We start from the raw sequence: 56,230 nt of genomic DNA, 5'->3' as shown, positions 1-56,230 counted from the left end.
CAGCGGCAAGGCGGCGGATGGGCAGCATGGCAGCGCCTCAGAGCGGGATGTTGTCGTGCTTCTTCCAGGGATTGGCCAGCTTCTTGCCCCGCAGCGAGGCGAAAGCGCGGGCCACCCGGCGGCGCGTCGAACGCGGCAGGATCACCTCGTCGATGAACCCCTTCTCGGCGGCGACGAACGGGTTGGCGAAACGGCCCTCGTAATCCTTGGTCCGCTCGGCGATCTTGTCCTTGTCGGCCAATTCGCTGCGGTACAGAATTTCGACCGCGCCCTTCGCCCCCATCACCGCAATCTCGGCCGTCGGCCAGGCATAGTTGAAATCGCCGCGCAGATGCTTGGACGCCATCACGTCATAGGCGCCGCCATAGGCCTTGCGGGTGATCACCGTGACCTTGGGCACCGTGGCCTCGCCATAGGCGAAGAGAAGCTTGGCGCCATGCTTGATGACCCCGCCATATTCCTGCCCCGTGCCGGGCAGGAAGCCCGGAACGTCGACGAAAGTCAGGATCGGGATTTCGAACGCGTCGCAGAAGCGCACGAAGCGCGCGGCCTTGCGGCTGGAATCGATGTCCAGGCAGCCGGCCAGCACCATCGGCTGATTGGCGACCACGCCGGTGGTCTGGCCTTCGATGCGGATGAAGCCGGTGATGATATTGCCGGCGTAATCCTTCTGGATCTCGTAGAAATCGCCCTCGTCGGCGACCTTCACGATCAGTTCCTTCATGTCATAGGGCTGGTTCGGATTGTCCGGGATCAGCGTGTCGAGGCTGGTCTCCACCCGCTGCGGATCGTCGAAGAAGGGCCGCACCGGCGCCTTTTCGCGATTGTTCAGCGGCAGGAAGTCGAACAGCCGGCGAATCTCGACCAAGGCTTCCACGTCATTTTCAAAGGCGCCATCGGCGACCGAGGATTTCCTGGTATGGGTCGAGGCCCCGCCCAGCTCTTCGGCCGTCACCACCTCATTCGTCACCGTCTTCACCACATCGGGGCCGGTCACGAACATGTAGGAGCTGTCCTTCACCATGAAGATGAAGTCGGTCATCGCCGGCGAATAGACCGCGCCGCCCGCGCAGGGGCCCATGATGACGGAAATCTGTGGCACCACGCCCGAGGCCATGATGTTGCGCTGGAACACTTCGGCATAGCCGGCCAGCGAGGCCACACCCTCCTGGATCCGCGCGCCGCCGGAATCATTCAGCCCGATCACCGGCGCGCCGTTCTGCATCGCCATGTCCATGATCTTGCAGATCTTCTGAGCATGGGTTTCCGACAGCGACCCACCGAAGACGGTAAAATCCTGCGAAAAGACATAGACCATGCGGCCGTTGATCGTGCCCCAGCCCGTCACCACGCCATCGCCCGCGGGCCGGTCGGCCTCCATGCCGAAATCGGTGCAGCGATGGGCGACGAACATGTCGAATTCTTCGAAGGACCCCTCGTCCAGCAACAGCTCGATCCGCTCGCGCGCGGTCAGCTTGCCCTTGGCATGCTGCGCCTCGACACGCCGCGCCCCGCCGCCCGCCCGCGCCACATCGCGCCGCGCCTCAAGCTCTGCCAGAATGTCCTTCATCACGCCTCCCCCGGAATGCTGCGCAGGGCCGGCCGACCCTGAATTGCGCGCGACCATAGCGGCCCATGCTGCGCACGCAAAGCGGTGTTTGGAAAATTTGCAAATATTTCCCAAGACCTCGGTCGCGAATTGCATAATCGCGAAGACTGGCAGGCCGCACCTATCCGCTCTAATCCGTGCGGCAATGCCCTGCCCAACCCGCGTCCTCCTCTTCATCTTGGCAGAAATACCCCGCCCGGAAGGGTGCCCCCTTCCGGCCTCGCGGAAACAAGCCAAGTCCGTCGTCAAAGACCCAGTCCAACCCGAGGCCCCCGATGCCCGCGATCCCTGCCCCGCTTCTGACCATCCTTCTGCTGATCGGCTCGAATGTCTTCATGACCTTCGCCTGGTATGGCCATCTCAAGGACCGCTCCGCCCCCTTGATCACCGTGATCTTCATCAGCTGGGGCATCGCCTTCTTCGAATATTGCCTGATGGTTCCCGCGAACCGGGTGGGCTACGGCGTCTATAACGCGGCCCAGCTCAAGACCATTCAGGAAGTCGTCACCCTGACGGTCTTCGCCTTCTTCTCGACCCTTTATCTCAAGGAACCGCTGACCTGGAACCACCTGGTCGGCTTCGCCTTCATCGCGCTCGGCGCCTTCTTCATCTTCCACAAATGGTCCTGACCCGCGCCGCAGCGCGGCGTCTCCGCCCCATGGACAACAGTCGCCCAAGCCGATAGCGCGGGGGGATGGCCGCTCGCACCCGTTTTCTCGACCCGACCACCCCGCCCCATCTTGCCACGCTGATCCTGCTTGCGGGTCTCTCGGCGCTGGCGATGAACATCTTCCTGCCCTCGCTGCCCGGCATGGCCGCGTGGTTCGGCGTCAGCTACGGCACGATGCAGCAATCCGTGCCGCTCTATCTCGCGCTCTCCGCCGCCCTTCAGGTCGTGATCGGCCCCTTGGCCGACCGCTACGGACGCCGCCGTGTCCTTCAGGTCGCGCTGACCGTGTTCCTCCTGGCCACGCTCGGCACGCTTCTCGCCCCCAATGCCACGATCTTCCTGATCTGCCGCATGTTGCAGGCCGTGGTCGCGGCGGGCATGGTCCTGTCGCGCGCCATCGTGCGTGACATCACCTCGGATGCCGAGGCCGCCTCGATGATCGGCTATGTCACGATGGGGATGAGCCTGGTGCCGATGATCGGCCCGGTGATCGGCGGCTGGCTTGACCAGGCCTTCGGCTGGCAGGCCAGCTTCGCCACCCTCCTCGTCCTTGGCCTTGCCGTCACCCTGCTGGTCTGGCGCGACCTGGGCGAGACGGCCAGCCTGCGCGATACCTCGATCCTGGCGCAGTTGCGCGAATATCCCCTTCTGCTGACCTCGCAGCGCTTCTGGGGCTATTGCCTGGCCGCCGCCTTCGCCTCGGGCTGCTTCTTCGCCTATCTCGGCGGCGCGCCCTATGTCGGCAATCAGGTCTTCGGGCTGGACAGTTTCCATGTCGGCATGCTCTTCGCGCTGACCGCCGTCGGCTATGCGATGGGCAATTTCATCGCCGGGCGGTTTTCCACCCGCATCGGCATGAACCGAATGATCCTGCTCGGCACCGCCGCCACCACGGCGGGGCTTGGCCTTCTGACCCTCTTCACCCTTCTCGGTCTGTCGCATCCGGTCGTCTTCTTCGGCCTCACCGTGCCCATGGGCCTGGGCAATGGCATGGCGCTGCCGAATGCCAATGCCGGCATCCTTTCGGTCCGTCCGCATCTTGCCGGTTCAGCCTCGGGGCTGGGCGGCGCGATCATGATCGGCGGTGGCGCGGCGCTGGCCTCGCTGGCGGGCGCCCTTCTCACCCCCGGCTCCACCGAACTGCCCCTGATCCTGCTGATGCTCGCCTCTTCGATCGCCTCCATGGCCGCGATCGTCTGGGTCCTGCGCCGCGCCCGCCGCATCGGCCTGCCCGCCTGATTTTCGCCCGGCAGCCCCCGCCTCTTGACGTCCGCTTTGCAAAGTTGTTGATCTCTTTGCAAAGCGGGGGAGCAGCCATGGCCAGCCAGAAACTCTATGCCGGCGTCAAGCTGCGCGAGATCCGTGCCCGGCTGTCGCTGACGCAAAAGGCTTTTGCCGACCGTCTGGGTGTCTCTCTGCCCTATCTGAACCAGATGGAGAACAACCACCGCCCGGTCTCGGCCGCCGTGGTCCTCGCGCTGGCGCAGGAATTCGGCCTTGACGTCACCGAACTGACCGTCGGCGAAAGCGAGCGCCTCGTCTCGGACATGCGCGAGGCGCTGGCCGACCCGGTCTTCACCTCCGGCACCCCGCCCCTGGCCGATCTGCGCCTGGCCGCCTCCAACGCCCCGGCCCTGGCCCGCGCCTTTCTTGACCTGCACCGCGCCTATCGCCAAAGCCATGAACGCCTCGCCTCGCTGGACGAGGCGCTTGGCCGCGAGGATGCCGCCCTCAAACCCAGCCCCTGGGAAGAGGTCCGCGACTTCTTCCATTATTGCGACAACTATCTCGACGCCGTCGACCGCGCCGCCGAACATTTCGCGATGCCCGGCGGCCAGAGGCGCGACGTGGCGCAACTGGCCGAGGAAACCCTGCGGCGCCAGGGCGTCACGCTCGCCTACAAGGATATTCCCGGCATCCGCGCCTATGATCCTGCCGCGAAGAAACTGGAAATCTCGGGCCGCGCCCAATCGCCCACCCGCCGCTTCCAGCTTCTGCACCAGCTTGCCCTGATCACCCAGAACCCGCTTCTGGAAGCGACCCTCGACCTCGCCCGATTTTCCACGCCCGAGGCACGCGGCATCGCCAAGATCGGGCTGGCGAATTACTTCGCCGGGGCCGCCCTTCTGCCCTATCGCGCCTTTCTCGACGCCGCGCGCGAGACGCGCCATGACCTTGAGCGCTTGGCCGACCTCTTCGGTGCCTCGATCGAACAGGTCGCCCACCGCCTGTCCACCCTGCAACGTCCCGGCGCCAAGGGGATTCCCTTCTTCTTCGTCCGCGTCGATCAGGCCGGCACGATCACCAAGCGCCATTCGGCCACCCGCCTGCAATTCGCCCGCTTCGGCGGCGCCTGCCCGCTGTGGAACGTCCACCGCGCCTTTGAAACCCCCGGTCAGTTCCTGCGCCAGCTGGCCGAAACCCCCGATGGCGTGCGCTACCTCTGCCTGTCGCGCGATGTCGCGAAACCCGCAGGCGCCTATCTGGCCCCCGTCCGCCGCTATGCCATCGGCCTTGGCTGCGAGGTCCAGCATGCCGGTGAACTGGTCTATTCCGACGGCCTAGACCTCAAGGGCCGGTTCGAACCCATCGGCATCTCCTGCCGCATCTGCGAACGTCCGAATTGCCACCAACGCTCGGTCCCGCCGCTGGAACGCCGCCTGCAGGTGAACCCCGACCGGCGGGACACCCTGCCTTACGAGATCGCGGATTGAGGTCCAGAAACGCGCCGTCGCGTGTTAGAGAGGCCTGCACTCAGTTCAATCAGCGGCCCAGATCGTCCGAGCGGATCAGTTGGCACCCGCAATTGTCTAGAGGGGCGTCCATCGTCCCGCCCGCGCCATCATCGCCGCCAGGCGGCGACCGAGCCGCGCTCATCTGCCAGAAACGGGACCTCCGCGCGGCTCACTCGGCAACGCAACTTCCCCCTTCTTCTGCTCAAAATATCCCAAGAGCGGTCCGGGGGTGTGAAACCCCCGGGGGTCAGCCGCCGGCGTTACGCCCGCAATGCGGCGGCGATGGCGTCTTTCACCCGCGCCCGCTGCTTGCGCAGGGCCTCTTCATGTTCCTCGGACACAGCATCCACCCGCGTCTCGGCGCGGTGAACCTTGTCATTCACCTCGTCATATTCCTGCAACAGCCGCGCGAAACGGGCGTCGCTGCCCTTGAGCGCGCTGATCTTCGCGGCCTCGCCGGGGAATTCGTCCTGAAGCGTGTGCGGCGTATTGGCCATGGCCTTCTCCTTTGCCTTCGGTTCGAGGCTACCCTCGCCCCTAGGCCTGCCGCAGACCTTGATCCCGGTCAAGTTCGGCGCATTTTGCGGGCAAAAAACGGAAGACGTTGGCAAGACAATCGGAAGACGTTTGCAAGACGCCAGAATCAAACGATCTCAGCGGCTTATACCCTCGCATGCCTCAGCGTTGTGCCACACGCCAATCCGGGTTTATCCAGGGTTCCAGGTTCGACGCAGGCAGTGGGTCGCGGCCAAGGATATGGTCCGCCGCTTTCTCGCCCACCATGATCGACGGCCCGTTCAGATTGCCATTCGTCACCTGCGGAAAGACCGAGCTGTCGGCCAGCCGCAGCCCCTCGACCCCGATGACGCGCGCCTGCGGATCGACCACCGACATCGGGTCGCTGGCCCTGCCCATCCGCGCCGTGCCGCAGGGGTGATAGGCGCTTTCGACATGTTCGCGCAGGAAATCGTCAAGCTGGGCATCCGTCTCAACCCCTTGACCGGGCTGGATTTCCGATTTGACGAAGGGCTTCATCGCGTCCTGGCCGAATATCTCGCGCGTCAGGCGGATGCAGGCGCGGAAGTCTTCCCAGTCGGACGGATCGGACATGTAGTTGAAGCGGATGACCGGCGCATCCTCGGGGCGCGCGGACCGCAGCGTGACCGACCCGCGCGATTTCGACCGCATCGGCCCGACATGGGTCTGAAAGCCATGGCCCTCCGCCGCCGCCTTGCCGTCGTAACGCACGGCGATGGGCAGGAAATGATATTGGATATCGGGATATTCCACCCCGGCCTTGGACCGGATGAAGGCGCAGGCCTCGAACTGGTTCGACGCCCCAAGCCCGCCCCCGGTCAGCAACCACTGCGCGCCGACCCAGGCTTTTCCGAACAAATTCCAGTATTTATACAGGGTCACCGGCTGAAGCGCGGCGAATTGCATGTAGATTTCCAGATGGTCCTGCAGGTTCTGCCCCACGCCCGCGCGGTCGGCCAGCACCTCGATCCCATGTTCGCGCAGATGCGCCGCGGGCCCGATCCCCGACAGCATCAACAGCTTGGGCGAATTCAGCGACGAGGCCGCCAGGATCACCTCCCGCGCCGCCTTGATCACCCGGATCCCGTCCCGCGCCGCGATCTCGACCCCCACCGCGCGGCGGCCCTCGAAGACGACCTTTCGCGCAAGCCCGCGGACAATCTGGACATTTCCGGTCTTCATCGCCGGTTTCAGATAGGCATTGGCCGCCGACCAGCGCCGCCCGCGCCAGATCGTCGCCTCCATCGGGCCAAAGCCCTCCTGTTGCTCGCCATTGTAATCGGCCGTCACCGGATAGCCGGCCTGCCGCCCGCTTTCGATGAACGCGTTGAACAGCGGATTGTGGCGCGGCCCGCGCGTGATGTGCAGCGGGCCGTTCGCGCCGCGCCAGTCCGGCCCCTGCCCGCCATGGCTGTGCTCCATCCGCTTGAAATAGGGCAGCACATCGGCATACGACCAGCCATCCGCCCCCATCTCGGCCCAGGTGTCATAGTCGCGGGCATGCCCGCGCACATAGACCATGCCGTTGATGCTTGAGGAACCGCCGATCACCTTGCCGCGCGGCGTGGCCAGCGTGCGGCCACCCAGATACGGCTCCGGCTCGCTGCGATAGCCCCAGTCGTAGAGGCCCATATTCATCGGATAGGACAGGGCACCGGGCATCTGGATGAACGGCCCCGCATCCGAGCCGCCATGTTCGATCACCATCACCCGCTTGCCCGCCTCGGCCAGCCGATAGGCCATGGCGCAGCCCGCCGAACCCGCGCCGACAATCACATAATCCGCATTCATGCTTGTTCTGCCTGAAGAATTTCCGCGAAACGGTCAAAGGGGATGTTGCCGCCCGTGGCGAAGACCAACACCGTCCTGCCCGTCACCTGCACCTTGCCCGCCAGCACCGCCGCCAGCGCCACCGCGCCCGAAGGCTCAAGCACCAGCTTCAACGTCTCGAAGGCCACGCGCAGCGCCTGCCGTACTTCGGCATCGTTGACCGTCAGCCCCTTCACCCCCGCCGCCTGCGCCGCCGCAAAGGGCGCGGCGCCAGGCATGGTGGCCTGAAGCGCATCGCAAAGCGTGGCGCCGCCATCGACCTTCAGCCGCGCGCCTTCTGCAAGCGACCTGCCCATGCCGTCATAGCCGGCAGGCTCCACCGCCCAAATCTCTGCCGCCGGATTTGCCGCGCGCACCGCCAGCGCCACGCCGCCCATCAGCCCGCCACCGCCCACCGGGCAAAGAACGATATCGGGCGCGCAACCCAGTTGCTCCATCGCCTCCAGCGCCGCCCCGGCCTGCCCGGCCACGATGCGCGGATCATCGAACGGGTGCAGCAGGACAAGCCCCTGATCGGCCGCGATTTTCTGCGCCAGCGCCGAGGCCACCTCTTCGCGCGGGCGCTCGCCATGCTCGGACAGAACCACCCGCGCGCCGAAACCCTCGGTGGCGCGGCGCTTCATCTCGGGGGCGTCCACCGGCATGACGATGGTCACCGGCACCCCCATCTCGCGCCCCGCCGCAGCAAGGCCCTGGGCGAAATTGCCCGAGGAATAGGCCACAACGCCGCGCGCTTTTTCGGCCTCCGACAGACAGGCCAGCCGCCACCACGCGCCACGCAGCTTGAAGCTGCCTGCGCGCTGAAGGTTCTCGGCCTTGACCCACAGCCCGGCGGCGCCGATCTGCGCCGCAAGGCCCGGCGCATCCAGAAGCGGCGTGACCCGTGACGCTTTGCGCGTCTCGGCATAGGCGGCGGCAAGTTCATCCGGGCCAGGAAGATCGCTGCTCATCTCTTTGTCCCCAAAGTGGTCTTAAGATAGGACAGCGCCACGGACACCGCCGCCGCCCCATCCGGGGCGCCGGTTTTCAGCACTTCGCGCAGATACAGCCCGTCGATCAGCGCACCCAGGCCATCGGCCACTTCCCCGGCGCGCTCGCCCGCCATCGGCCGCAAGGCCGACAGAAGGTTCGACCGCAGCCGCCCCTGATAAATCGCCAGAAGCCGCCGCGCCTGCGGTTGCGATTGCGCCAGGACCCAGAAATTCAGCCAGGCCCCCACCGCCTCGCGCCGGAAATTGCCGGGGCTGAAAGACGCCCGCAGAATCGCCCGCAGCCGGCCCTCGGCCCCTTCGGCCACTGCCAGGGCGCCGCGCACCTCGGCCCCATAGAGCGTCAGGATATGGCGCATCGCGGCGAGGAACATCTCTTCCTTCGAACCGAAATAGTGATGCGCCAGCGCCGCCGACATCCCCGCCCGCTTGGCGATCTGGCTGACCGTCACGTCCAGGGACCCTGCCCGCCCGATCTCGACGATCGCGGCTTTGACCAGGGCTTCCTTTCGGATAGGCTCCATTCCAAGCTTCGGCATATCGGACACTCAACAATTTGCTTGCTTTTCCGGTGAAGCACGAAGTTTATTGACTCGTCAATCAACAAAAAATGACAGGGGGATTCCATGTCTGTCCGTTCCGCACTTTTGACCAGCGCCGTAACCTTCGCCCTGGCCGGGTCCGCCTTTGCCGAGGGCTGTGACAAGATCGTCTTCTCCGATGTGGGCTGGACCGACATCACCGCCACCACCGCCGCAACCAGCCTTGTGCTGAACGCGCTTGGCTATGAAACCGAGACGCAGATGCTGGCGGTGCCGGTGACCTATGAGGCGATGGCCTCGGGCGATGTCGACGTCTTCCTGGGCAACTGGATGCCGACGATGGAATCGAACATCGCCCCCTATCTGGAAGCCAAGACCGTCGATTCCGTCCGCGCGAACCTTGAAGGCGCGAAATACACGCTGGCCACCAACGAGGCCGGCGCCGCCGCCGGGATCAAGGATTTTGCCGATATCGCCACCCATGCCGATGCGCTCGAGAAGCAGATCTACGGCATCGAGGCCGGCAATGACGGCAACAAGATGATCCTCGACATGATCGACAAGGATGCCTTCGGGCTCAAGGCCGCCGGGGTGGAACTGGTTGAAAGCTCGGAACAGGGCATGTTGGCCGAAGTTGAAAAGCACGATGGCGCGGGCAAGCCGATCGTCTTCCTGGGCTGGGAACCCCACCCGATGAACGCCAATTTCAAGATGACCTACCTGACCGGAGGCGATGATTTCTTCGGGCCGAATTTCGGTGGCGCCACGGTCTATACCAACACCCGGGGCGGCTATGTCGCGGAATGCCCGAACCAGGGCAAGCTGCTCACGAACCTCGTCTTCTCGCTGGCGATGGAGAACGAGATCATGGGCGCGATCCTGAACGACGCCACCGATCCGTCGGTGGCCGCCAAGACCTGGCTTGCCGCCCATCCCGATGCCTGGAAGCCCTGGCTGGACGGCGTCACCACAAAGGATGGCGGCGATGCCGTGGCCGCGGTGGAAGCCGCGCTGAAGTAAGCCAAATCAAACGGCCCCGGAGCGAGCTTCGGGGCCTTTTTTTTGTGACAGCGGCGGGGCGCGCGCATGGATTTTTTGACGGCCTGGAAGATTCCGGTCGGGGCCTGGGCAAAGGCCGTTTTCGACTGGATGAAGGCCAATCTCACCTTCTTGTTTGACGGGATCTCGGCCACGCTCGAGGCAATGATCGGCGGGATCCTCTGGCTTTTGCAGGCACCGCCGCCGCTTTTGGTGATTGCGGTCTTCGTGGCGCTGACCTGGGTCTTGCAGCGCAGCTGGAAGCTGTGTCTCGGCGTCGCCCTGGGGTTTCTGTTCATCGTCAACCAGGGCTACTGGAAGGAAACCACCGAAAGCCTGACGCTGATCCTGGCGGCCTGCGTGGTCTGCATGGGTCTGGGCGTGCCGATCGGCATCGCCGCAGCGCATCGGCCCCGGCTCTATTCGGCGCTGAGCCCGGTTCTGGACCTGATGCAGACCCTGCCGACCTTCGTCTATCTGATCCCGGCCATCGTCTTCTTCGGCACCGGCCTGGTGCCCGGCCTGATCGCCACGGTGATCTTCGTGCTGCCCGCGCCGATCCGGCTCACGCATCTCGGCATTTCCTCCACCCCCCCTGCGCTGACCGAAGCGGTCACCGCCTTTGGCGCGACGCCCCGGCAGAAGCTGTGGAAGGCCGAACTGCCCTGGGCACTGCCGCAGATCATGGCGGGGCTGAACCAGACCATCATGCTGTCGCTGTCGATGGTGGTGATCTCGTCCATGGTGGGGGCCAAGGGCCTGGGCAACCCGGTGATGCGGGCCCTGGCCAATGTCGATGCCGCCAAGGGCTTTGAATCCGGTTTCGTCATCGTGGTGGTGGCGATCATCCTTGACCGTATGCTGCGGGTGTCGCGGAAATGACCATGATGAGCGATCCTGCCGCCACGCAAGGGCTGGCCGTCCGTTTCGACAATGTCTCGATCGTCTTCGGCGATCAGCCCGAGCGCGCCCTGCCCCTGATGGATCAGGGGCAAAGCCGGGCCGAGGTGCAACAGGCGACCGGGCAGGTCCTGGGCGTGCATGACTGCAATCTCGACGTGGCCGAGGGCGAGATCCTTGTGCTGATGGGCCTGTCCGGCTCAGGTAAATCCACGCTTCTGCGGGCGGTGAACGGGCTGAACCCGGTCTGTCGCGGCGCGGTCCATGTCTGCGACGGCAATGTGCTGGTCGATGCCACCCATGCCGATGCCGCCTCGTTGCGCCGCATCCGCCAGCGCCGCGTCGCCATGGTGTTCCAGCAATTCGGTCTGCTGCCCTGGCGCACCGTGCGCGAGAATGTCGGACTCGGGCTGGAACTGGCCGGCGTGCCGGTCCGCGAACGCGCCACGCGGGTCGATGCGCAGCTTGCGCTGGTGAACCTGACGCAATGGGCAGACCGCAAGGTGGGCGAATTGTCGGGCGGCATGCAGCAGCGCGTCGGCCTTGCCCGCGCCTTCGCCACCGAAGCGCCGATCTTGCTGATGGACGAGCCCTTCTCGGCCCTCGACCCGCTGATCCGCGCCAAGTTGCAAGATGAGCTGCTGGCCCTGCAACGCACGCTGAAACGCACGATCATCTTCGTCAGCCACGATCTGGACGAGGCCTTCAAGATCGGCAACCGCATCGCGTTGATGGAGGGCGGGCGCATCGTGCAATGCGGCACCGCGCGTGAGATCATCGCCAATCCGGTATCGGACTATGTGGCGGATTTCGTGGCTCATATGAACCCGCTGGGCGTGCTGACGGCCCGCGACGTGATGGGGCCGGGCACGGCGCCGGACGCGGCCGGGGTCGAGGCAGAGACCTCGGTCAAGGCGGTGATGGAGCGCTTTCAGGCCGGGGCCGAGGCGCTGCGCGTCACTGAGGATGGGCGTGAAATTGGGGTGATCCGCGCCGCCGATGTGATGGGCAAGCTCTTGAATCCGCGCGGATAGCGCCGACTAGGTCATCGCGTCATGCGCGCGTCGCTTGTTTTCCACGAGAAGTGCAGGAAGTCTTCGACGCGCGCATGCAAAGTCAGGCCTGCGCCGCCTTCTTGGCCACCGGCTTCTTGGCGGCCGCTTTCTTCGCCGGGGCCTTCTTGGCCGTCGGTTTCGCCGCCGCCTTCTTCGCCGGCTTCTTGCCCGACTTGCCGGCTTTCTCGGCGATCAGCGCCAGCGCCTCTTCCAGCGTCACCGCTTCGGGGGCCAGGTCCTTGGGCAGGGTCGCATTGACCTTTTCCCATTTCACATAGGGTCCGTAGCGGCCGGGCATGACCTGCACCGCGCCGCCTTCGGGGTGATCGCCCAGCACCTTCAGCGGCTCGGCCGCAGCCCCCCGCGCGCCCTTGCCGCCGCGCGCGGCCTTTTGCGCCAGAACCTCGACCGCACGGTTCATGCCGATGGTGAAGACCTCTTCGACATCGGGAATATTGGCATAGACCGCGCCATGCTTGACATAGGGGCCGAAGCGCCCGATCCCGGCCTCGACCGGCTGGGCATCCTCGGGGTGGCTGCCGATCAGCCGCGGCAGCGCCAGCAGGTCAAGCGCACGCTCCAGCGTCAGGCTGTCGGCCGACCAGCCCTTGGGCAGGCTGGCGCGGTCGGGCTTGGGCTGGGCCTCGGTGGCTTCGCCACGCTGGATATAGGGGCCAAAGCGCCCGGCGCGCAGCGTGATGTCATTGCCCGCCGCATCCTGGCCGAGAACCCGACCATCGGCGGACCCACCTTCGGCATCGCCGCCAAGGGGCCGGGTGTAGCGGCATTCGGGATAATTGCCGCAGCCGATGAAGGCGCCGCCCGACCGCGCGGTCTTCAGATGCAGGCGACCCGAGCCACAGGTCGGGCAGACGCGCGGATCGCCGCCATCGGCACGCGGTGGATAAAGATGAGGCGCCAGAAAATCGTCGATCTTTTCCAGTACCTCGCCGATGCGCAGATCGGCGGTCTCCGCCACGGCGGCCGAGAAATCGCGCCAAAACCGCGCAAGCACTTCCTTGTAGTTCCGCTCGCCCGCCGAAACGTCATCCAGTTCGGTCTCAAGATCGGCGGTGAAGTCATATTCGACATAGCGGTGGAAGAAATTCGACAGGAAAGCCGTGACCAGCCGCCCCTTGTCTTCCGGGATCAGCCGGTTCTTGTCCTTCCGCACATATTCGCGGTCGACAATCGTGGACAGGACCGAGGCATAGGTCGAAGGCCGGCCGATGCCCAGCTCCTCCATCCGCTTCACCAGCGTGGCTTCGGTATAGCGCGGCGGGGGCTGGGTGAAATGCTGCTCGGGCGCGACAGACCGCTTGTCCACCGCTTCGCCCTGCATGATCTGCGGCAGGCGACCCTCATCCTCGCCATCCTCGTCGCGGCTTTCGTCATAGACCTTGAGGAAGCCGTCGAACAAGACGACCTGGCCATTGGCGCGCAGCACCACCTGGCCATCGGCGCTGGCGACATCCACCGCCGTGCGTTCCATCCGAGCCGCCGCCATCTGGCTGGCCAGGGTGCGCTTCCAGATCAGGTCATAGAGCTTGCGCTGGTCATCCTCGGCCCGGATCTTGTCGGGCGACAGGGCCATATCGGTGGGGCGGATGCATTCATGCGCTTCCTGCGCATTCTTGGCCTTGTTCTTGTACATGCGCGGCGCGTCAGGGACATAGGCCTTGCCGAAGCGGCTTTCGATCTCGGCCCGCGCGGCCATCACGGCTTCGGGCGCCATGTCGATGCCATCGGTCCGCATATAGGTGATGTGCCCGGCTTCATAGAGCCGCTGGGCGGCATTCATGCATTGCTTGGCGCCCATGCCGTATTTGCGGCTGGCTTCCTGCTGCAAGGTCGAGGTCATGAAGGGCGGCCAAGGGTTGCGCGTCGCGGGTTTCGATTCCACGCCAGCAACCGTCAATGTCCGCGAAGTGACAGCCTTGACCGCCAGCTCCGCCGCCTCGGCGGTGGGAATGTCGAATTTCTGCAGTTTCTTGCCGCCAAGGCTGACCAGCCCCGCCTCGAATTCCTGCCCCCTTGGCGTGACCAGCACCGCCTTCACCGTCCAATATTCCTGGGCACGGAAAGCCTCGATCTCCATCTCGCGCTCGACGATCAGGCGCAGGCAGACCGATTGCACGCGACCGGCCGATTTCGCGCCGGGCAGTTTGCGCCAGAGGACGGGCGACAGCGTGAAGCCGACAAGGTAATCCAGCGCACGGCGGGCGAGATAGGCCTCGACCAGCGGCGTGTCGATGTCGCGCGGTTCCTTCATCGCCTTGGTCACCGCATCCTTGGTGATGGCGTTGAAGGTGACGCGGGCAACCGTCTTGCCCTTCTTGAGGCTCGAGGCGAGCGCCTCTTTCAGATGCCAGGAAATCGCCTCGCCCTCGCGATCGGGGTCGGTGGCAAGGATCAGGCTGTCATCGGATTTCAGCGCCTCGGCAATGGCGCGGACATGCTTTTTCGACTCGGCCGCGACCTCCCAGGTCATGCCGAAATCATGCTCGGTATCGACCGAACCATCCTTGGCGGGCAGGTCGCGGACATGACCGTAAGAGGCAAGAACCGTATAGTCGGAACCAAGATATTTGTTGATTGTCTTGGCCTTGGCCGGAGATTCGACAACGACGACTGGCATGAATCCCTGTTCCCGATAAGCCTGACAATGGCGGGGCACCATGTGGGGCAGACCGGCGGAATGTCAACCGCAGGGCGCAGAATGCGGCGTCTGGCCCCGGTCTGGCATCCCCGACCCGGGTGTCTTTACCCGCGGGATAGAAGCCCGCCGGGGGCGCGGCGGATCTGGCCATCAAGTTCCAGAGCCAGGATCTCGGGCGCAAGCTGTGCGCTGGGAAGGGCAAGGTCACGGATCAACTGGTCTTCGGCCAGGGGACTTGGACCCAGCCGATCAAGGATCAACCGGTGCAAAGCGGCACTCTCGGCCAGCGGGCGGTTCTGCGGCGCGGGACCGGGCAAGACGCACTGGCCGGGAAGCGCCGCTTCAGGCAGGACTTCGCCCGTCTCCTCGGCCGCGGCCCCGGCATGGCCCAGCACCTCCAGCACATCGGCCGGGCTGCGCACCAGTGTCGCGCCGTCGCGGATCAGCATGTTGCAACCGGCGGCGCGGGCATCGAAGGGGTGGCCCGGCACGGCCAGAACCTCGCGCCCCTGATCCAGCGCCATGCGGGCGGTGATCAGGCTGCCAGACCGCGCCGCAGCCTCGACCACCACGACCGCATGCGACAGGCCCGCGACGATGCGGTTGCGCTGCGGAAAATGGCGGGTCTGCGGCTGAAGGCCCGGCGGGTGTTCGGAGAGCAGCAGCCCCCGCGCACGGATTTCGCCCGCCAGCGCGCCATTCTCCTCGGGATAGATCACATCGACCCCGCCCGCCTGCACGGCCAGCGTGCCGGTGGCCAATGCCGCCATATGCGCCTCGGAATCCACGCCCCGCGCCAGTCCCGACACCACACCATAGCCCGCCTGCCCCAGCCCCTCGGCCAGACGCCGTGCCATGCGCACGCCCAGCGACGAGGCATTGCGGGCGCCGACGATGGCGACCATCGGGCGCGCCAGCAGGGCGGCATCCCCCAGAAGCCACAGCACGGGTGGCGCATCAGGAAGCGCGGCCAGCAAGGCAGGGTAGGCCGGCTCGCCATGGCAGAGCATCGCAGCCCCCAGTTTGCGCGCGGCCTGAACTTCGGCCAGCGCAACACCAGGCGGGCAGCATTGGTAATCGCTGACGCCCGCCGCCCGTGCCACATCGGGCAAGGCGGCCAGTGCCGCCCGGGCCCCTCCATGTTCGGCCATCAGGCGGTGAAAGGTCACCGCACCGACGCGGCGGGAGCGAACAAGACGAAGCCGATCGAGGCGATCTTCCTCCGTCAAGGGTGCAGTGGGGTGTGTGGGGTCCGAAAGCCGACCATCTGCCATAACCGTCCCCGCCTTGTCCGCGACTCGCAGATTGCGCCGTATCTGGTTAATGCTTGGTAAACCGCGCCGCTTCTGTTCCCTCGCAATGCCCCAAGCCTGAGCACTGGACTTGGCGAAACGCCCGGTCTGGCCTCATGCCGCGATTGAACGCCGTCGCGAAGTTTGATCAAATAGCGCATGACGGAGCATATCGCCCCAGCCCGAGAGGAATCTGCCATGAAGAACGCCGAAGTTGCCAAGCGCCGCGATGACGCGGTCTCGCGCGGGGTGGGCATGACCACCCAGATCTATGCCGACCGGGCGTTGAACTCGGAAATCTGGGATATCGAGGGCAACCGCTATATCGACTTCGCTGCCGGCATCGCCGTGGTGAACACCGGCCATTGCCATCCCAAGGTCATGGCAGCCGTGGCCGAACAGATGGGCCGCTTCACCCATACCTGCCATCAAGTCCTGCCCTATGAGAATTACATCCGCCTCGCCGAGCGCCTGAACGAGAAGGTGCCGGGCAACTGGAAGAAGAAGACGATTTTCGCCACGACCGGCGCGGAAGCGGTGGAAAATGCGGTCAAGATCGCCCGCGTCGCCACCGGACGCAACGCGGTCATCGCCTTTGGCGGCGCCTTCCACGGCCGGACTTTCATGGGCATGACGCTGACCGGCAAGGTCGAACCCTACAAGAAGGGCTTCGGCACGATGATGCCCGATGTCTTCCATGTGCCCTATCCGCAGGAAGTGCACGGCATCTCGACCGCGCAGGCGATGGAAGGCATCACCAAGCTGTTCAAGGCCGATGTCGACCCGGCCCGCGTCGCCGCGATCATCCTTGAGCCGGTACAGGGTGAAGGCGGCTTCTACCCTGCGCCCACCGACCTGATGAAGGCGGTGCGCAAGCTGTGCGACGAGCATGGCATCGTGATGATCGCCGACGAGGTGCAGACCGGATTCGCCCGCACCGGCACGATGTTCGCCATGCAGGCCCATGGCGTCGCCGCCGACATCACCTGCATGGCCAAGGGTCTGGGCGGCGGTCTGCCGATCTCGGCCGTCACCGGCCGCGCCGATCTGATGGATGCCAGCCAGCCGGGCGGGCTTGGCGGCACCTATGCCGGGAACCCGCTGGGCGTTGCGGCGGCCAATGCCGTTCTCGACGTGATCGAGGAAGAAGACCTCTGCGCCCGCGCCAACGAGCTGGGCTCGCGGCTGAAGCAGAAGCTGGAAAGCCTGCGCGCCACCACGCCCGAGATCATGGATATCCGCGGTCCGGGCTTCATGGTCGCGGTGGAATTCGGCAAGCCGGGCAGCAAGGAGCCGGATGCGGGCTTCACCGGCCGGGTGCGCGTCGAAGCGCTGAAGCGCGGGCTGATCCTGCTGACCTGCGGCGTCTATGGCAATGTGATCCGCTTCCTTGCGCCCTTGACCATTCCCGAGGCGCATTTCGCCGAGGCAATGGCCATTCTGGAAGAGGCGGTAGCGGCGGCCCGGGCGGGCTGAGGCCGCTTTGGCGGAACTGCGGCGGATTTCGCGCCCCTCTTGGGCCGGAACCCGCCGCCACAGGAAATCGTGATCACGGGGAACCGCAGCCCGGCTCATACGTTTGCTTCGTGAAACACGGCTTTACGAGGTACGCCATGAAATCCGCTTTTCTTGCCCTTCCCCTGATCGCCGCGATGGGCCTGTCCGCCTGTGTGGCGACCCCCGAGCAGAACACCGCTGTCGGCGCCCTGACCGGCGCTGCGATCGGGACGGCTGTCTCGGGCAAGGGGGACAAGACCCAGGGCGCGCTGACCGGCGCCGCGGTTGGCGCCATCGCCGGCACGATGATCGGCCAGACCAACCAGCCCGGCCAGTGCTACTATCGCGACGCCTACGGCAACCGCTACATCGCGGCCTGCTAAGACAGTGACATCGCGGGGCGGCGCGCAATCGCCGTCCCGCATCTTGCCTGCCCTCCCCTTTTTGTCTCAAGGATCAAGCTGGTCGTCCCGGCTTGGCAGACCTCCCCCGCCCCGTTATGAGGCGGGGGCTTTTCCTTGAGGATATCCCATGATCGCGCCGCCGCCCGCAAGCCAGAGCATCGTCATCGCCTCGGGCGCGGTCATGCTGGCTGGACGGCAGGCGCTGGGGCCGCTCGACCTGCATCTGACGGAACGGCGCATCGCCGTCATCGGCCGCAACGGCTCGGGCAAGACCACGCTTCTGCGGCTCATCGCGGGTCTGGTGGCGCCGGTCTCGGGCCAGGTCATGGTCGAGGGGGCGGACCTGTGGCGCGACCGCAAGGCGGCGCTGCGCCAGATCGGCATCCTGTTCCAGAACCCCGATCACCAGATCCTGTTTCCCACTGTGGATGAGGAACTTGCCTTCGGCCTGCGCCAGCAGGGCCACAGCAAGGCCGATGCTGCCGCTGCGGTGAGCGCGCTTTTGTCCGAAGAGGGCCGCGCGCATTGGGCGGGATTGTCGACCCAGGCGCTGAGCCAGGGCCAGAAACAGCATCTCTGCCTTATGGCTGTCCTGTTGATGCGGCCGGGAACGCTGCTTCTCGACGAACCCTTCGCCGCCCTGGACCTGCCAACGCAGGCGCGGCTGGCGCGGCGGCTCGAGGCCCTGCCCCAACGCCTGATCACCATCAGCCACGATCCGCGCGGCCTTTCGACCTGCGACCGGGTGCTGTGGCTGGAGGGCGGTGCCCTGGTGGGTGACGGGCCGCCCTCCACCCTCCTTCCCGCCTTCGAAGCCGAAATGGCACGGCTGGGCGGTCTGGACGAATGCTAAGCCTGCTCTCTCCTGTCGATACACCCTTTCACCGGCTTGCCGCCGGGTCAAAGCTCTTGGCCCTTTGCCTTTTCACCGCGCTTCTGGTGGCGCTGCGCACGCCTGCCCAGCTGGCGCTGCCTCTGGGTCTTGTCGCCGCGCTGTATCTCTGGGGGGGCGGCTGGCCCTTTGCCCGGCACGGGCTGCGGCTGTTGCGCCCCGTCCTGCCCTTTGTCGTCATGGTTGCGGCCTGGCATCTTTACACCGGCAACCCGCGGCTGGGCGCCGCCATCGCCTTGCGGCTGCTGACGGGTGTGGCGGCAGCAAATCTTTTCACCATGACCACGCGCCTGTCGGATATCATCGCCGTGATCGAGCGCCTTGCCGCGCCGCTGGCCCGGTTCGGCCTGCCGCCACGCGCCTTGGGGCTGGCCGTCGCGCTGGTGATCCGCTTCATTCCGGTGATGGGCGAACGGGTGGCGCGGCTGACCGAGGCCTGGCGGGCGCGCTCGGCCCGGCGGGCGGGCTGGCGGATCGTCCTGCCGGCGACGCTCGGGGCGCTAGACGATGCGGAACAGGTGGCCGAGGCCTTGCGGGCCCGAGGTGACGTAAGGTAATGCTGCATCTGCAGCAAATGTTCTGGCAGGATGGCCAGGCCTGCCGACAGAGGGAGAGAAGGCTGAAATGGAACGTAAACTTGCCTATCTGGCGCTTTTCGCGGCGCTGATCGCGATTCTGACGATCGTGCCGGCGGTGACGCTGCCGATTGGCGTGCCGATCACAGCGCAGTCCCTGGGCATCATGCTTGCGGGTGCGGTGCTGGGCGCGCGCCTGGGCTTTCTGGCCGTCGCCCTCTATGTGGCCCTGGGGCTTCTGGGCCTGCCGATCTTTTCGGGCGGCACCGGCGGTTTCGGCGTTCTGGCCGGTCCGACCGGCGGCTTCATCATCGGCTTCCCCTTCGCGGCTTTCGTGACCGGCCTTGTCGTCGAGAAGATGTCTGCGCCGGTGGGCGTGGCGACCTTTGTCGGCGCGGTTCTGGGGGGGATCGTGGTGCTTTACGCGCTGGGCATCGCTGGCCTGATGGTCAATGCCGGGATGGAGGCCAAGGCCGCGACGGTGGCCATGCTGCCCTTCGTGCCGGGCGATCTGGTCAAGGCGGTGCTGGCGGCATTCCTGGCGCAGGGCCTTGCCAAGGCGCGGCCGCAGGGCCTGCTGTCGCGGGCCTGAGCCTGCAGGGCCCTGGCGGCCCGGCTTGCTTTCCAAGACCCTGACCGGCCCCTATTGGGGCCGGTTTTCGTTTCAGAACTGCGCGCGAAGGGCGCGGACGCCCGCGGCAAGGATCGACATGTCGATGCCGACGGCGGTGAAGCGCGTGCCCCAGCCGATGCACTGGCGCGCAAAAGCCGGATCGCCGGTCAGGATGCCCGCAGGCTTGCCCGCCGCCACGATGGCCTTCACCGCGCGTTCGATCATCGCCACCACTTGCGGATGCCCCGCCTGCCCCGGAAGGCCCATCGAGGCCGCAAGATCCGAGGGGCCGATGAAGATTGCGTCCACCCCATCGATCGCCGCGATTTCCCCAATCCGGCCAACGGCTTCGGCGGTTTCCACCTGCACGATCAGGCACAGTTCCGCCTCGGCCCGCGCGACGTAATCGCCGACCGCGCCAAAGCGGCTGGCCCGCGTCATGCCCGAGACGCCCCGGAAGCCGCGCGGCGCATAGCGCATGGCACCGACGATGGCCCGCGCCTCTTCGGCGCTTTGGACATAGGGCACCATCACCGTCTGCGCGCCCATGTCGAGGACGCGTTTCATCAGCACCGGGTCTTGTCCCGCCACTCGCACCACCGCCGATCCCGGATAGGGGGCGACGGCCTGCAACATGCCCATCAGGTCGGGAATGTCGGTCAGGGAATGTTCGGTATCCAGAAGCACCCAGTCATAGCCCGCCGTTGCCAGCAATTCGGCCACGACCGGGCCGGGAATGGTGTTCCAGATGCCCAGAAGCTGCCGCCCCTCGGCCAGGCCCCGCTTGAAGCCATTCTCGGGAAGCGCGCCGGTCATGCCGCCACCAGCGTCTTCATGCGGCGCAGGGCCAGCAGATAGCCCTCGGTGCCGAAGCCGGCGATCACGCCTTCGGCGCGGGACGAAACGTAGGAATGGTGCCGGAAGGCCTCGCGCTTGTGGATGTTCGAGATATGGACCTCAAGCACCTTGCCGTCGAAAGCGTTCAGCGCGTCCAGGATGGCGACCGATGTGTGGGAATAGGCGCCGGGATTGATGATGATCCCTGCCGAATCCGCCCGCGCCGCCTGGATCCAGTCAACGAGCTGACCTTCATGGTTCGATTGCAAGGCCTTGATCTGCAAGCCAAGCTCGCCCGCCAGTGCCGTGCAGGACGTGACCACATCGGCCAGGGTTTCACGTCCGTAGACCTCGGGCTGGCGCTGGCCGAGAAGGTTAAGGTTGGGTCCGTTCAACAGGGTGATCAGCTTGGGCATCGGGCGCTCCTTTTCCGGGGCGAGATTAGCCGGAACCGCGCCGCCCGCCACAGGTAAAAAAAACGGCCCAGCGTCAGATGACGCCTGGGCCGTCAGGGAGACATCGGACCCCATCCCCTTGGCGGGGATGGGGAATTCGGGTCAGGCCACCTTTTCCAGCACCAAAGCGGGCTGGATGCCCAGGGCGCGCACCACCTCACGCGTCAGATGCGGGCGGTTCAGGGTGTAGAAATGCAGATCCTCGACCCCGCCTTCCAGCAGGCGGTCACAGAGCTGGGTGCAATGGGCGAGTGCATAGAGGTCCTCGCGTCCATCGGCGATGGCGCGGGTGAAGGCGTCGTCCAGCTTTTGCGGCACGGCGGAACCGCAGCGGATGGCGAATTTCCTGGCGCCTTCCCAGGACGTGATCGGCAGGATGCCGGGGATGATCGGCGCGGTGATCCCGGCCTTCACGCACAGGTCGCGGAAGCGGAAGAACGTGTCCGCATCGAAGAAGAACTGGGTGATGGCGCTGCTGGCACCGGCGTCGATCTTGCGCTTGAGGAAGGTCACGTCGGCGGCGGTGTCCGCGCTGTCGGGATGCGCCTCGGGATAGGCGCCGACGCGGATCTTGAACTTGCCGGTCCTGGCCAGCGTCTCGACCAGCTCGACCGAGGACGCGAAGCCATCGGGATGCGGCTCCCATTTCGCCGCGCCCTTCGGCGCATCGCCGCGCAGAGCGACGATTTCCGTCACGCCGGCGGCGGCATATGCATCAGCGATTTCAAGGGTTTCCGCCTTGGTCGCCGAGACGCAGGTCAGATGCGCCGCGACGTTCAGCCCGTAATTGCGATGGATCGTGGCTACGGCATCATGGGTAAGCTTGCGCGTGGTGCCGCCCGCGCCATAGGTGACCGAGACGAATTCGGGCTGCATCGGCGCCAGCGCCTGCACGGTTTCCCACAGCCGGAAGGACGCATCCAGCGTCTGCGGCGGGAAGAACTCGAACGAGATGCGCGGGGTCTTCGACATGATACGGCTCCTTGCTTGGCGCCTCTTGTGGCAGATTTGCGAATGTGAGACCAATTCATAATCCGCAGCATGATTATGAGATCGCCTCATGTACGTCGAAGTGAAGCACCTGCGCACGATCCGCGCGATCCAGCAGGCCGGGGGGCTGGGGCGGGCGGCGGAGATGCTGAACATGACGCAATCGGCGCTGTCGCATCAGGTGGCAGCGCTGGAAGACCAGGCGGGGATGGAACTGTTCGTGCGCCGGTCCAAGCCGATGCGGCTTTCTGCGGCCGGAATCAGGATGTTACGGGCCGCCGAGCGGATATTGCCCGAAATTGACGCGATGGAGGAAGAGTTCCGCGCCCTGCGATCCGGCAAGACCGGGCGGCTGCATATCGCCATCGAATGCCATGCCTGTTTCGACTGGCTTTTCCCGGTCCTGGAACTGTTCCGCCATGCCTGGCCCGAGGTGGATGTGGACATCCGCGCCGGGCTGGCTTTCGAGGCGATGCCGGCGCTGAACCGCGAGGAGGTGGACTTGGTCATCTCTTCGGACCCGGTCGAACTGCCGGGGGTCATCTTCAATCCTCTCTTCGACTACCTGCCCACCTTCGTCGCCCCGGCAGGCCATCCGAATTGCGGAAAACCCTTTGTTTCGGCAGAAGATTTCCGCGACGAGACGCTGATCACCTATCCGGTCGGGCGCGACAAGCTGGATGTCTTCACCGAGCTACTGACCCCGGCGAAGGTGGAGCCCCGGGCCCAGCGGACGGCCGAATTGACGGCGGTGATCCTGATGCTCGTGGGGTCGGGACGCGGGGTGGCGGTGCTGCCCGACTGGGTGCTGCGCGAGGTCAAGGGCAACCGCGATTACGTCACGCTGCCGCTGGGGCCGGGGAATATCTCGAAACGCCTCTACGCGGCGACGCGCGAGGAAGATGTCGCCAAACCCTATATGGCGCATTTCCTGCGGCTGGGGCGCAGCGAGCCGGTGAAGCTGCAGCGGGCGGCGCGGTAGCCTAGCACCCCATGGCATCGGCGCGGGGGCAAGGCGGGCCAAGGGCCCGGGAACGCTGGGTTTACATCCGGCTTTTGGGCGGTTTGCGGGGTCTTCTCACGGTCTTGCCACTGTCTTGCGAAGGTCTTCCGCGCGCGAGAGGTCTGGCGCGTTAACCAAGCACGCGAGACCTAAGACAACCATAAAAGGAACTCCACAAGCGACCCCTTATTTACCCGTTGTCTTCGCTTCCAACTCCCAAATACGTTGAACGACGACTGTTACTGCCATGGGATCGGCAAAGTGGCGCTCACCTCCATGATATCTAAGGGAGTAGTTTCCCAGGCTGGAATGTCCTGCAGCTAGCTGAGAGAAATGAAGTGGCCAGTTGAAACCGGCGTCAACTCCATTCGAGTTGGGAACTTTTTGAACTCATCAACGACAGCCTCGGCCTCTGCAAACAGCGTGGTGTGCACCTTCCACATGGCCATGATGTCATGGCCATAGGGCGAGTTTCTAAGTCTGTCCGGGACAATGCCCATCCGCATTAAACGGCACTTGGCAATTAGCTCGCAAGCAAAGCCCAGGAGCAAGCCCGATGCAGGAAGCCAACCGTCGTTCCCGTGTTTGGCGCTTTCGCACAGAAACGCTGCGCTTTGCAAAAAATCTCTAGCTCGGTTGGAGAAATTCCCCACATCTTCCGACATATTCGCATCCGCAATAATCAAAATCCCCAGCTATATAGCATAGTCGCCAGTGGTTATGGCGAGCACAAACACGATGCGCAACCGAATGTGCCTCAGCCCGAATCGCACTTGACGGGTTCACCCCCGCGTGACGCGAAGCTGGAAGCAGTTGTTGCGGGCCGAGCGGATGTCGACGAAGGCGATTTCGGGACGCGACAGCAGGTCGGCGGCGTAGGAGGCGACCTCGGCCTGCGGGGTAACGCGGCCGGTGCCGTAGCGGATGCGCTGGTCCTTGGTATAGCCCTTGAGCAGGAAATCGGGGCTGCGGGTCAGGATCGGCGGCACTGAGTCGCCCTGCCCTGCGCTGTCCCAAGCGGCGCAGTCGGCGCAAAGGAAGATCGGGCCGGTCTCGGCATAGGGTTGCAGCGCATCGAAGGGGCGATGGGCGAGGATCAGCATTTCGGCCCCCTCGGGCACGAAATCGAGGCAATGGCGGCAGGGGTTGCCCGCGCCCTCGGCCCGCACCCGTTCGGGCGCATTGCCATAGGCGTCGGGGCCACCGGCGCGCAGGGCCTGTACTTCGGCGGTGGGCAGCGGGTGGAAGCGGATCTTCGGCATGGCGGTCTCCTGTCGTCGCTGCCGCCCAGAGACCATGCGGCGGCACCCTGGGGCGATCCGATTCCTGCGCATTGCCGCTGCGGTCTTGACCGCGCCGTCCCCCGGCGGCATCTTGCGGCCATGATCCGGCTTCTCGACATGGAACTTTGCCCCGGCCCTGTTTCCGCCCTGCGTCCCCCGCAGGGCTGACCCGAGACGCATACCCGCTCAGGTCCGCCCGGAACCCCGGCGCTTTCGCGCGCCGCCCCTTTCCGCCAAACCGGACCTGTTGCCATGAGCCTTCTTGCCGTCAAGGATCTGTCGCTGACGCTTGGTCAGCCCCTGTTCACCGATCTTTCCTTTTCCCTAGCCCCGGGCGACCGGCTGGCGCTGATCGCGGCCAATGGCAGCGGCAAGTCGGCGTTGCTGGCCTGTCTGGCGGGCGGGCTTGAACCGACATCGGGCACGATCACCCGGGCGCGCGGGCTGGTTCTGGCGCATGTGCCGCAGGATCTGCCCGAAGCCTTGCTGCCTCTGAGCGTGGCACAGGCAGTGGCGGCGGCTTTGCCGAAGGAGGTGGTCGAGGAAGAAAGTTGGCGCGTCGATATCGCGTTGGACGATCTGGGCGTGCCGCAGGATCTGCGGGCGCGGCCCCTGACCGATCTGTCGGGCGGCTGGCAGCGCATGGTTCTGCTGGCGCGGGCGGCGGTCATGGAGCCGGACCTGTATCTGCTGGACGAGCCGACGAACCATCTGGATCTGGCGCGGATCGCCGGCCTTCAAGCCTGGATGGCCGCCCTGCCGCGCGCGACGGGGGTGATCCTCACCAGCCATGACCGCGCCTTTCTGGACGAGGGGACCACGCGCAGCCTGTTCCTGCGGCCCGAGGCGAGCCGCGTCTTCGCCCTGCCCTATGGCGCGGCGCGGGCGGCGCTGGACGAGGCCGATGCCGCCGATCGCCGCCGCTATGACAATGACCTTGCCCGCGCGGCGCAGTTGCGGCGGCAGGCGGCGAAGCTGAAGAATATCGGGATCAATTCTGGCTCGGATCTTCTGGTGGTGAAGACCAAGCAATTGACCGAACGCGCCGGGCGGATCGAGGCGACGGCGCGGCCCGCGCATCGGGACAGGGGCGCGGGGGCGATCCGGCTGGAAGCCTCCGACACATCGGCGCGGGCGCTGGTGACGCTGGACGAGGCCGAGATCCGCGCGCCGGACGGGCGGGTCCTGTTCCGCAGCGAGCGGCTGTGGATCGCCCCGGGGGACCGGGTGGTGGTGCTGGGGCCGAATGGCAGCGGCAAGACGCAGCTGGTGCGGGCGATCCTGGCGGCGGGGGCGCAGGGGCCGGTGCGGCGGGTGGCGGCTTGCGTGTTGGGCTATTGCGACCAGATGCTGTCGCAGCTTGCGCCGGGCGAGACGCCCTTCGCGCTGGTCTCGCGGCTAACGCAGGCCGATGCCACGGCACGCAGCCTGTTGGCCGGGGCGGGCATCATGCCCGATTGGCAGGGGCGGAAAGTGGCGGTGCTGTCGGGCGGGCAGCGGGCGCGGCTGGCGCTGCTAATCCTGCGGCTGCAACGGCCAAATTTCTTTCTGCTGGACGAGCCGACCAACCATCTGGACATCGAGGGGCAGGAAGCGCTGGAGGGCGAGTTGCTGGCGCAGGAGGCGGCCTGCCTGCTGGTCAGCCATGACCGCGCCTTCCTGCGCGCGGTCGGCAACCGGTTCTGGCAGATCGTGCCGGGCCGGCGCGGGGTCGCGATGTTGGACGAGGTCGACAGTCCCGAACCCTTCCTGCGGGCCGAAGCCGCGCCCTGAGCGAATTTCCCCCCGGACGCGCGCGAAATGCGCTAGGCTGGGCCCGTCGCGATGCGGAGGGACGGATGCGGTTTGCAGCCCTGGTCCTGACGGTCTGCCTGAGCCTGCCCCAAGCGGTGCGGGCCGAATGTCGGCTGGCGCTTGCGCTGGCGATGGATGTCTCGCGCTCGGTCGATGCCAAGGATTTCGCGATCCAGACCCAGGGTCTGGCCGATGCGCTTGAGGCGCCCGAGATCGAGACCGCCCTCTTCGCGCCGGCGGGCGATGTGGCGCTGGCGGTCTATCAATGGAGCGGCGAAGAGTATCAGGAGGTGCTGGTCGGCTGGACGGAAATCCGCGAACCGGCCGATCTGGGGCCGGTGGTGGCGCTGTTGCGCGGGCTGAAGCCGCCGGAGCTGCGCCTGAACACCGCGCTGGGGCGCGGGCTGGAATTTGGCCGCGATCTCTTGGCCAGCGCGCCCGCATGCGAGCGGCGCGTGCTGGATGTGGCGGGGGACGGGCGCAACAATGCCGGGCCCACGCCCGAGCGCATCTATGCCCTGGGCGGCTGGGAGGGGATCACGGTCAACGGTCTGGCCATCGGCAGCCATGAATTGCAACTGCCCGACTATTTCCACGCATCGCTGATCCGCGGCCCCGGCGCCTTTGTCGAACTGGCGCTGCGCCATACCGATTTCCCCCAGGCGATCCGGCGCAAGCTGCAACGGGAGCTGACCGAGGCGGTGGCGGCGCTGGATTGCCCTGAGGCGGCGGGGGGCGCCCCCCGATCCTGCCGGATCTTCCGGTGATCCCGCCCGCGGGGGCGGCGGCCCCCGCCAGCGCCGCGTGCGGCGGGCGCCAAACCCCGCGAAAAGCGGCTTCGGCATGGCCGGGGACGAGAGGCGGGAACATACCCGCCCTGCGATCGTGCAATCGGGATCCGGTGGGCTTTCCTTTCGCGGCTTTTGGCGCTAGGACGCCCGGCTGTAGCCCGAGGAGACGACCCATGCAGGGAAGCGCCAACCTGAACCTGATGATCAAGGCCGCGCGCAAGGCCGCGCGTTCGCTGGTCAAGGACTTCCGCGAGGTCGAGAACCTTCAAGTCTCGGCCAAGGGGCCGGGCGATTTCGTCAGCCGCGCCGACCGCGAGGCGGAGCGCCTGATCAAGGAAGAGCTGATGGGCGCGCGGCCGACCTATGGCTGGCTGGGCGAGGAGACCGGCGAGACGGCCGGGGCCGACCCGACCCGGCGCTGGATCGTCGATCCTCTCGACGGGACCACCAATTTCCTGCACGGCATGCCGCATTGGGGCATCTCGATCGCGCTCGAGCACAAGGGCGAGATCGTTTCGGGCGTGGTCTATGACCCGGCCAAGGATGAGATGTTCTGGGCCGAAAAGGGCGCGGGCGCCTGGCTGAACGACAATCGCCGCCTGCGCGTCTCGGGCCGCCGCCACCTGGCCGAAGCCGTCTTTGCCACGGGCATTCCCTTTGGCGCCAAGAAGACCCTGCCCGCCATGGTGCAGGATCTGGCCCGGCTGATGCCGGAATGTGCGGGCGTGCGGCGCTGGGGCGCGGCGTCCCTGGACCTCGCCTATGTCGCGGCGGGCCGCTACGAGGGTTATTGGGAGCGCGAACTGCAACCCTGGGACATCGCGGCCGGGCTTCTGCTGGTCAAGGAAGCGGGCGGAATGGTCTCGGGCCTGCGCGAGGGCCAAGAGCCCTTGGACGGCGCGCTGATCGCGGGCAACGAGGCGCTGTTCGAACCGTTCCGCAAGGTGATCCGGGGGTAAGGGCCGGTCGGGGGAAGGGCTTTCCCCGACTTCGGTGACCGATCTGCACCGCGACCACCTGGGCTCGGTCCGCGCGATCACCACGCCGGCGGGGTGAAGATCGAAAGCGCGGTCTACAAGCCCTTTGGCGAGCAGTCGGAATGGCTGTCACCCAGCCAGACCGCGCCCGAGACCAAGGGCTGGATCGGCGAGCGCTACGACGCCGATGCCGGGCTGCAATATCTGAACGCCAGGTATTACGACCCGGTGCTGGGCATGTTCATCCAGCCGGATTGGTTTGAAGTGACCATGCCGGGGGACGGGACGAATAGGTATGCGTATTCGTTCAATGATCCGGTGAATGGCCTCGACCCAAATGGAAATGAGATGTACGCTGAAGACGCAAAGGCCCTACCTGAAGACAAGAAAGAAGTAATCGAGAAAGATTTCGACAAGGCGCGGTCAACGCTAAAGGATAGATTGAAGGTTCTGGAAGAGATTCTTGCTGCCGGGGGAAGGGCTAAAACAAAAGCTCAACGCGCGGCTCTAGAAGATGTCGAAAGAGCTCTGGGAAACCCAGTAGGCGGCGTGTCAGGTGCAGATGTGAAGGCCGCCATAAAGGAAATGAAGAAGGCCCTAAAGGGCATAGGGGAGCGCGGATCTGGCGTCCTTGTTGGGTATGGCGGCCCCTCTCCAGAGAAAGGCGTTCTGGCATATGGCAAGCCCGGCGGAAGAGGAAAGATAACGGTGCATGACGACTATTTTTCAAAATAAAGAACGGCCTACGTGTTAGTCCACGAGTTGGGTCACGCCATTCTTGGCTTGACGGATCAGGTATCGGTTGCAATCTTGGCGCCAGATAAGGTAAACGTATTTTACAAATCAGCTTTGATAAGCAATGCCTATCGGTGACCACCCGTAGATGTCATTTCTCGCCTCGGAAACAAAACGAGAATAACAGATTCATTCACCTGCGCGGTAGGTCTATGCTAAAAATCAGTCGAACAGCATTATCCGTTTTGGTCATTTCAGGATGCGTTGAGCCTATCAACGCCAACAAGGACCTGCGACGCGAGGTACCCGCTGTCGGGGCTAACTCCGTCTCGTTTTTGCTTGATGGCGTTGCGATCTCAGATGATGGCACGCTAACGTTCTCGGCGACATTGAAAAACAAATCAGATGCGGATGTGTGCGTCTTGCCCGGGGATCCAATTGCATCTGGCATAGAGGTTTTTCATCGTCGGACCGGCTTTTTTGTTTCCGATCTGGGAGATGGAGACGTTTTTGAAGCCGATGCGTCTAGTACGGCTGGCCATAATTTTGATATATCTCCTGTCAAATTGGCCCCTGGCAAGATTTTGGCTTTTAGTTCTTCGATTAATCATTTCAATGGGAGCGTGTATCGTAACTCAGAGAATACTCTAGAGCCGGGAATCGTCACCGGGAAAAATCTCGATATTCGAGCGATGACTTTTATTTTCGACTGCGATTATAGAACTGCTCGTACGGCCCAGAGTAGTGGCGCATTTGTTGAAATCACTTCAAAATCTCAACCGTTGGGGGTGAATGGCGATAAGTTTGTTGGCGCTGAATTAAATGCTAATAATTGATTAAGGAAGATTCGAATCCGGAGCAGACAGCGTGCTTCGTTCATAGTGGGACGCCCAAGCGTGGCGGCTTCGCCCTCCTCCCCACCCTCGCCCTTCTCCTCCTCCTCGCCGCCATCACCCTCACCCTGCAATCCCGCAGCCAGACCTCCCTGCGCCTCCTCTCCCGCCTCACCACCGATCTTCACGACCGCGCCGCGCAGGATGCGTTGACGGATCGGCTGCGCGGGCTGGTCGGCGATGCGATGGCCAGCCCTCAGCCGCTGCCAGGACGGCCGCGGCTTGACGGGACTCCCCACGCGATGGATTTGGCCGGCCAGAGCTGGCAGGAGCGGGTGCAGGATATCGAGGGGCTGGTCGACCTTTACCTCGCCGCGCCCGTCTGACCGAAGCATTCTGCGCCTATCGCCGTGGCACGCGGGGGATCGAGCTGCGCGACAGCGTATAGTTCGCCTGCGGATGCGGCGGCTGGCCATGGGTTGCCTGCCAATATCCCCCTGCCCCGCGCCGCAGCCAGATGGGCAGGGTCAGCGCCAGTCCGGCGATGAAGCCGCCGATATGGGCGAAATAGGCCACGCCGCCTTCGGCCGTGGGCGTGGCGAGACCCGAGAAGAGCTGGATGCCGAACCAGATGCCCAGGATCAGCCAGGCGGGCAGCGCGAAGATGCGGAAGAAGATCACGATGATGATCAGCACATCGACCTTGGCCTTGGGAAACAGCAGCAGATAGCCGCCCATCACCCCGGCCACCGCCCCCGAAGCCCCGACCATCGGCACCGGCGAGGACGGATCGGGTGCGATCTGCAACCCCGCCGCGGCGAGGCCCGAGACCAGGTAAAAACCGGCAAAACCCAGATGTCCCATCTGGTCTTCGAGATTGTCGCCGAAGATCCAGAGAAACAGCATATTGCCCGCCAGATGCATCCAGCCGCCATGCAGGAACATATGGGTGAGCAGGGTCTCATAGCCCTCGCCCGCCATCAGCCGCGCGGGCACGAGGCCCCAGGTCATGTAGACGCGGGCAAGCGCGTAGTCGGACTGGGCCGCGGGGAAATAGGCCAGAAAGATCAGCACATTCGCCGCGATCAGGGCGAGCGTGACATAGGGCCTGCGCCCGGAGGGATTGTGGTCGCGGATCGGAAACATGGCAGCGAGAGTTTCCGATCGCCGCCCTGCGGTCAAGCCTTGCGGCGAAGGGAGACAGGGTTGCCGTTGCAGGGGGGCCAGCGCAACAGCCTGCGCCCTCCCCCGGACTATATAAGGCCGAGATGAAGAGCCCGGGCGGGCAGGCTTCAACTTGGTCTTAAATACCCCGCCGGGGACCCCGGCCCGACAGGCGCGCGACGGCGGGGCCGTTCAGCCCTGCCCCACTTCGGCCAGGAGCCGCGCATTGCCGCCGGCGGCGGTGGTGTCGATGCAGACATGGCGTTCGAGAAGCGCATGGGCGGCATCGGGCGCACCGCCGATCAGCGGCAGGATCGGGCCGGGGCGGCTGGCCAGCGCCCTGGCATAGGGACGGCCCGCGCTGTCGCCACCCCACCACAGCGCGCCGGAGAAGCCCTGGGCCGTGGCAAGGGTTTCAGGCGGCAGGCCGGGGGCCTCGATCGCCGTGCCGCCCAGGGCGCGGATCGCCTCGGCCTGGGCCAGAGCGGCGGCGGCGCCGGGGCCGAGACAGAGGACGGGCGTCCGGGCGCTGGCATGGAGGCGGTTCGATTCGCCAGTGGGGCCGGGCAGATCGAGCGGTTCGGGGTCCGGCGACGTGGCCGCGGTGGCAAGACGGGCCGTCACCTGCGCCGCGGTCACCGGCTGGCCTTCGGGACCGGCATGGGGCGGCGCCGGGGCACGGGTGAAGCGGGCGAGGTAATGCGGGCCGCCCGCCTTGGGACCCGTGCCCGAGAGGCCCTCGCCGCCGAAGGGCTGGCTGCCGACCACGGCGCCGATCTGGTTGCGGTTGACATAGATATTGCCGGCATGGACGCCCTCGACCACCTGCTGCACGGCGGTGTCGATGCGGCTGTGGAAGCCGAAGGTCAGGCCATAGCCGGTGGCGTTGATCGCCTGCATGACTTTGGGCAAATCGCCCGCCCTGAAGGTGGCGAGGTGCAGGACGGGGCCGAAGATCTCGCGCGGGAGCGCCTCGATCCCCGCGACGCGGATCACCGTGGGCGCGATGAAATGGCCGGTCGCGGGGGCGGTCAGTTCCTTGAGGAGACGGCCTTCCTTGCGGGCCGTGGCGATATAATCGGCGATGCCGGCCTGCGCCTCGGCGTCGATGACGGGGCCGATATCGGTGGCAAGCTGCCAGGGATCGCCAAGGGACAGTTCCTCCATCGCGCCGAAGAGCATGTCGGAAATCGGCCCGGCCACGTCTTCCTGCAGATAGAGGCAGCGCAGCGCCGAGCAACGCTGGCCCGCGGACTGGAAGGCCGAGGCGAGGATGTCGCGCACCGCCTGTTCGGGCAGCGCGGTCGAGTCGACCACCATGGCGTTCAGCCCGCCGGTTTCGGCGATAAGCGGGGCGGTCGGGTCGAGATGTTCGGCCATGGCGCGGCGGATCGCCTGGGCGGTCTCGGTCGAGCCGGTGAAGGCCACGCCGGACAGGCGCGGATCGCGAGTGATCAGCGCGCCGACCGTGCCGTCGCCGGGCAGAAGCTGAAGCGCGGTGACGGGAACGCCAGCACGAAGCAGAAGGTCGGTGGCCAGGGCGGCGATGAGCGGTGTCTGTTCGGCGGGCTTGGCGAGGACAGCATTGCCCGCGGCCAGAGCGGCGGCGATCTGGCCGGTGAAGATTGCGAGCGGGAAGTTCCACGGGCTGATGCAGGCGAAGATGCCGCAGGCCGGATGGGCAAGCGTCGCGGTCTGGGCGGCGTAATAGCGCAGGAAATCCACCGCCTCTCGCAGTTCCGAGACGGCATCGGCCTGGGTCTTGCCCGCCTCGCGCGCCAGAAGGGCGAAGATGGCCCCGGCCTCGGCTTCGTAAAGATCGGCGGCGCGGCGCAGGGCTTCGGCGCGGATCTCGAGCGTGGCGGCCCAGGGTTCGGCCAAGCGGAAGGCGGTGTCGACATCCGCCGCGCTGGCGGTGAGGGCAAAGCCGATCCGGGCGCCGTTGGCGGGGTTCAGGACCGGCAGGCGCGGTCCTCCGGCCATGCGGCCCGCCAGACGGGGGGCGGCTTCGGCCTCGGCCTGCGCATGGGGTGCGCGGGCATCGTTCAGATGGTCAAGATCAGCCAGGTCGGTGAGGTCCCAGCCCTGCGAATTGCGCCGCGCCGGAAAAAGCGCGGCGGGCGGCGTGACGGCGGGGTTTGCGATGGGCGAGACGGTTTCCATGAAGGCCAGAGGACAGGCGGCGACCTGTTCTGGGGTCACGTCCTCATTGACGATCTGGTTGACGAAGCTGGAATTGGCGCCGTTTTCCAGCAGGCGGCGGACCAGATAGGCCAGCAGGTCGCGATGCGCGCCGACAGGGGCGTAGATGCGGCAGCGCGTCCCGCGCTCGGCCAGGATCAGGTCATGCAGGCGTTCGCCCATGCCATGCAGGCGCTGGAATTCATAAGAATTCGGGCCGATGCCCATGGTCTTGGCCATATCCAGCACGGCGGCGACGGTATGGGCATTGTGGCCGGCGAATTGCGGGTAGATGCGGTCGGTCAGCGCCAGGAGCTTGCGGGCGTTGGCGATAAAGCTGACATCGGTCGCCTGCTTGCGGGTGAAGACCGGGAAGGAGGCAAGGCCCAGCACCTGCGCGCGCTTGACCTCGGCATCCCAATAGGCGCCTTTCACCAACCGGACCATGATCTTGCGGTCAAGCCGTGTCGCCAGCGCGTGCAGCCAATCGATCACCGCGCCGCAGCGGCGGCCATAGGCCTGCACCACGACGCCGAACCCGTGCCAGCCCTTGAGCGCCGGATCGGCCAGCGTGGCCTCGATCACGTCGAGCGACAGGGCCAGCCGGTCGGCCTCTTCGGCATCGATGTTGAGGCCGAGGCCCGCCGCTTTCGCAAGGCCGCAGAGGGCGCGCAGGCGGGGGACAAGTTCCTCCATCACGCGGGCGCGTTTCGCCACCTCATAGCGCGGATGAAGGGCCGAGAGTTTGACGGAAATGCCGGGGTTTTCGGCGACCTCCCTGCCCTTGGCGGCACCGGCGATGGCCGTGATGGCGCGGCTATAGGCCAGATGGTAGCGGCGGGCATCGGCTTCGGTCCGCGCCGCCTCGCCCAGCATGTCGTAAGAATAGCTGTAGCCTCGCTTTTCCTGTTCGGCGGCACGGGCCATGGCCTTTTCGATCGTCTCGCCCAGCACGAACTGGCGGCCCATTTCCTTCATCGCGCGGGTGACAGCGGTGCGGATGACCGGCTCGCCCAGCCGTTTCACCGCGGCCTTGAGATGCCCGACAACGCCCGGCTCGCGCTCTTCGAGCACGCGGCCCGTCAGCATCAGCGCCCAGGTCGAGGCATTGACGAGGGACGAGGCCGAACGGCCCAGATGGCGGCCCCAATCCGACGGCGCGATCTTGTCTTCGATCAGCGCATCCATGGTTTCGGGATCGGGCACGCGCAAAAGTGCCTCGGCCAGACACATGAGCGCGATGCCTTCGTCGGTCGAAAGCCCGTATTCGGCGAGGAAGACCTCCATCAGACCCGGCTTCACGCTTGCACGGATGCGGGTAACAAGGCCCGCGCCGGCGGCCGAGATGCGGGCGCGGTCGTCGGGCGAAAGCGCCGCTTCGCCGATCAGGCGCGCGACCAGCGCGGCTTCATCGGCCAGGGCATTGTGGGTGATCTGGGACCACGGGGTCGGAGCGGCGGAATCGGGCATGGGAAACCTCTTGCGATGACATCAGGATACGACCGAATTCGCGGGCGGTTCGCCCGAAGATATGGCATATGGCGGGCGTTGCGCCGCATTTGGGGACATAGTCTATGCCGAACGACCTTCCCGAACTCGACCGTTTCGACCGGGCGATCCTGCGCGTTCTGGCCGCCGAAGGGCGGATCAGCGCGGTCGAACTGGCCCGGCGGATCGGTTTGTCGAAATCGCCGACCCAGGCGCGGATGAAACGGCTGGAGGAGACGGGGGTGATCGCGGGCTATCGCGCGCTGCTCGACCCGGTAAAGACGGGCCAAGCCCATGTCGCCTTTGTCGAGGTGCGGCTGTCGGACACGCGCGAGGCGGCCTTGCAGGCCTTCAACAAGGCGGTGGTGATGGTGCCGGAAATCGAGCAATGCCACATGATCGCCAGCCGCTTCGACTATCTGCTGAAGGTGCGGACCGGCGATATCGCCGATTACCGCCGGGTGCTGGCGGAACGGATCAGCGCGCTGCCGCATGTGGCCCAGACCTCGACCTATGTGGCGATGGAGGCGGTGAAGGATTCGGGCTGAAGCCGCGTTTGCGATTTCTTAGCGTCTTGGGCGGCATTCTCCGGCCGTCTTTGCCGGGAGATGCGAGATGCTGCGGACGCTTTCGATCAAGTCCTACCTGCGGATTGCCAGCGGCCTTGCCATGGCCGCCATCCTTCTGACAGCCGGGCTGGGCCTCGTCAGCATGTGGAAAAGCAATGCCGGGCTGATCGGCCAGGGCAATGCCAACAGCGCGATGCGCGAAAGCATGCTGATGGACATGCTGCATGACGGAATCTATGCGGGCGTGTCCAGCGCCCTGCTGTTTTCCCAGCGCAATGACCAGGAACAGGTCAAGTCCTCGGTCGAGGAGATCCTGCAAAACACCGCCCTGATGCGCGACACGCTGACCAAGCTGCAAGCCACGCCGCTGCCCGCCGACCAGCAAAGCAAGGTGGCCGCCGTCTCCGATGACGTCGCGGCCTATATCGCCTCGGCCGACAAGGTTGCCGGCGAGATCGGGGTGGATGTCCAGAAGGCCATGGCCGATCTGCCCGCCTTTTACGCCGCGTTCGAGGCGCTCAAACTGTCGCTCGGCGATGTCGCGGGGTCGATCGAGGATTATGCCCATAGCAGCGGGGCCGAAGTGGCCGGGCTGAACCGCACGCTGATGCTGGTGCTGCTTTGCGCTTCGGTCGCGACGATGCTGCTGGTCGCGCTGGGCAATCGCAAAGTGACCGCCGGGATCACCCGGCCGATCGACCGGCTGCGCGGCTCGCTGGGCGCGGTCACGCAGGGCGATTTCTCGGTGCGGATCGGGGCCATCACCCGCGATGACGATATCGGCGCCATCGCGCGTGACATCGACAAGCTGACCGAGACGGTGGGCCGCGCCCTGGCCGCGCAGGAGGAACAGCAGGCCGCGAGCCGCGCGGTGATCGCTGCCCTGGGCGAGGGACTGCGCGATCTGGCGGCGGGCGATCTGACACGACGCCTGACGCGGCATTTCGGCACCGATTACGAACCGCTGCGCCGCGATTTCAACGAGGCGATGGACCAGCTTGCCGTCCTGATCGCCGGGCTGGTCGGGGCGGGAGACAAGATTCACCGCATGAGCGAAGACATCAGCCGCGCCTCGAACGAATTGTCGCAGCGCGCCGAATCGCAGGCGGCCACCCTGGAGCAGACCGCCGCCGCGCTGGAGGAGATGACGGCCTCGGTGCGCTCGGCCTCGGAAAACGCGCAGGAGGTCGAAAAGGCGATGGTCGAGGCGCGCAGCGAGGCCGAGCAGAGCGGGCGGATCGTGGCGGGTGCGGTGGGCGCGATGAACGAGATCGAGACCTCTTCGGGCCAGATCGCCCAGATCATCGGCGTGATCGACGACATCGCCTTTCAGACCAATCTTCTGGCGCTGAATGCCGGGGTCGAGGCGGCGCGGGCGGGCGAGGCAGGCAAGGGCTTTGCCGTCGTCGCCTCGGAAGTGAGGGCGTTGGCGCAGCGTTCGTCGCAGGCCGCGAAAGAGATCAAGACGCTGATCGTCACCTCGACCGAGCAGATCCATCGCGGGGTCGCCCAGGTGAATGCCACTGGCAGCGCGCTGAATTCGGTCGTCACCCAGGTGGCGCGGATGGCGCAGCTTGTGTCATCGATCGCCACCGGCGCGGCGGAACAGTCGCAGGGCCTGTCCGAGATCAATTCGGGCGTCTCGGCGTTGGACCGGGTGACACAGCAGAATGCCGGCATGGCCGAAAAGGTCGGCTCGGCCAGCCAGGAGCTGAACAGCCAGGCGGGCGGGCTCGCTGGCGCGGTGGCGCGGTTCCGGGTCGGGGATGGGCCAGAGGCCGGGGTCGCGGCAGTGCGGCGGGCGGCCTGAGCGCCGTCGCGTCGCGGTGCCAGGACGCCGGAGAGGGAGGAGGCGGGCCCAGATCCCGGCCCGCAACAGCCCTTCCTGCCGGGCGGCCCCGTCAGGCCGGATCGCGGGTCCGCCGCTGCGGCCGCGCTTCTGAACGTGCCGCACCCGCCTTGGCTGCGTATCTTCCGGGCGAAAACGGCGCATGTCCCGAGCTTGGTCATCGCGGATCACGCCTGGCGAAAAATCACGGACCAACCACGCAAAAATCGTGCCGGCGATGGGCGACAGATCAGACCCCGTCCGGCGGGGATGATCCGCTCTCCTGCAGCGCCCCCATCGACCTGCGGAGATCTGCAGCCGAGGCGAGGTCTGCTTCGAGGCGGGCATGCTCTTGCCGCCAGATCGGGACAGCTTTTGCCACAAGGTCGCGCCCCTCTTGCGTCAATTGCGGCCGTCGAGCCCGGGCGTCCTCCTGATCGATCTCGAACAGGATCAGCCCGCGTCGTTGCAGGGTTTTGGCCGCGGCGGTCATCGTCGAAGTGTCCATGGCCAGGAATTCGGCAAGCTCACCCAGACGCGGCCGCCAAGCGCCGCACAACGCGACCATCAGCGAGAACTGGCCGTTTGTCAGGCCCAGCGGCGCGAAAAGACGGTCGAACCGCCGCGCGAGAATGCGTGCGGCCCTGTTTGTCGCCAGACAGAGGCATCGATCCCGCACGTCATGGACCGTTTCGGTCGGAAGGGTTGCTTCTGTCATATTAATTTGATATCAAAACAAATTCGCCAAGTCCAGACCGATCACCGACTGCGTCCATCGCCGGGGGACCACAGACTGAAGGACGCGCCCCTCAGGCAAACAGGACCAAAGCCCGGAAAGCAAAGACACAATGGCAAAATTTGTCTTCGGAATGAACCAGTCGCTCGACGGCTATATCGATCACGAGAATTTCCCGCCCAGACCGCTGCCAAAACTCTTCCAGCACAATATCGAGAGGATCGGCGCCATCGCCGGGAGCCTCTATGGACGGAAAGTCTACGAAGCCATGCAATATTGGGACGAGGACCGGCCCGAATGGGACCTTGCCCAGCACGCGTTCGCGCGGGCCTGGCGCGGTCAGCACAAATGGGTCGTCTCAAGCCGCCTGACCTCGATCGGCCCCAATGCGACCCTCGCCGGAAGCGATCTGGAGGCTACGGCGCGGTCGCTGAAGGCCGAAATCGACGGTGTGATCGAGGTCAATGGACCCACGCTCGCACAAGGGCTGACGGAGCTTGGCCTGATCGACGAGTACTGGATGTACCTCCACCCCTGCGTGCTGGGTTCAGGAACGCCCTTCTTCAAGGGGCCGAGGCCGGGCCTTCGCCTGAAGTCGCATGAGGTGATCGATGCGGACGTCGTCCGGCTGGTCTATCTGCCCGAGCTCTAGCGTTCCATAGGGGCATGCCATTGCCGCATGGCTCGATATAGGCCTGAAATTGGCCGCCAACGGGATGATTGTGCCTGCGCCGAGCAGGTCGGCCTTGGACGCTCCCAGTACCTCGGATCGCCGGCCATGAGTATTTTTACGCTAGGCAGCGGCTCCTATGCCCCTATCAGCAAAGCCGTACGGAAACATCCCAGCATTGATCGGCGGCATCGGCGTGCCATGCGCCCTGAATCTGGCGTTCCGGGTTCGAAGCGACGGCGGCAGCGGGGCGACGACGTACTTGCGGCACGTATCGCCGCCGAGACATCCGCCCACATGGCGCGCGCCGTCGGCCGAACCCTCGGGCAAGTGGCGGAAGGGGTGGGATTCGAACCCACGGATGCTTGCGCATCGCCGGTTTTCAAGACCGGAGCAATCGACCACTCTGCCACCCTTCCGATGCGCCCTTGCGGGGCCTGCGCGGCAGGGGTCGTCCTTGCGCGCGCGGCAGCCAGACGCGGCTTACGGGGAACCGGGTGATTCTGAAAGACCACGACCGGGGTGTTTTCCGCCGATCGTGAAGGGCCGCCGCCCCCTCTGCCCTTCCCATGGCCAGCCCGGATAGCTATGATCCGCGCGAATTCCCGCCGATCCCGGGCCTGAGCCGGAGGTGCGGGCCAGAGGCAGGGCCGCCCGCAAGCGGCAATGAACAGAAAAAGCACGGCAGCAAACGACCGTGCAGGGGATGAGGGCATTAGATGGCACGGGCAGTATTCCACACCACGGCATTTCTTGCGGCTGCGCTGGCGCTGTCCGCCTGCGAGCCGGGGGCCAATCCTTTCAAGGCAGCGCCGAAGGACGGAGCAGCCACGGCCGAGGCCCGGCCGCAGAAATCCACCCGTCTGGTGGACCGCGATGTCGAGGCACCGCAGGTCTATCAGGTCAGCGCCGATGCGCTTTGGGACGGGCGGCCATCCCTGGGGGGCGTCTGGGTTGCCTCGGTCGACGTGAAGGATCCCGAGCGGGTGATCATGCGCAATCCTGCCAATGGCAAGTTCGTGATCGGCGCCCTGTTCCGCCGCGAGCGCGACAATCCCGGCCCGCCGCTGCAAATCTCCTCCGACGCGGCCGAGGCGCTGGGGCTTCTGGCCGGCCAGCCCGGCAAGATCACGGTCACGGCGCTGCGGCGCGAGGAAGCCCCCGAGGCAAGCCCGGCAACCCCGGTGCTTGACACGGCGGAAGCCCTGCCCGCCGCGGCAGGCGCGATTGACGCGGGCGGCGTGGCGACCCAGCCGCTTGACGCACCCGCCGCCCCTGCGGCCAAGGGCAAGGACAAGAAGAAGGCGGCCGAGACCGCCGCCATCGCGAGCGCCGCGCTGGACGCCGCGGCCCCCGCCGCCGCCGCCCCCGTTGCGCCTGCCCCCGCCCCTGCGGCCAGCGGCGCGGGCCGGCCGATCCAGATCGGCTTCTTCTCGGTCGAGGCCAATGCCAAGCGCGCGGTCGACAAGCTGGCCAAGGCCGGTGTCACCGCCCAGGCCAAGGCCGAAACCTCGCAGGGCAAGACCTATTGGTCGGTCGTCGCGCGCGGCGATGCGGCCCTGCTGAAAAAGATCAAGGATGCCGGTTTCGCCGACGCCTATCTGCTGAAATAAGAGGCCCCATGTTCCGTCACCTCCGCCTTGCCGCCGTCACCGCCGCCCTGCTGGCCGCCGCGATCCTGCCCGCGCGCGCCTTCGAGACCCAGGCCACCGCCGCCTGGGTCTATGATGTGACCACGCATACGGTCTTGATGGACAAGAATGCCGATCAGCCGGTCCCGCCCGCCAGCATGTCGAAGCTGATGACGATCAACATGCTGTTCGAGGCGCTGCGCGACGGCCGCGTGACGTTGCAAACCCAGTTCGCCGTTTCGGCCCGAGCCAAATCCATGGGCGGCTCGACCATGTTCCTGCAAGAAACCGACCGGCCCACGGTCGAGGAACTGATCCATGGCATGATCATCAATTCGGGCAATGACGCCTGTGTCGTGGTGGCCGAAGGCCTTGCCGGGACGGAAGAGGCCTTTGCCCGCCAGATGACCGAACGCGCCAAGGCGCTTGGCATGACCAGTTCGCATTTCGCCAATGCCAGTGGATGGCCCGACCCCACCCAGCGCATGTCGATGCGCGATCTCGGCATCCTGGCCCAACGGCTGATCGAGGAATTCCCTGAATATTATCCGATCTTTGCCGAGACCGAGTTCAACTACAAGGACCGCGCGCCCGACAATCGGCACAACCGCAACCCGCTCCTGAAACTGGGCGTCGGCGCCGACGGGCTGAAGACCGGCCACACATCCGAAGCGGGCTATGGCCTTGTCGGCAGCGCCAAGCAGGGCGAGCGCCGGGTGATCTTTGCCATCACCGGCCTGCCCTCGGACACCGCCCGGGCCGAGGAATCCGAGCGTATCGTCGGTTGGGCCTTCCGCCAATTCGCCGAGAAGACCGTGGCGCATCAGGGCGTCCGCGTCGCCGAGGCCGAAGTGCATATGGGCGCGGTGCAGACCGTGGGCCTGGTGCCGGAAAAGGACCTTCGGCTTCTGGTGCCTGCGCTGGTGCAGGACAAGATCGAGGCCGAGGTCGTCTACAAGGGCCCGCTGATCGCGCCCGTGGTCAAGGGCTCGCGCGTGGCCGAATTGATCCTGCACATCCCCGACCTGCCCGATCGCCGCATCGCCTTGGTGGCGGAAAGCGATGTCGCCAAGGCGGGTTTCACCGGCCGGCTCAAGACCGCTGCCACCTATCTCTGGTCCACCTATATCGGCGGCGTGGCCCCGGCCTCCTGACGCAAGCGGATGCAAGGCTTCTTCCTGTCCTTCGAAGGCGTCGACGGCTCGGGCAAATCGACCCAGGCACGGATGCTGGCCGAGACCCTGCGCGCGCGCGGCCATGAGGTCGTGCTGACGCGTGAGCCGGGCGGCAGCCCCGGCGCCGAGGACATTCGCCGCCTCGTGCTGGAAGGCGATCCCGCGCGCTGGTCGGCGGAAACCGAGATCCTGCTGTTCACCGCTGCCCGCCGCGACCATCTGGAAAAGACGATCCGCCCGGCCCTTGCCCGGGGCGCGGTGGTGATCTGCGACCGCTTCGCCGATTCGACCCGCATCTTCCAGGGCATCACCCGTGGCGACCTGACCCAGACGGTCGACCGGCTGCACGCCCTGATGATCGGAACCGAGCCCGACCTGACCGTGCTGATCGACATCGACCCCGAAATCGGCCTGTCCCGCGCCGTCGCCCGCCGCGGCGGCGAAATGCGGTTCGAGGATATGGGGCTTGCCTTCCAGAAACGCGCGCGGGCGGGTTTCCTGGCCCTGGCCGAAAACCACAAGACCCGCTTCCGCGTGATCGCGGGCGATGCCGCGCCCGAGGCAGTCGCCGCCCGGGTGCTAGAAAGCGTCACACCGCATCTGCCGCAGGACTGAAGCGTCAGGCCCGGCGCTAAACCCTTCATCTTGATCCAGATATTCCGGGGCGGCCAGCGGCAGGCCATCGGTCCGAGAACCGCTGGCGCGGGACAGAGCCCCTGGGGCCCCACAGGCGAAGAACGTGCAGAAATCCTGCGCGCCCGCCCCCCGCTGGGCGGTCGGGCGCCGGGGCGAGGGGGCGTTCCCCCTTCCCCCCCGCGCCGCCGCATGGCATTGCTGTGCCATGGCCGCCACCCAGGATCCCCTGCCCGAAGCCGACCGCCTGGAAGGCGCCCCCCACCCGCGCGAAACAGCGCGGCTTTACGGCCATGGCTTGGCCGAGGCCGAGTTCCTTGCCGCTCATGCGCGCGGCCGCCTGCACCATGCCTGGATGCTGACCGGGCCGCGCGGCCTGGGCAAGGCGACGCTGGCCTGGCGCATCGCGCGCTTCCTGCTTGCCACGCCTGCCGATGATGGCGGCGGACTGTTCGGCGCGCCGCCGCCGCCCGAAAGCCTGGACATTGATCCTGAACACCCGGTCGCCCGCAGGATGCGGGCTTTGGCCGAGCCCCGGCTTTTCCTGTTGCGCCGGGGCGCCAACAAGACCGGCAGCGCGTTGTCGCAGGTGATCACGGTGGAAGAGGTCCGCGCGCTGAAAAAATTCTTCGCGCTGTCTGCCGCCGATGGCGGGGCGCGCGTCGCGATCATCGACTCGATCGACGAGATGAACCCTTCCGCCGCCAACGCGCTGCTGAAAGTGCTGGAAGAACCGCCGCCGGGCGTCACCTTCCTGCTGATCTCGCACCAGCCCGCGCGCCTTTTGCCCACGATCCGCTCGCGCTGCCGCGAATTGCGCCTCTTGCCACTCTCGCCCGAGGATATGGCCCATGCGCTGGATCAGGCGGGAGGGGCGATCGACCCCGACCAGGCCGTCGCCCTTTCGGAACTGGCGGGCGGTTCGGCGGGCGAGGCATTCCGGCTGACCAATCTGGACGGGCTGGCCGCCTATGCCGCCCTGCTGCGCCTGTTCCGCGACCTGCCGCGCCTGGACCGGACCCGCGTCATCGCACTGGCCGAGGCCGCCGCCGCGCGCGGCAATCCCGAGGCCTTCGATCTGACCCTGACCCTGATCGACCTGTTCCTGGCCCGTCTGTCGCGCGCCGCCGTCAGCCGCCAGACCCCGCCCGAGGCGGGCCCCGGCGAGGCCGAGCTGTTTGCCCGTCTCGCCCCCGACACGCGCGCCGCACTGATCTGGGCCGATCTTGCCCAAAACCTTACGCAAAGGGCAAGGCGCGGCAAGGCGGTGAACCTTGACCCCGCCGCCCTTCTGATGGATATGCTTTTTCGGATCGACGAGACGGCGGGTCATCTCGCCACCGCAGGCTGATGCAACCCGACACCGCTTCCTCCGCCGCGCTGCCCGACCTGGTGGACAGCCATTGCCACCTCGATTTCCCCGATTTCGACGGCGAGCTTGACGCGATCCTGGCGCGCGCCCGCGCCGCGGGCGTCACCCGCATCGTCTCGATCTGCACCAGACCGCGCTCCATCGCCAAGGTGCGCGTCATCGCCGAAGCGCATGAAGGCGTGTTCTGGGCCTATGGTCTGCACCCGATGAGCGTGACCGAAGAAGCGCCCGAAACGCTGGACCATCTGCTCGAGGTGGCGCGCCACCCCAAGCTGGTCGCCATCGGCGAGACCGGCCTTGACTATCACTACACCCCCGACAGCGCACCCGCCCAGCAGGCGCAGCTGCGCCTGCATATCGAGGCGGCGCAGGAAACCGGACTGCCCCTTGTCATCCATGCCCGCGATGCCGATGCCGACATGGAGGCGATCCTGCAGGAAGGCTATCGCCGCAAGCCCTATGCTTGTGTGATGCATTGCTTTTCTTCCGGCCCGCGTCTGGCCGAAGCGGCGCTGGAAATGGGGTTCTACCTGTCCATGTCCGGCATCGCCGCCTTCCCGAAAAGCCAGGATCTGCGCAAAATCTTCGCGGGCGCGCCGCTGGACCGCATCCTTGTGGAAACCGACAGCCCCTATCTTGCCCCGCCGCCCTTCCGCGGCAAGCGCAACGAACCGGCCTATGTCGCCCATACCGCCAAGGCAGGCGCCCAGGTCTTCGGCCTGAGCGAAGCGCAGTTCCGCGCCGCGACCACGGCGAATTTCGACCGGCTGTTCCGCAAGGCGGCCCGCGCCGCGCAGGCCGCCTGATGGCAACGCTCCGCTTCACCATCCTGGGCTGCGGCTCGTCAGGGGGCGTGCCCAGACTGGGCGGCGAATGGGGTGAATGCGACCCCGCGAACCCCAAGAACCGCCGCCGCCGCTGCTCGCTTCTGGTCGAGCGCGAGACCGAAAGCGGCACCACCGCCGTGCTGATCGACACCTCGCCCGACATGCGCGACCAGTTGCTGGATGCCGGGATCGGGCGGCTGGATGCTGTGGTCTATACCCATTCCCATGCCGACCACATGCATGGCATCGACGATCTGCGGCAGATCACCTTCAACCTGCGCCACCGCCTGCCCGTCTGGGCCGATGGTCCGACGCAGGAGGCGCTGCTGTCACGCTTCGGCTATGCTTTCGTGCAGCCCAAGGGCAGCCCCTATCCGCCGATCCTTGACCTGCACACCATCGACGGTCCGGTCACCATTTCCGGCGCGGGCGGGGATGTCGTCCTTCACCCTTTCGAGGCCAATCACGGCCCGACCGATGCGCTTGGCTTCCGCATCGGGCCGCTGGCCTATCTGCCCGATGCCGTGGCGATCCCCGAGGAAAGCTGGCCCTTGCTCGAAGGTCTGGATTGCTGGGTGGTCGATGCCCTGCGCCGCAAGCCGCACCCGACCCATGCCCATCTGGCGATGACGCTAAGCTGGATCGCCCGGGCCAGGCCGGTCCGTGCCGTGCTGACCAATATGCATGTCGATCTGGATCATGCCGTGGTCGAGGCCGAGACCCCCGCCCATGTCTTCGCCGCCTATGACGGGATGCAGATCACCTACGAGAACCAGGTGTGAGCGCGCTTCTCGATGTCATTCTGCCCGTCTTCCTGGTCATCGGCTTTGGCTATGCCGCAGCGCGCTGGCTGAGTTTCGGAGAAGCGGCGGTCGACGGGCTGATGCGCTTTGCCCAAAGCTTCGCCATCCCCGTCCTGCTGTTCAAATCCATCGCGACCCTGGATTTTGGCGCCGAGGCGGAAGTCTCGCTGTTCCTGTCCTTCTATATTGGTGCCTTCACCTGTTTCGGTCTGGGCTTTCTGGGCGCGCGCCTGCTGTTCCGCCGCCCTCTCGAGGATTGCGTCGCGATCGGCTTCATCTGTCTCTTCTCGAACACGCTGCTTCTGGGCGTGCCGATCACCGAACGCGCCTATGGCCCCGGTGCGCTGGCGGGGAATTTCGCGATCATCGCGCTGCATTCGCCGCTTTTCTACATCTTCGGCATCGTGATGATGGAACTGGTCCGCTCGCATGGCAGGCTGGCCGACCCGCTGTCGCTGATCCGGCAGATCCTGCGCGGGGTTTTCACCCAGCCTCTGGTGATCGGCGTGCTGTCAGGTCTGGCCTTCAACGTCTCGGGCCTGCCCATCCCTGCGGCCATGGCGGGGTTCCTAGATCTGATCACCCGCGCCGCGGTGCCCGCCGCGCTGTTCGGCCTGGGCGGCGTCCTGCTGCGCTACCGGCCCGAGGGCGACATGAAGGCCATCGCCATGTGCTGCGTCCTGTCGATCATCGTCCATCCGGCCATCACCTATGGCCTGGCGCGCGGCGTCTTCGCGCTGGATCGTGACCAGCTCCGCTCGGCGGTGATGACCGCCGCCATGGCCCCCGGCGTCAACGCTTATCTCTTCGCCCATAATTACGGCGTGGCGAAACGGGTCGCCGCCTCAAGCGTGCTGATCGGCACGGCAAGCTCGATCCTGACGATCTGGCTCTGGCTGCATATCCTGCCCTAAGGCCCCGCGCGGGTCATCCCTCAGGCGCGGAGAAGGAAGCGGCCGAACGGGCCGCCCCCCATCAGCGCCCGGTCACGCCCCGCAGCCGGTCCGACCGCCGCCGTAACAGCTCGACCGAGGCCAGAAGCGCGATCGAGATCACCACAAGGATCGTCGCCACCGCCAGGATCGCCGGGCTGATCTGCTCGCGGATGCCGTTCCACATCTGGCGCGGAATGGTCTGCTGCTCGGGTCCCGCCAGGAACAGCACCGCCACCACCTCATCGAACGAGGTGACAAAGGCAAACAGCGCGCCCGAGATCACGCCCGGCAGGATCAGCGGCATGATGATCTTGAAAAAGGTCGTGCGCGGATTGGCGCCCAGGCTTGCCGCCGCGCGGATCAGGCTCTGGTCAAAACCCGACAGCGTTGCCGTCACGGTGATGATGACGAAGGGAATACCCAGCGCGGTATGGGCCAGAATCACGCCCAGATAGGTCGAGGTCAGCCGCCCACAGCTGAAGCCCAGCATGCTGCACGGGTTCGAGTAGAAGAAGAACAGCCCGGTCGCGATGATGATGATCGGCACGATCATCGGCGAGATCAGGATTGCCATGATCGCACGGCGATAGGGCATCTCGGGCCGCGACAGGCCCAGCGCCGCCAGCGTGCCCAGCACGGTCGCGAAGATCGTCGCCCAGAACCCCACGATCAGCGAGTTCTTGGCCGCCTTCACCCAGGCCGAATTGTTCCACATGTCCGAGAACCAGACCCCGCCCCGCTCGGCCTCGGGCGCCTGCATGCCATAGGTCAGCAATTCATCATACCAGCGCAGGCTGTAGCCGGTCGGGTCCAGCGTCAGCATCTTCTGGGTGAAGGTGAAGTAGGGCTCGGCGTTGAAGGACAGCGGAATGACGATCAGGATCGGCGAGATCAGGAAGACGAAGACCGCCGCGCAGATCACGATATAGGTATAGTGCCAGATCCGCTCGAGAGGGTCGGCATAGGTGGGAAGCGCCATGTCAGATCACCCGAGCTTGAGTTTGTCGATGCCGACCAGACGGTCATACAACCAGTACAGCAGCAGGATGCCGACCAGCAGCATCGCCGAAAGGGCAGCCGCCATCGACCAGTTCGATTTCGACATGTGGAACTGGATCAGGTTCGAGAAAAGCTGCCCATCCGCGCCGCCGACCAGGGCCGGGGTGATGTAATAGCCGACCGCCAGGATGAAGACCAACAAGGCCCCCGCCCCGATCCCCGGCAGGGTCTGCGGCAGGTAGATGCGGCGGAAGGTGGTCCAGCTGGTCGCGCCCAGGCTGCGCGCCGCGCGGGCATAGCTCGGCGGGATCACCCGCATGACCGAATAGAGCGGCAGGATCATGAAGGGCAGCAGGATATGCGTCATCACGATGATCGTGCCGGTCTGATTGTACATCATCGACAGCCGGCCATCGGTGCCGATCAGCCCCATCGCGACCAGCGCGTTGTTCACGACCCCCTGCCCCTGCAACAGCACCATCCAGCTTGTCGTGCGCACCAGAAGCGAGGTCCAGAACGGCAGAAGAACCAGGATCATCAGCAGGTTGGCCTTGGCCATCGGCAGCGTCGCCAGCAGATGCGCGACCGGAAAGGCCAGCAGCAGGCAGATGAAGGTGATCAGCCCCGAAAGCGCAAAGGTCTTGAGATAGAGATAGACATAGATCCGCTCTTTCGGCGGCACGCGCTCGATCCCGCCATCGGCGGTGCGCTCAAGATCCAGCCCGCTCAGGTAGAAATCGCTCGTATAGGCGCTGGAGGATGACCGCATCGCCTCCCAGACCAGCCCGTCGCCCCATTTCTTGTCCACTGCCAGGAAGGCGTCCTTGTAGGGCGGCGCCAGATCATCGGCCACCCGCGCCGTCTTGGTGAAAAGAGAGCGCGATTCCGGCAGGGTGTAATTCACCCGCGTGCCCGCCTCGCCCGCGGTCTTCTCGGCCTTCATCGTCTTGAAATCGCTCGCCAGGGCCGCGAAAGCGGCCTCATCCGGCGGCGTGCCCGCCGGGTTCGCCGCGAACCAGGCCGAGACGGCGGGCGCATTGGCGGAAAAGCCATCATGATAGACCGACCGGTGCAGCATCTGCCCGATCGGAATGACAAAGGTCAGCAGCACGAACAGCAGAAGTGGCAGCACCAGCAGGAAAGCCCGGCGCTTGGCACGGGCCTGGGCCGCGGCCAGCGCCGCTTTCAGCGGGCGTCCATCGGCAGTGGTCAGGGGGGCAGAGACGGTGGCGTCGCTCATTCTTCGGTCGGTCCGGCGGCATAGGAAGAGAAAAGGGGGCCGGCATGTGCCGCCGACCCCCGCTCAGACTTAGTTCGAAGCAAGCCAGGCGTTGAACCGCTCGTTCAGTTCGGCGTCCTTGTCGACCCAGAACTCGAAATTCGATTCCAGAGCGTTGGTCATGTTCTCGGGCGCGGTCGGCAGATGCGGCCCCATGACGGTCTTGCCGTCATTGAACAGCAGCTCGTCCTTCAGCGCCGACTTCCGGGCCGGACCATAAGAGATGTATTTGGCCTGGGCGCGCAGACCCTCGGTCGAGGTGGCGTATTTCACGAATTCCAGCGCATCGGCCATATGCGGCGCGCCCTTCGGGATCACATACATCTCGTTTTCGTAGATCTGACCATCCCAGACGATCTGGAACGGCTTGCCCTCGGCCACGGCGGCATTGAAGATCCGGCCATTATAGGCGGTCGCCATCACCACTTCGCCATCGGCCAGAAGCTGCGGCGGCTGGGCGCCCGCTTCCCACCAGACCACGTCCTTCTTGATCGTGTCGAGCTTGGCGAAGGCGCGGTCCACGCCTTCCGGCGTCGACAGCGTCGCATAGACTTCCGACGCCGGAACGCCATCGCCCATCAGCGCGAATTCCAGCACCGCCTTGGCGCCTTTCTTCAAGCCGCGCTTGCCCGGGAACTTCTCGAGATCGAAGAAGTCGGCCACGGTCTTCGGCGCGGCATCGGCGGCGAATTTGGTGGTGTCATAGGCATAGATATTCGCCCAGATATCGGTCGAAACGCCGCAATCGGTGACCGCGCCGGCCAGGAAGTCCTCGGCCGCCGGGGTGCCGTCATCGCCCGCGGGCAGGCTGTTGATGTCGATCGGCTCCAGCAGGCCCTCGTCGCACAGACGGATCGCGTCGGCATATTCCACCGAGGCCACGTCGATGGTGACGTTGCCGGCTTCGACCATGGCCTTGATCGGGGTGGCGGGGTTGTCGCTGTCGGTCATCGTGGTGGCGATGCCGGTCTTGGCGGTGAAGGGCTTCAGATGCCCTTCGGTCTGGGCCGCGCCATAGGCGCCACCCCAGGACAGCACCGTCACTTCGGCATTGGCCGCGAAGGCCATGCCGCAAAGAGCGGTGGTCAGGATCAGGACTTTCTTCATTCGTTTCTCCCAGGTTGAACCTTTTGATAGACATCTTGGCCGCGTCGGGTCTTGCCGCCCGGTCCGCGGCGATCTCTCACGGATCCAGCGCGCGGGCGTCTTGCGGATGCCAGCCCACCTTGATCGCCTCGCCGGGCGCAAGCTTTGTCTGCCCCAGCGTGTTGCGCATCTTCATGACAAAGCCATCCTGCCCGGCGACGCGCAGCACCACGCGCAGGATATCCCCCATATAGATCACCTCGGTCACGGTCGCGTCCAGCGTATGGGCGCCCGCGGGCATCATCGAGGGCTTGAACTCCACCCGTTCGGGCCGGATCGACACCAGGGTCTTCTGGCCCTTTTCCCTGACATTGACAGGGGTTGCATCGATCAGCTCGCCGGACGTCAGCCGCACGGTCGCCTTCTCGCCCGACAGATCCTCGATCACGCCCATCAGCTTGTTGTTCTCGCCGATGAAGCCCGCGACAAAGCTATTGTCGGGCCGCTCATACAGGTCGGCGGGCGGCGCAAGCTGCTGGATACGGCCATCGTTGAAGACCGCCACGCGATCCGACATGGTCAGGGCCTCGCCCTGATCATGGGTCACATAGACCACGGTGATACCCAGGCTTTCGTGCAGATGCTTGATCTCGAACTGCATATGCTCGCGCAATTGCTTGTCGAGAGCGCCCAGAGGTTCGTCCATCAGCACAAGCTTGGGATCGAAGACCAGCGCACGGGCCAGCGCGATGCGCTGCTGCTGCCCGCCCGAAAGCTGCGCCGGGCGGCGGCTGGCAAAGGCCCCCATCTGCACCATGTCCAGCGCGCGGGCGATCTTGGCCTCACGCTCGGGCTTGCCCATCCCGCGCACTTCCAGCGGAAAAGACAGGTTCTCGCCCACCGTCATATGCGGGAAAAGCGCATAATTCTGGAACACCATGCCGATGCCGCGCTTGTGGGGCGGCACCTGGTTGATCGGGCGGCCATCCAGCGTGATCTCGCCATGGGTCGCGGTCTCGAACCCGGCCAGCATCATCAGACAGGTCGTTTTCCCGCTGCCCGAGGGGCCAAGCATGGTCAGGAATTCACCCTTGCCAATGGCAAGGTTGAGGTCCTTCACCACCAGGCTCACGCCATCATAGCTTTTCTGCACATGATCGAACGCGACGAAAGCGTCGCTTTGGGTTGCTGCAGCCACCCCTGTCTCCCTGACTTCTGGCAGGTGTTCCTGCGCTCTTGTTGCCTTGGACGTAAGCAAATGCCGCAGAGCAATGCAACGGGCAAGTGACTCGAAAAGCGGTTCAAGGTGCGATGCGGGAAAAGGGCGCAGTCTGATGCGGTTCTGCGGGAAATTTGTTCATCTCTCGAAGCGCGGCGCGCGCCTTGGGCGGATGCGCGGTCCCGGGCAAGGATTCGCCCCCCACCGGCGCAAGGCGCGGCAAGGCCCGCAGGACGGGCCCGGTCAGCACCGGCGCGATGCGCGGCCCGTAGAACAGCGGCACCAGCCCAGGCGCCGCCAGCGCCGCGCCCAGCCAGGGCAGCGCAAGGGAAATCTCGGCCACGGCCCCCGCGCCCAGTCCCGCAAGAGCCGCAGGCCCGGGCCACAAGGTCTCGACCCAGGCGCCATTCGCCCGCACCAACCCGTGCCGGGCGAGAAGCAGATGATGATACCAGACCCGGCGCCGCCCCGCCTGCACCCGGAAGGCGCCCTTGCCCAGCTTGGCCAATTGTCCCGCCCGTGCCAGGGCTGGCACCCCGCCCGGTCCGGCGACCAGAACGGCATGTTGCCGCGACAGGATCAGCGGCCGGTCATTGCCCAGCGCGCCGCGCCGGATCAACACCGGGCGCAGCACCGGCCGCGCCGCCAGCTCCTCGGCCCCGATCTGCCGCCCGCCCGCCCACAAGACCGGGGCCGGCCCTGCTGGCGTCAGGACCAGATCGCCCGCCCGCAACGCCTCCACCCTGCGCCGTCCGCCCGGCGTGTCGATCAGCGTGCCTGCAGTGAAACAGGGCAGCCCCATCTGATGCGCCTCAAGCTTGCCAAGATGTCCGGGCGCCACCCCGACCAGCACCACCGCCTCGCCTTGCGGGAAGGTCAAAAGCGTATTGCCCTGCCCGTCATCGGCAAGGGTGAAATCGCCCCAATGCAGCGGGCTGCCATCCGGGTTGCGCAGATCGCTGACATCCAGCCGGTCGGTCGTGTGGCCATCGACCAGCGTCATGTCGAAATCGGTCACCCGGTCGACGCCCGAACCACGGTCGAAGCCGAAAACATCAGCGCCGCCGCCGCCGGTCAGCGTGTCATTTCCCGCCCCGCCCGCCAGCGCGTCATTGCCCGCATCGCCAAACAGCCTGTCATTGCCCGCCCCGCCCCGGATCAGGTCATTGCCCGTTTCACCATAGATCGTGTCACTGCCCGATCCGCCGATGGCGCTGTCATCGCCCGCGCCCAGGGTGACCTGCATCCCCCCGCTATCGGCGCCGGCATCGACGCTGTCGCCGTGATCGGTGGTCTTGATCGCCTCGATCTCGCTGAACGTCAGCGTGAAGCCCATGCTCGAGGCCGTGCCCGCCCCGTCGCCGCTGAAGGTGACATTCGCGCCGACATAAGGGGTCGAAGACAGGTCGAGCGTGTCGAAATCATCGCCCGCCTCACCGCCTTCGACATGACTACCCGCGCCGGCGATCAGCACATCGCGGTCGGCGCCGCCGTAAAGCGAATCGCTGCCGCCGGTATAGTCGATCCGCGCGATCAGCGTGTCATTGCCCGCCCCGCCATAGGCCAAGTCACTGGCGCCATCGCCGTCATCGACCAGGATCAGGTCATTCCCCGCATCCCCGCTGACGCTGTCAGCCCCGGCCCCGCCATAAAGCGTATCCTCGCCCGCCCCGCCCGCCAGCGTGTCATTGCCTGCTTCGCCCAGGATCAGATCATTGCCCGCCTCGCCCATCAGCGCGTCATTGCCGTCTCCGCCGAAGATCGTGTCGGCGCCGCCGCCGGTGAAAACCGTGTCATTGCCCGCGCCGCCATAGACGAGCTGCTGATAGCCGTCCGGCACCGTGCCGGGCCGGTCGTCGATCAGATCGTCGCCCGCGCCGCCATAGGCCGTGTCATTGCCCAGATCGGTGTAGATCGTGTCATTGCCGGCGCGGCCCTCGATCACATCGGCGCCGCTGCCGCCGGTGATCGAATCCGCGCCGTCATTGCCCCAGATCGTCACGCCATCGCTGTCGGCCGCGGCGGTGATCGTGTCGCCATATGCGGTGCCCGAGATCTGCTCGACCCCGGTGAAACTGCCGCTCGCCCCGCCGGCATAGCCATAGGTGCCGGCATCCGTGCCGGTGAAGGTGACGCTGACGCCATTGGTCTGGGCATAGGTGCCAAACCACAGCGCATCGGCATCGCCCGCCTCCTCGCCCATGTCGTACAGATCGGACTGGTGGTCATCGGTGATGATCGCCACGTCATTGCCCGACCCGCCATAGAGCGTGTCTGCGCCGACCCCGCCCGAAAGCGTGTCATTGCCGCTGCCGCCATAGAGCGTGTCCGTGTCGGCGCCCCCATAGATCAGGTCATTGCCCGCCCCGCCATAGATCAGGTCATTGCCGGCGTTGTTGCTCCAGTCGCCGACCACATCGTCGCCCGCGCCCAGGTCGATCGTGTCATCGCCCGCGCCGCCGGTGACCGTGTCATTGCCCGCTCCGCCATAGACCAGATCATGCTCGGACCCTGCATCGACGGAATCACTGCCGTAATCGCCATAGATCGTGTCGGCACCCTGGCCGCCGGTGATCGTGTCGTTGAAATCCTCGGTGAAGCTGATCGTCTGGTTCATGCCGCCGACATAGACCGACAGGTAATCCCCCGTCGTTGCATCGGTCAGCATGTAGTTGCTGTCGCTCAGCGTCGCGCCGCTCCAGCTCTGGCCGGGGAGGAGCGTGGCCTGCAGATGCGTCACGCCGCTGCCGTCGATCCAGTACAGATCGACCGCCAGGGTCGAGCTATTGGTGACGGCAAATGTCGTGGCGCTGCCGGTCCCGCCTGACGGGTAGGCCCCCGGGCTGAAGGTGCGGATATCGCCGCGGATCAGGTCGGCGCCATCGCCGCCATCCAGCAGGTCGCTGCCCTGCCCCCCCTGCACCGTGTCATTCTCGGTGCCGCCATAGACCGAATCCCGCCCGTCATCGCCGGCGACGGAATCATTGCCCGCCCCGCCATAGACCTGGTCATTGCCGGTGCCCCCGGCATCGGTGTCATTGCCCAGGCCGCCATAGAGCGTGTCATTGCCCTGCGCGCCCCGGCTCAGGTCATTGCCGTCGCCGTCATAGATCAGGTCGTCGCCGGCGCCTCCGAAGGAATAGTCGCCGCCGCTGTTGCCGCCATAGATCGTGTCGTTGCCGTCGCCGCCATAGCTGTCGTCATAGGTGTCGTCGCCGCCATAGATCAGGTCGTTGCCGACGTCGCCGTAAAGCCTGTCATAGCCCAGATCGCCCAGGATCGTGTCGTCGCCGGTGCCGCCATAGATCTGGTCGTCAAGCCAGCCGCCGTTCAGGCTGTCATTGCCGGCATTGCCAAAGAGCGTGTCATTCAGGATCGACCCGAGGATCGTGTCATTGCCCGTGCCGCCGTAATAGGTCGCCATCTGCCCAAGCCGCCCCGGGGCCGGGCAGGATGCCGGGCCGTTGGCGCGCAGTCTGGGGGAAAGCCGCCTAAATCCGGGTTAAACTGCGGATTTCAGATAAATTCTCCGAGCCAGGCAGGGACCGGAAAAGACAAGGCCCGGATCCCTGTGCGGGACCCGGGCCGGGCTGGTGCGGATGAAAAGAACAGAAACCGAACACGAAGCCGTCCGATAGTGTCCGAACCCCCTTGATCCCTTGCCCGTCCTTCGCCTCTAACTGTCCGAGGGCGTCCGGTCTAAACCGGCTGCAGCGGACGCCAATTGTGGGGCTAATTGGGGGACTGGATGCCGAGGGCACGCAACAAGCTCACCGTCGTCGCGATCAGGGCGACAGAGAGCGGCAAGCTGCAGGACGGCGGCGGTCTTCACCTCGACAAGGACGGCCTGGCTGGCAAATGGGTATGGCGCTACTCCATCGCCGGGCGGCGGCGCGAGATGGGCCTGGGCGCGTGGCCGTCCGTATCCCTGGCGGACGCGCGCCGTTCGAGAGACCGTTGGGAGGGTGTCCTCGGCGCCGGCGTGGACCCGATCTCGGAGCGCACCCGGCAGATGGAAGCAGAGCGCCAGGCGATCGACGCGCACGACCCGACGCTCGAAGAGGTTGCCAAGGAAGTTCTCGAGGCGAAGAAGGAGAGCCTGCGCGGTGGCGGGGAACGGGGGCGCTGGATGTCGCCTCTCGCCATCCATGTCATGCCGAAACTGGGCAAGCGGCGCATCGTGACGATCACACAGGCCGACCTGCGCGACGTGCTTGCACCGATCTGGAAAAAGAAGACCGCGACAGCCGAGAAAGCCGCGCAGCGCCTCGCAATCGTCTTCCGTCATGCAAAGCTGTCCGGTCTCGACGTCGATCCGTTCGTCGTCGAAGCCGCAAAGCAACGTCTCGGGCCGCTCATCCGCAGGATCCAGCCAACAGAGGCAACACCGTGGCAGGATATGCCGGCGCTCTATGCCAGGTTGTCCGAGAGCGCCTTGACCTCCCACCTCTGCCTCAGGTGGATGATCCTGACAGTCGTTCGAAGCGATGGTTGCCGCGGCGCCCGCTTGTCGGAGATCACCGACGACATCTGGACGGTCCCGGCCGACCGGGTCAAAGGTCGCGAGGGGAAGGTCGGAGATTTCCGCGTGCCCCTCAGCGCGGAGGCGCTGGAAATCGTCGAGGCGTGCCGCCCGCATGCTGACCTGTTCGACGGCGTCATGTTCCCGGGCCATCGCGGCAAGCCGATCTCGAGCCGCGCGACAGAACTCGCGCTGGATGCCTTGAAAATCGTGGGCCGCCCGCACGGCTTCCGCACGTCCTTCCGAACATGGGTCCAAGACACTGACGCAGCTGGATATGACGTCGCAGAGACGGCCCTGGGACACGCGGTCGGGGGCCGCGTCGAACGCAGCTATGCCAGGTCCGATCTCCTAGAGCGCCGGCGCGCCTTGATGGACAAGTGGGCGCGGTTTGTGATCGGAAGCGCGGCCACGGTCGTCGCACTGCCGCGGCGCTCCTGAGGCACTGCCTATTCTGACGGGCGGATTAGGTCAGTGGTTCCAACCTCGTTAGCGCAAACCCTCTTTCCAGAATCACAGACCCGTGCGTTCCTGTAGCCTTATTTTTGGTTCACGGGGGTTTCTATGAAGCGGGTTTTGCTTGCAGCTGCAGCTGCGATCTGGGCGGGACAGGCGGGGGCGGCGACGGTCACGCTCTGGGATGAGGCGGTGGACGGGGATCTGCCAGGGGATAGCTTGCTGACGCTATACGCCCCGAAAACTACAGAGCCTACCAGATTCTATTTTTATTTCTCAGCGGCGGCGGGTGACACTGACTGGTTCAAGGTCGTTTATGGCCCGCACACTCGACCGATCGGCGGCGGCGGCACAAGCTCAGGATCTCTTGGCGTCGATGGCATATGGCTAGGAGGTTTCCGCACGTGGACGGAAGAAACCCTTGTTCGTGCCGGGCCGGAAGGAAACGCTTCTCTCATCCTCTACACCGATACAGTACCAGTTCCGCTTCCGGCCACCGCCCCCCTGCTTCTGGGGGCAGTGGCTTTAGTGGCGGCATCGCAGCGCAGGTCAGGTCGGAATGCCTAGCGTGGCGGCGTGCGCCTCCCACACCTGACGACCGAATGATGTTCCGGTCCACGGGATGTTCATAAGGCCTGGACCGGGGAAATTCGGGCGGATCGTGTTAACGGTCGCCTTCAGGGCAATCTCATATTGCGCCTCTCCCGTCGGCCAGAAGCCCAGAGCCTTTGCCATGTAAAGGAAGGCGCCGGGCGTTTCGATGGGGCGATAACCGTCGGGAATGCGGCCCGAGATCACGCCGCCATAGGAATAGGTCTTGTTAGGCGAAGGATTGTAGGACGAGAAGCCAGCCTGCGGCGACGAAGAGTTGAACCAGTCGCACCATCCGTCTGCCAGAACATTTGCGGCAGCGCTGTCTGGAACCCGACAATGCGCGCCGCCCGCCACGACCGGCAGTGTCGGGAAATCAGACTGGCGCATCTTGACCTGAATATGCGCACCGCCAGAACTGCCGATGGTGGAGTCCAGAACCTCGCTCTCAAGTCCGGTCGCCTCAGAAACAAAGGTCAGGCCCTGATAGTACTGGCGCTGGCTCTCTCCCGTGATCAGGGGCATCCTGAC

The 56,230-nt window shown here is 65.7% G+C and carries 51 protein-coding genes and 1 tRNA gene (1 of these 52 cut by a window edge); 29 read left to right on the top strand and 23 right to left on the bottom strand.

What is annotated here, in order from left to right:
- Positions 1–28: the 5' end (the start) of a DUF6497 family protein gene (locus ACED67_RS00260; RefSeq protein WP_395539435.1), read on the bottom strand. The gene continues 398 nt to the left of window position 1, outside the view; the window shows 28 of its 426 coding nt (coding positions 1–28); the start codon lies at positions 26–28; its stop codon lies beyond the left edge, outside the window.
- A gap of 9 nt (positions 29–37) precedes the next feature.
- Complete coding sequence (locus ACED67_RS00255; RefSeq protein WP_395539434.1) at positions 38–1,570, bottom strand: acyl-CoA carboxylase subunit beta; 1,533 nt, start codon at positions 1,568–1,570, stop codon at positions 38–40.
- A 314-nt stretch (positions 1,571–1,884) separates the two neighbouring features.
- Here ACED67_RS00255 and ACED67_RS00250 point away from each other — a divergent pair, with 314 nt between their 5' ends.
- The 3 genes from ACED67_RS00250 to ACED67_RS00240 all read left to right on the top strand — a co-directional run bounded on the left by ACED67_RS00250 (position 1,885) and on the right by ACED67_RS00240 (position 4,993).
- Complete coding sequence (locus ACED67_RS00250) at positions 1,885–2,238, top strand: DMT family protein (RefSeq protein WP_395539433.1); 354 nt, start codon at positions 1,885–1,887, stop codon at positions 2,236–2,238.
- 65 nt (positions 2,239–2,303) lie between these two features.
- A complete protein-coding gene (locus ACED67_RS00245; protein WP_395539432.1) occupies positions 2,304–3,518 on the top strand; it encodes a multidrug effflux MFS transporter in 1,215 nt (404 codons plus the stop codon).
- Between the two features lie 77 nt (positions 3,519–3,595).
- On the top strand, positions 3,596–4,993 hold the full coding sequence (locus ACED67_RS00240; RefSeq protein WP_395539431.1) for a helix-turn-helix domain-containing protein: 1,398 nt from the start codon (positions 3,596–3,598) through the stop codon (positions 4,991–4,993).
- A 281-nt stretch (positions 4,994–5,274) separates the two neighbouring features.
- Here the strand turns inward: ACED67_RS00240 and ACED67_RS00235 are convergent, their stop codons facing one another.
- The 4 genes from ACED67_RS00235 to betI form a co-directional block, all read right to left on the bottom strand.
- The gene (locus tag ACED67_RS00235) at positions 5,275–5,511 is read right to left on the bottom strand and encodes an HP1242/YdcH family protein (RefSeq protein WP_395539430.1); all 237 of its coding nucleotides are present in this window, start codon (positions 5,509–5,511) and stop codon (positions 5,275–5,277) included.
- Between the two features lie 181 nt (positions 5,512–5,692).
- Positions 5,693–7,342: a choline dehydrogenase gene (betA, locus tag ACED67_RS00230; RefSeq protein WP_395539429.1), complete on the bottom strand. Its 1,650-nt coding sequence runs from the start codon at positions 7,340–7,342 to the stop codon at positions 5,693–5,695.
- Entirely contained in the window at positions 7,339–8,331 is a 993-nt protein-coding gene (locus ACED67_RS00225; protein ID WP_395539428.1) for a threonine ammonia-lyase, read from the bottom strand. The genes betA and ACED67_RS00225 overlap by 4 nt, the downstream gene beginning before the upstream one ends.
- The gene (betI, locus tag ACED67_RS00220) at positions 8,328–8,909 is read right to left on the bottom strand and encodes a choline-binding transcriptional repressor BetI (protein WP_395540438.1); all 582 of its coding nucleotides are present in this window, start codon (positions 8,907–8,909) and stop codon (positions 8,328–8,330) included. The genes ACED67_RS00225 and betI overlap by 4 nt, the downstream gene beginning before the upstream one ends.
- Positions 8,910–8,996: 87 nt before the next feature.
- On the opposite strand from betI, the gene choX reads away from it, so the two are divergent.
- From choX to choV, 3 genes are all read left to right on the top strand, one after another.
- Positions 8,997–9,932 (top strand): choline ABC transporter substrate-binding protein, encoded by a 936-nt coding sequence (gene choX, locus ACED67_RS00215; protein WP_395539427.1) that lies wholly within the window; start codon positions 8,997–8,999, stop codon positions 9,930–9,932.
- A 66-nt stretch (positions 9,933–9,998) separates the two neighbouring features.
- The gene (gene choW, locus ACED67_RS00210) at positions 9,999–10,832 is read left to right on the top strand and encodes a choline ABC transporter permease subunit (RefSeq protein ID WP_395539426.1); all 834 of its coding nucleotides are present in this window, start codon (positions 9,999–10,001) and stop codon (positions 10,830–10,832) included.
- A 5-nt stretch (positions 10,833–10,837) separates the two neighbouring features.
- A complete protein-coding gene (gene choV / locus ACED67_RS00205) occupies positions 10,838–11,884 on the top strand; it encodes a choline ABC transporter ATP-binding protein (protein ID WP_395540437.1) in 1,047 nt (348 codons plus the stop codon).
- 82 nt (positions 11,885–11,966) lie between these two features.
- Here choV and topA read toward each other — a convergent pair whose 3' ends face one another.
- Both topA and dprA read right to left on the bottom strand, forming a co-directional pair.
- The gene (gene topA / locus ACED67_RS00200) at positions 11,967–14,543 is read right to left on the bottom strand and encodes a type I DNA topoisomerase (protein ID WP_395539425.1); all 2,577 of its coding nucleotides are present in this window, start codon (positions 14,541–14,543) and stop codon (positions 11,967–11,969) included.
- Positions 14,544–14,668: 125 nt separating this feature from the next.
- Positions 14,669–15,838, bottom strand: coding sequence for a DNA-processing protein DprA (gene dprA, locus ACED67_RS00195; protein ID WP_395539424.1), 1,170 nt, complete (start codon positions 15,836–15,838; stop codon positions 14,669–14,671).
- 216 nt (positions 15,839–16,054) lie between these two features.
- Here dprA and ACED67_RS00190 point away from each other — a divergent pair, with 216 nt between their 5' ends.
- The 5 genes from ACED67_RS00190 to ACED67_RS00170 all read left to right on the top strand — a co-directional run bounded on the left by ACED67_RS00190 (position 16,055) and on the right by ACED67_RS00170 (position 19,816).
- Positions 16,055–17,332: a 4-aminobutyrate--2-oxoglutarate transaminase gene (locus ACED67_RS00190; protein WP_395539423.1), complete on the top strand. Its 1,278-nt coding sequence runs from the start codon at positions 16,055–16,057 to the stop codon at positions 17,330–17,332.
- Positions 17,333–17,469: 137 nt separating this feature from the next.
- Positions 17,470–17,736, top strand: coding sequence for a YMGG-like glycine zipper-containing protein (locus tag ACED67_RS00185; RefSeq protein WP_395539422.1), 267 nt, complete (start codon positions 17,470–17,472; stop codon positions 17,734–17,736).
- A gap of 148 nt (positions 17,737–17,884) precedes the next feature.
- Positions 17,885–18,610 (top strand): energy-coupling factor ABC transporter ATP-binding protein, encoded by a 726-nt coding sequence (locus ACED67_RS00180; RefSeq protein ID WP_395539421.1) that lies wholly within the window; start codon positions 17,885–17,887, stop codon positions 18,608–18,610.
- Complete coding sequence (locus ACED67_RS00175; RefSeq protein ID WP_395539420.1) at positions 18,604–19,206, top strand: energy-coupling factor transporter transmembrane component T family protein; 603 nt, start codon at positions 18,604–18,606, stop codon at positions 19,204–19,206. The genes ACED67_RS00180 and ACED67_RS00175 overlap by 7 nt, the downstream gene beginning before the upstream one ends.
- A 67-nt stretch (positions 19,207–19,273) precedes the next feature.
- A complete protein-coding gene (locus ACED67_RS00170; RefSeq protein ID WP_395539419.1) occupies positions 19,274–19,816 on the top strand; it encodes a biotin transporter BioY in 543 nt (180 codons plus the stop codon).
- A 72-nt stretch (positions 19,817–19,888) separates the two neighbouring features.
- Here ACED67_RS00170 and ACED67_RS00165 read toward each other — a convergent pair whose 3' ends face one another.
- The 3 genes from ACED67_RS00165 to metF form a co-directional block, all read right to left on the bottom strand.
- The gene (locus ACED67_RS00165) at positions 19,889–20,653 is read right to left on the bottom strand and encodes an HpcH/HpaI aldolase family protein (protein ID WP_395539417.1); all 765 of its coding nucleotides are present in this window, start codon (positions 20,651–20,653) and stop codon (positions 19,889–19,891) included.
- Complete coding sequence (gene aroQ, locus ACED67_RS00160; protein ID WP_395539416.1) at positions 20,650–21,090, bottom strand: type II 3-dehydroquinate dehydratase; 441 nt, start codon at positions 21,088–21,090, stop codon at positions 20,650–20,652. The genes ACED67_RS00165 and aroQ overlap by 4 nt, the downstream gene beginning before the upstream one ends.
- Before the next feature lie 141 nt (positions 21,091–21,231).
- Entirely contained in the window at positions 21,232–22,101 is an 870-nt protein-coding gene (gene metF / locus ACED67_RS00155) for a methylenetetrahydrofolate reductase [NAD(P)H] (protein WP_395539415.1), read from the bottom strand.
- An 88-nt stretch (positions 22,102–22,189) separates the two neighbouring features.
- Between metF and ACED67_RS00150 the strand changes: the two genes are divergently transcribed.
- Positions 22,190–23,101: a LysR family transcriptional regulator gene (locus tag ACED67_RS00150; protein ID WP_395539414.1), complete on the top strand. Its 912-nt coding sequence runs from the start codon at positions 22,190–22,192 to the stop codon at positions 23,099–23,101.
- A gap of 341 nt (positions 23,102–23,442) precedes the next feature.
- Here ACED67_RS00150 and ACED67_RS00145 read toward each other — a convergent pair whose 3' ends face one another.
- Both ACED67_RS00145 and ACED67_RS00140 read right to left on the bottom strand, forming a co-directional pair.
- The gene (locus ACED67_RS00145) at positions 23,443–23,787 is read right to left on the bottom strand and encodes a hypothetical protein (RefSeq protein ID WP_395539413.1); all 345 of its coding nucleotides are present in this window, start codon (positions 23,785–23,787) and stop codon (positions 23,443–23,445) included.
- Between the two features lie 117 nt (positions 23,788–23,904).
- Positions 23,905–24,384 (bottom strand): DUF1203 domain-containing protein, encoded by a 480-nt coding sequence (locus tag ACED67_RS00140; protein ID WP_395539412.1) that lies wholly within the window; start codon positions 24,382–24,384, stop codon positions 23,905–23,907.
- Positions 24,385–24,657: 273 nt separating this feature from the next.
- On the opposite strand from ACED67_RS00140, the gene ACED67_RS00135 reads away from it, so the two are divergent.
- The 6 genes from ACED67_RS00135 (at position 24,658) to ACED67_RS00110 (ending at position 29,921) form a co-directional block, all read left to right on the top strand.
- Positions 24,658–26,178, top strand: a complete 1,521-nt coding sequence (locus tag ACED67_RS00135) for an ATP-binding cassette domain-containing protein (RefSeq protein WP_395539411.1) — start codon at positions 24,658–24,660, stop codon at positions 26,176–26,178.
- Positions 26,179–26,243: 65 nt separating this feature from the next.
- A complete protein-coding gene (locus tag ACED67_RS00130; RefSeq protein WP_395539410.1) occupies positions 26,244–26,966 on the top strand; it encodes a DUF1194 domain-containing protein in 723 nt (240 codons plus the stop codon).
- Between the two features lie 197 nt (positions 26,967–27,163).
- Positions 27,164–27,949 (top strand): inositol monophosphatase family protein, encoded by a 786-nt coding sequence (locus tag ACED67_RS00125; protein ID WP_395539409.1) that lies wholly within the window; start codon positions 27,164–27,166, stop codon positions 27,947–27,949.
- Positions 27,950–28,042: 93 nt separating this feature from the next.
- Positions 28,043–28,702, top strand: a complete 660-nt coding sequence (locus tag ACED67_RS00120; RefSeq protein ID WP_395539408.1) for an RHS repeat-associated core domain-containing protein — start codon at positions 28,043–28,045, stop codon at positions 28,700–28,702.
- Positions 28,703–28,914: 212 nt separating this feature from the next.
- A complete protein-coding gene (locus ACED67_RS00115) occupies positions 28,915–29,538 on the top strand; it encodes a hypothetical protein (protein ID WP_395539407.1) in 624 nt (207 codons plus the stop codon).
- Positions 29,535–29,921, top strand: coding sequence for a hypothetical protein (locus tag ACED67_RS00110; RefSeq protein ID WP_395539406.1), 387 nt, complete (start codon positions 29,535–29,537; stop codon positions 29,919–29,921). Before ACED67_RS00115 ends, ACED67_RS00110 begins: the two co-directional genes overlap by 4 nt.
- A 16-nt stretch (positions 29,922–29,937) precedes the next feature.
- Here ACED67_RS00110 and ACED67_RS00105 read toward each other — a convergent pair whose 3' ends face one another.
- Complete coding sequence (locus ACED67_RS00105; RefSeq protein ID WP_395539405.1) at positions 29,938–30,681, bottom strand: rhomboid family intramembrane serine protease; 744 nt, start codon at positions 30,679–30,681, stop codon at positions 29,938–29,940.
- Positions 30,682–30,891: 210 nt separating this feature from the next.
- The gene (gene putA, locus ACED67_RS00100; protein ID WP_395539404.1) at positions 30,892–34,350 is read right to left on the bottom strand and encodes a bifunctional proline dehydrogenase/L-glutamate gamma-semialdehyde dehydrogenase PutA; all 3,459 of its coding nucleotides are present in this window, start codon (positions 34,348–34,350) and stop codon (positions 30,892–30,894) included.
- Positions 34,351–34,454: 104 nt separating this feature from the next.
- Between putA and ACED67_RS00095 the strand changes: the two genes are divergently transcribed.
- Together ACED67_RS00095 and ACED67_RS00090 are read left to right on the top strand one after the other, a co-directional pair.
- Positions 34,455–34,916 carry an Lrp/AsnC family transcriptional regulator gene (locus tag ACED67_RS00095; protein WP_395539403.1) on the top strand — a complete coding sequence of 154 codons (462 nt, stop codon included), beginning with the start codon at positions 34,455–34,457 and terminating at the stop codon, positions 34,914–34,916.
- 67 nt (positions 34,917–34,983) lie between these two features.
- Positions 34,984–36,747 (top strand): methyl-accepting chemotaxis protein, encoded by a 1,764-nt coding sequence (locus ACED67_RS00090; RefSeq protein WP_395539402.1) that lies wholly within the window; start codon positions 34,984–34,986, stop codon positions 36,745–36,747.
- Positions 36,748–37,015: 268 nt separating this feature from the next.
- Here ACED67_RS00090 and ACED67_RS00085 read toward each other — a convergent pair whose 3' ends face one another.
- On the bottom strand, positions 37,016–37,483 hold the full coding sequence (locus ACED67_RS00085; RefSeq protein ID WP_395539401.1) for a MarR family winged helix-turn-helix transcriptional regulator: 468 nt from the start codon (positions 37,481–37,483) through the stop codon (positions 37,016–37,018).
- 130 nt (positions 37,484–37,613) lie between these two features.
- Here ACED67_RS00085 and ACED67_RS00080 point away from each other — a divergent pair, with 130 nt between their 5' ends.
- Positions 37,614–38,153, top strand: coding sequence for a dihydrofolate reductase family protein (locus tag ACED67_RS00080; RefSeq protein WP_395539400.1), 540 nt, complete (start codon positions 37,614–37,616; stop codon positions 38,151–38,153).
- A 349-nt stretch (positions 38,154–38,502) separates the two neighbouring features.
- On the opposite strand, the gene ACED67_RS00075 is transcribed toward ACED67_RS00080, so the two are convergent.
- Positions 38,503–38,590 (bottom strand) — tRNA-Ser (locus ACED67_RS00075).
- Between the two features lie 300 nt (positions 38,591–38,890).
- Between ACED67_RS00075 and ACED67_RS00070 the strand changes: the two genes are divergently transcribed.
- The 7 genes from ACED67_RS00070 to ACED67_RS00040 all read left to right on the top strand — a co-directional run bounded on the left by ACED67_RS00070 (position 38,891) and on the right by ACED67_RS00040 (position 45,526).
- Positions 38,891–39,784 (top strand): SPOR domain-containing protein, encoded by an 894-nt coding sequence (locus tag ACED67_RS00070; RefSeq protein ID WP_395539399.1) that lies wholly within the window; start codon positions 38,891–38,893, stop codon positions 39,782–39,784.
- 8 nt (positions 39,785–39,792) lie between these two features.
- On the top strand, positions 39,793–40,956 hold the full coding sequence (locus ACED67_RS00065) for a D-alanyl-D-alanine carboxypeptidase family protein (protein ID WP_395539398.1): 1,164 nt from the start codon (positions 39,793–39,795) through the stop codon (positions 40,954–40,956).
- A gap of 9 nt (positions 40,957–40,965) precedes the next feature.
- Complete coding sequence (gene tmk, locus ACED67_RS00060) at positions 40,966–41,592, top strand: dTMP kinase (RefSeq protein WP_395539397.1); 627 nt, start codon at positions 40,966–40,968, stop codon at positions 41,590–41,592.
- A gap of 226 nt (positions 41,593–41,818) precedes the next feature.
- Positions 41,819–42,961 (top strand): DNA polymerase III subunit delta', encoded by a 1,143-nt coding sequence (locus ACED67_RS00055; RefSeq protein WP_395539396.1) that lies wholly within the window; start codon positions 41,819–41,821, stop codon positions 42,959–42,961.
- Positions 42,961–43,788 carry a TatD family hydrolase gene (locus ACED67_RS00050; protein ID WP_395539395.1) on the top strand — a complete coding sequence of 276 codons (828 nt, stop codon included), beginning with the start codon at positions 42,961–42,963 and terminating at the stop codon, positions 43,786–43,788. Before ACED67_RS00055 ends, ACED67_RS00050 begins: the two co-directional genes overlap by 1 nt.
- Complete coding sequence (locus tag ACED67_RS00045; protein WP_395539394.1) at positions 43,788–44,591, top strand: MBL fold metallo-hydrolase; 804 nt, start codon at positions 43,788–43,790, stop codon at positions 44,589–44,591. The genes ACED67_RS00050 and ACED67_RS00045 overlap by 1 nt, the downstream gene beginning before the upstream one ends.
- Positions 44,588–45,526 (top strand): AEC family transporter, encoded by a 939-nt coding sequence (locus tag ACED67_RS00040; RefSeq protein ID WP_395539393.1) that lies wholly within the window; start codon positions 44,588–44,590, stop codon positions 45,524–45,526. Before ACED67_RS00045 ends, ACED67_RS00040 begins: the two co-directional genes overlap by 4 nt.
- Positions 45,527–45,587: 61 nt before the next feature.
- Here the strand turns inward: ACED67_RS00040 and ACED67_RS00035 are convergent, their stop codons facing one another.
- The 5 genes from ACED67_RS00035 to ACED67_RS00015 form a co-directional block, all read right to left on the bottom strand.
- Positions 45,588–46,526, bottom strand: a complete 939-nt coding sequence (locus ACED67_RS00035) for an ABC transporter permease (protein WP_395539392.1) — start codon at positions 46,524–46,526, stop codon at positions 45,588–45,590.
- Between the two features lie 6 nt (positions 46,527–46,532).
- Positions 46,533–47,786, bottom strand: a complete 1,254-nt coding sequence (locus ACED67_RS00030; protein ID WP_395539391.1) for an ABC transporter permease — start codon at positions 47,784–47,786, stop codon at positions 46,533–46,535.
- 69 nt (positions 47,787–47,855) lie between these two features.
- Positions 47,856–48,932: an ABC transporter substrate-binding protein gene (locus ACED67_RS00025; protein WP_395539390.1), complete on the bottom strand. Its 1,077-nt coding sequence runs from the start codon at positions 48,930–48,932 to the stop codon at positions 47,856–47,858.
- A 76-nt stretch (positions 48,933–49,008) separates the two neighbouring features.
- The gene (locus tag ACED67_RS00020; RefSeq protein ID WP_395539389.1) at positions 49,009–50,109 is read right to left on the bottom strand and encodes an ABC transporter ATP-binding protein; all 1,101 of its coding nucleotides are present in this window, start codon (positions 50,107–50,109) and stop codon (positions 49,009–49,011) included.
- A 103-nt stretch (positions 50,110–50,212) separates the two neighbouring features.
- The gene (locus tag ACED67_RS00015; RefSeq protein ID WP_395539388.1) at positions 50,213–53,554 is read right to left on the bottom strand and encodes a Hint domain-containing protein; all 3,342 of its coding nucleotides are present in this window, start codon (positions 53,552–53,554) and stop codon (positions 50,213–50,215) included.
- 324 nt (positions 53,555–53,878) lie between these two features.
- On the opposite strand from ACED67_RS00015, the gene ACED67_RS00010 reads away from it, so the two are divergent.
- Positions 53,879–55,093, top strand: a complete 1,215-nt coding sequence (locus ACED67_RS00010; RefSeq protein ID WP_395539387.1) for a tyrosine-type recombinase/integrase — start codon at positions 53,879–53,881, stop codon at positions 55,091–55,093.
- Between the two features lie 564 nt (positions 55,094–55,657).
- Here the strand turns inward: ACED67_RS00010 and ACED67_RS00005 are convergent.
- The coding region (locus tag ACED67_RS00005; RefSeq protein ID WP_395539386.1) for a hypothetical protein at positions 55,658–56,230 on the bottom strand (573 nt) is incomplete at its 5' end.

The sequence above is a fragment of the Neotabrizicola paludis genome, from assembly GCF_044142105.1.
Classification (GTDB): domain Bacteria; phylum Pseudomonadota; class Alphaproteobacteria; order Rhodobacterales; family Rhodobacteraceae; genus Pseudogemmobacter.
This window is presented reverse-complemented; position numbering and strand designations above follow the sequence as displayed.

Coding starts and splice junctions, on each gene's coding strand:
- ACED67_RS00140 (WP_395539412.1), bottom strand. CDS start 24,384: ATGCCGAAGATCCGCTTCCACCCGCTGCCCACCGCCGAAGTACAGGCC.
- ACED67_RS00085 (WP_395539401.1), bottom strand. CDS start 37,483: ATGACAGAAGCAACCCTTCCGACCGAAACGGTCCATGACGTGCGGGAT.
- ACED67_RS00150 (WP_395539414.1), top strand. CDS start 22,190: ATGTACGTCGAAGTGAAGCACCTGCGCACGATCCGCGCGATCCAGCAG.
- ACED67_RS00240 (WP_395539431.1), top strand. CDS start 3,596: ATGGCCAGCCAGAAACTCTATGCCGGCGTCAAGCTGCGCGAGATCCGT.
- ACED67_RS00030 (WP_395539391.1), bottom strand. CDS start 47,786: ATGAGCGACGCCACCGTCTCTGCCCCCCTGACCACTGCCGATGGACGC.
- choV (WP_395540437.1), top strand. CDS start 10,838: ATGAGCGATCCTGCCGCCACGCAAGGGCTGGCCGTCCGTTTCGACAAT.
- ACED67_RS00115 (WP_395539407.1), top strand. CDS start 28,915: ATGCTAAAAATCAGTCGAACAGCATTATCCGTTTTGGTCATTTCAGGA.
- ACED67_RS00010 (WP_395539387.1), top strand. CDS start 53,879: ATGCCGAGGGCACGCAACAAGCTCACCGTCGTCGCGATCAGGGCGACA.
- putA (WP_395539404.1), bottom strand. CDS start 34,350: ATGCCCGATTCCGCCGCTCCGACCCCGTGGTCCCAGATCACCCACAAT.
- ACED67_RS00175 (WP_395539420.1), top strand. CDS start 18,604: ATGCTAAGCCTGCTCTCTCCTGTCGATACACCCTTTCACCGGCTTGCC.
- ACED67_RS00125 (WP_395539409.1), top strand. CDS start 27,164: ATGCAGGGAAGCGCCAACCTGAACCTGATGATCAAGGCCGCGCGCAAG.
- aroQ (WP_395539416.1), bottom strand. CDS start 21,090: ATGCCCAAGCTGATCACCCTGTTGAACGGACCCAACCTTAACCTTCTC.
- ACED67_RS00025 (WP_395539390.1), bottom strand. CDS start 48,932: ATGAAGAAAGTCCTGATCCTGACCACCGCTCTTTGCGGCATGGCCTTC.
- tmk (WP_395539397.1), top strand. CDS start 40,966: ATGCAAGGCTTCTTCCTGTCCTTCGAAGGCGTCGACGGCTCGGGCAAA.
- ACED67_RS00050 (WP_395539395.1), top strand. CDS start 42,961: ATGCAACCCGACACCGCTTCCTCCGCCGCGCTGCCCGACCTGGTGGAC.
- ACED67_RS00255 (WP_395539434.1), bottom strand. CDS start 1,570: ATGAAGGACATTCTGGCAGAGCTTGAGGCGCGGCGCGATGTGGCGCGG.
- ACED67_RS00080 (WP_395539400.1), top strand. CDS start 37,614: ATGGCAAAATTTGTCTTCGGAATGAACCAGTCGCTCGACGGCTATATC.
- ACED67_RS00055 (WP_395539396.1), top strand. CDS start 41,819: ATGGCCGCCACCCAGGATCCCCTGCCCGAAGCCGACCGCCTGGAAGGC.
- ACED67_RS00135 (WP_395539411.1), top strand. CDS start 24,658: ATGAGCCTTCTTGCCGTCAAGGATCTGTCGCTGACGCTTGGTCAGCCC.
- dprA (WP_395539424.1), bottom strand. CDS start 15,838: ATGGCAGATGGTCGGCTTTCGGACCCCACACACCCCACTGCACCCTTG.
- ACED67_RS00070 (WP_395539399.1), top strand. CDS start 38,891: ATGGCACGGGCAGTATTCCACACCACGGCATTTCTTGCGGCTGCGCTG.
- betA (WP_395539429.1), bottom strand. CDS start 7,342: ATGAATGCGGATTATGTGATTGTCGGCGCGGGTTCGGCGGGCTGCGCC.
- ACED67_RS00045 (WP_395539394.1), top strand. CDS start 43,788: ATGGCAACGCTCCGCTTCACCATCCTGGGCTGCGGCTCGTCAGGGGGC.
- ACED67_RS00250 (WP_395539433.1), top strand. CDS start 1,885: ATGCCCGCGATCCCTGCCCCGCTTCTGACCATCCTTCTGCTGATCGGC.
- choX (WP_395539427.1), top strand. CDS start 8,997: ATGTCTGTCCGTTCCGCACTTTTGACCAGCGCCGTAACCTTCGCCCTG.
- ACED67_RS00095 (WP_395539403.1), top strand. CDS start 34,455: ATGCCGAACGACCTTCCCGAACTCGACCGTTTCGACCGGGCGATCCTG.
- ACED67_RS00170 (WP_395539419.1), top strand. CDS start 19,274: ATGGAACGTAAACTTGCCTATCTGGCGCTTTTCGCGGCGCTGATCGCG.
- betI (WP_395540438.1), bottom strand. CDS start 8,909: ATGCCGAAGCTTGGAATGGAGCCTATCCGAAAGGAAGCCCTGGTCAAA.
- ACED67_RS00185 (WP_395539422.1), top strand. CDS start 17,470: ATGAAATCCGCTTTTCTTGCCCTTCCCCTGATCGCCGCGATGGGCCTG.
- ACED67_RS00165 (WP_395539417.1), bottom strand. CDS start 20,653: ATGACCGGCGCGCTTCCCGAGAATGGCTTCAAGCGGGGCCTGGCCGAG.
- ACED67_RS00015 (WP_395539388.1), bottom strand. CDS start 53,554: ATGGCGACCTATTACGGCGGCACGGGCAATGACACGATCCTCGGGTCG.
- ACED67_RS00245 (WP_395539432.1), top strand. CDS start 2,304: ATGGCCGCTCGCACCCGTTTTCTCGACCCGACCACCCCGCCCCATCTT.
- ACED67_RS00090 (WP_395539402.1), top strand. CDS start 34,984: ATGCTGCGGACGCTTTCGATCAAGTCCTACCTGCGGATTGCCAGCGGC.
- ACED67_RS00190 (WP_395539423.1), top strand. CDS start 16,055: ATGAAGAACGCCGAAGTTGCCAAGCGCCGCGATGACGCGGTCTCGCGC.
- ACED67_RS00235 (WP_395539430.1), bottom strand. CDS start 5,511: ATGGCCAATACGCCGCACACGCTTCAGGACGAATTCCCCGGCGAGGCC.
- ACED67_RS00035 (WP_395539392.1), bottom strand. CDS start 46,526: ATGGCGCTTCCCACCTATGCCGACCCTCTCGAGCGGATCTGGCACTAT.
- topA (WP_395539425.1), bottom strand. CDS start 14,543: ATGCCAGTCGTCGTTGTCGAATCTCCGGCCAAGGCCAAGACAATCAAC.
- choW (WP_395539426.1), top strand. CDS start 9,999: ATGGATTTTTTGACGGCCTGGAAGATTCCGGTCGGGGCCTGGGCAAAG.
- metF (WP_395539415.1), bottom strand. CDS start 22,101: ATGTCGAAGACCCCGCGCATCTCGTTCGAGTTCTTCCCGCCGCAGACG.
- ACED67_RS00225 (WP_395539428.1), bottom strand. CDS start 8,331: ATGAGCAGCGATCTTCCTGGCCCGGATGAACTTGCCGCCGCCTATGCC.
- ACED67_RS00180 (WP_395539421.1), top strand. CDS start 17,885: ATGATCGCGCCGCCGCCCGCAAGCCAGAGCATCGTCATCGCCTCGGGC.
- ACED67_RS00145 (WP_395539413.1), bottom strand. CDS start 23,787: ATGTCGGAAGATGTGGGGAATTTCTCCAACCGAGCTAGAGATTTTTTG.
- ACED67_RS00065 (WP_395539398.1), top strand. CDS start 39,793: ATGTTCCGTCACCTCCGCCTTGCCGCCGTCACCGCCGCCCTGCTGGCC.
- ACED67_RS00105 (WP_395539405.1), bottom strand. CDS start 30,681: ATGTTTCCGATCCGCGACCACAATCCCTCCGGGCGCAGGCCCTATGTC.
- ACED67_RS00130 (WP_395539410.1), top strand. CDS start 26,244: ATGCGGTTTGCAGCCCTGGTCCTGACGGTCTGCCTGAGCCTGCCCCAA.